This window comes from Enterococcus gallinarum (assembly GCF_021496385.1).
In the GTDB taxonomy this organism is placed as follows: domain Bacteria; phylum Bacillota; class Bacilli; order Lactobacillales; family Enterococcaceae; genus Enterococcus_D; species Enterococcus_D gallinarum.
This window is the reverse complement of the sequence record NZ_CP050816.1, coordinates 1,652,843-1,710,513: the sequence shown is the minus strand read 5'-3', so window position 1 is coordinate 1,710,513 and position 57,671 is coordinate 1,652,843. Positions and strand designations below refer to the sequence as shown.

56 protein-coding genes and 1 tRNA gene (2 of these 57 running past the window's edge) are annotated in these 57,671 nt (G+C 37.2%); 5 read left to right on the top strand and 52 right to left on the bottom strand.

Annotation, left to right across the window (positions count from 1 at the left end):
• From HED61_RS08460 to HED61_RS08430, 7 genes are all read right to left on the bottom strand, one after another.
• Nucleotides 1-573 carry the 5' portion of a YpmS family protein gene (locus tag HED61_RS08460; RefSeq protein ID WP_005472266.1) on the bottom strand. 66 nt of this gene lie to the left of the window's left edge, so only the first 573 of its 639 coding nucleotides appear in the window; it begins with the start codon at nucleotides 571-573; its stop codon lies beyond the left edge, outside the window.
• Nucleotides 573-1,502, bottom strand: a complete 930-nt coding sequence (locus HED61_RS08455) for an SGNH/GDSL hydrolase family protein (protein ID WP_285926961.1) — start codon at nucleotides 1,500-1,502, stop codon at nucleotides 573-575. Before HED61_RS08455 ends, HED61_RS08460 begins: the two co-directional genes overlap by 1 nt.
• 114 nt (nucleotides 1,503-1,616) lie before the next feature.
• Nucleotides 1,617-1,874: a hypothetical protein gene (locus tag HED61_RS08450; protein WP_227760699.1), complete on the bottom strand. Its 258-nt coding sequence runs from the start codon at nucleotides 1,872-1,874 to the stop codon at nucleotides 1,617-1,619.
• Complete coding sequence (locus tag HED61_RS08445) at nucleotides 1,871-2,032, bottom strand: hypothetical protein (RefSeq protein WP_156247302.1); 162 nt, start codon at nucleotides 2,030-2,032, stop codon at nucleotides 1,871-1,873. The genes HED61_RS08450 and HED61_RS08445 overlap by 4 nt, the downstream gene beginning before the upstream one ends.
• A 5-nt stretch (nucleotides 2,033-2,037) precedes the next feature.
• Nucleotides 2,038-2,196 (bottom strand): hypothetical protein, encoded by a 159-nt coding sequence (locus HED61_RS08440; protein WP_219645275.1) that lies wholly within the window; start codon nucleotides 2,194-2,196, stop codon nucleotides 2,038-2,040.
• The gene (locus tag HED61_RS08435; protein WP_156247301.1) at nucleotides 2,193-2,396 is read right to left on the bottom strand and encodes a hypothetical protein; all 204 of its coding nucleotides are present in this window, start codon (nucleotides 2,394-2,396) and stop codon (nucleotides 2,193-2,195) included. The genes HED61_RS08440 and HED61_RS08435 overlap by 4 nt, the downstream gene beginning before the upstream one ends.
• Before the next feature lie 5 nt (nucleotides 2,397-2,401).
• Complete coding sequence (locus tag HED61_RS08430; protein ID WP_034704768.1) at nucleotides 2,402-3,244, bottom strand: DegV family protein; 843 nt, start codon at nucleotides 3,242-3,244, stop codon at nucleotides 2,402-2,404.
• Nucleotides 3,245-3,370: 126 nt separating this feature from the next.
• On the opposite strand from HED61_RS08430, the gene trhA reads away from it, so the two are divergent.
• On the top strand, nucleotides 3,371-4,024 hold the full coding sequence (gene trhA / locus HED61_RS08425; protein WP_113849906.1) for a PAQR family membrane homeostasis protein TrhA: 654 nt from the start codon (nucleotides 3,371-3,373) through the stop codon (nucleotides 4,022-4,024).
• Nucleotides 4,025-4,087: 63 nt separating this feature from the next.
• Here trhA and HED61_RS08420 read toward each other — a convergent pair whose 3' ends face one another.
• From HED61_RS08420 to HED61_RS08355, 14 genes are all read right to left on the bottom strand, one after another.
• Nucleotides 4,088-4,582 carry a dihydrofolate reductase gene (locus HED61_RS08420; RefSeq protein WP_219645276.1) on the bottom strand — a complete coding sequence of 165 codons (495 nt, stop codon included), beginning with the start codon at nucleotides 4,580-4,582 and terminating at the stop codon, nucleotides 4,088-4,090.
• A gap of 3 nt (nucleotides 4,583-4,585) precedes the next feature.
• Nucleotides 4,586-5,338 (bottom strand): hypothetical protein, encoded by a 753-nt coding sequence (locus HED61_RS08415; protein WP_171918118.1) that lies wholly within the window; start codon nucleotides 5,336-5,338, stop codon nucleotides 4,586-4,588.
• Nucleotides 5,339-5,366: 28 nt separating this feature from the next.
• Entirely contained in the window at nucleotides 5,367-6,314 is a 948-nt protein-coding gene (locus tag HED61_RS08410) for a thymidylate synthase (RefSeq protein ID WP_003126957.1), read from the bottom strand.
• Nucleotides 6,315-6,328: 14 nt separating this feature from the next.
• Nucleotides 6,329-8,233, bottom strand: coding sequence for an ABC-F family ATP-binding cassette domain-containing protein (locus HED61_RS08405; RefSeq protein ID WP_171918117.1), 1,905 nt, complete (start codon nucleotides 8,231-8,233; stop codon nucleotides 6,329-6,331).
• A gap of 121 nt (nucleotides 8,234-8,354) precedes the next feature.
• A complete protein-coding gene (locus HED61_RS08400; RefSeq protein ID WP_029486972.1) occupies nucleotides 8,355-10,391 on the bottom strand; it encodes a cation:proton antiporter in 2,037 nt (678 codons plus the stop codon).
• 3 nt (nucleotides 10,392-10,394) lie between these two features.
• Entirely contained in the window at nucleotides 10,395-10,676 is a 282-nt protein-coding gene (locus tag HED61_RS08395) for a hypothetical protein (protein ID WP_003126954.1), read from the bottom strand.
• Nucleotides 10,677-10,981: 305 nt separating this feature from the next.
• Nucleotides 10,982-13,102: a peptidoglycan D,D-transpeptidase FtsI family protein gene (locus tag HED61_RS08390; RefSeq protein WP_029486973.1), complete on the bottom strand. Its 2,121-nt coding sequence runs from the start codon at nucleotides 13,100-13,102 to the stop codon at nucleotides 10,982-10,984.
• Nucleotides 13,103-13,400: 298 nt separating this feature from the next.
• Nucleotides 13,401-14,498: an LCP family glycopolymer transferase gene (locus HED61_RS08385; RefSeq protein ID WP_219645277.1), complete on the bottom strand. Its 1,098-nt coding sequence runs from the start codon at nucleotides 14,496-14,498 to the stop codon at nucleotides 13,401-13,403.
• Nucleotides 14,499-14,776: 278 nt separating this feature from the next.
• Complete coding sequence (locus HED61_RS08380) at nucleotides 14,777-15,586, bottom strand: ABC transporter permease (RefSeq protein ID WP_081131316.1); 810 nt, start codon at nucleotides 15,584-15,586, stop codon at nucleotides 14,777-14,779.
• 46 nt (nucleotides 15,587-15,632) lie between these two features.
• Nucleotides 15,633-16,688 carry an ABC transporter ATP-binding protein gene (locus HED61_RS08375; RefSeq protein WP_003126949.1) on the bottom strand — a complete coding sequence of 352 codons (1,056 nt, stop codon included), beginning with the start codon at nucleotides 16,686-16,688 and terminating at the stop codon, nucleotides 15,633-15,635.
• 168 nt (nucleotides 16,689-16,856) lie between these two features.
• Nucleotides 16,857-17,258 carry a glycerol-3-phosphate cytidylyltransferase gene (gene tagD, locus HED61_RS08370; protein WP_003126948.1) on the bottom strand — a complete coding sequence of 134 codons (402 nt, stop codon included), beginning with the start codon at nucleotides 17,256-17,258 and terminating at the stop codon, nucleotides 16,857-16,859.
• 105 nt (nucleotides 17,259-17,363) lie between these two features.
• Nucleotides 17,364-17,564 carry a cold-shock protein gene (locus HED61_RS08365; protein ID WP_003126947.1) on the bottom strand — a complete coding sequence of 67 codons (201 nt, stop codon included), beginning with the start codon at nucleotides 17,562-17,564 and terminating at the stop codon, nucleotides 17,364-17,366.
• 226 nt (nucleotides 17,565-17,790) lie between these two features.
• Nucleotides 17,791-18,399, bottom strand: a complete 609-nt coding sequence (locus HED61_RS08360) for a superoxide dismutase (protein ID WP_003126946.1) — start codon at nucleotides 18,397-18,399, stop codon at nucleotides 17,791-17,793.
• 75 nt (nucleotides 18,400-18,474) lie between these two features.
• Nucleotides 18,475-18,918 carry a GtrA family protein gene (locus tag HED61_RS08355; RefSeq protein ID WP_081131315.1) on the bottom strand — a complete coding sequence of 148 codons (444 nt, stop codon included), beginning with the start codon at nucleotides 18,916-18,918 and terminating at the stop codon, nucleotides 18,475-18,477.
• A gap of 134 nt (nucleotides 18,919-19,052) precedes the next feature.
• Here HED61_RS08355 and HED61_RS08350 point away from each other — a divergent pair, with 134 nt between their 5' ends.
• Together HED61_RS08350 and HED61_RS08345 are read left to right on the top strand one after the other, a co-directional pair.
• Complete coding sequence (locus HED61_RS08350) at nucleotides 19,053-19,862, top strand: DUF1189 domain-containing protein (protein WP_081131314.1); 810 nt, start codon at nucleotides 19,053-19,055, stop codon at nucleotides 19,860-19,862.
• A gap of 80 nt (nucleotides 19,863-19,942) precedes the next feature.
• Nucleotides 19,943-20,893, top strand: a complete 951-nt coding sequence (locus HED61_RS08345) for a phosphoglycerate dehydrogenase (RefSeq protein ID WP_081131313.1) — start codon at nucleotides 19,943-19,945, stop codon at nucleotides 20,891-20,893.
• Between the two features lie 34 nt (nucleotides 20,894-20,927).
• On the opposite strand, the gene HED61_RS08340 is transcribed toward HED61_RS08345, so the two are convergent.
• The 20 genes from HED61_RS08340 to HED61_RS08245 all read right to left on the bottom strand — a co-directional run bounded on the left by HED61_RS08340 (nucleotide 20,928) and on the right by HED61_RS08245 (nucleotide 48,527).
• On the bottom strand, nucleotides 20,928-21,860 hold the full coding sequence (locus tag HED61_RS08340; protein WP_003126941.1) for a glycosyltransferase family 2 protein: 933 nt from the start codon (nucleotides 21,858-21,860) through the stop codon (nucleotides 20,928-20,930).
• 103 nt (nucleotides 21,861-21,963) lie between these two features.
• Nucleotides 21,964-22,260 carry a HesB/YadR/YfhF family protein gene (locus HED61_RS08335; RefSeq protein WP_081131312.1) on the bottom strand — a complete coding sequence of 99 codons (297 nt, stop codon included), beginning with the start codon at nucleotides 22,258-22,260 and terminating at the stop codon, nucleotides 21,964-21,966.
• A gap of 12 nt (nucleotides 22,261-22,272) precedes the next feature.
• Complete coding sequence (locus HED61_RS08330) at nucleotides 22,273-22,938, bottom strand: potassium channel family protein (protein ID WP_003126939.1); 666 nt, start codon at nucleotides 22,936-22,938, stop codon at nucleotides 22,273-22,275.
• A 90-nt stretch (nucleotides 22,939-23,028) separates the two neighbouring features.
• Nucleotides 23,029-23,658, bottom strand: a complete 630-nt coding sequence (locus HED61_RS08325) for a response regulator transcription factor (RefSeq protein WP_003126938.1) — start codon at nucleotides 23,656-23,658, stop codon at nucleotides 23,029-23,031.
• A 2-nt stretch (nucleotides 23,659-23,660) separates the two neighbouring features.
• Nucleotides 23,661-24,728 (bottom strand): sensor histidine kinase, encoded by a 1,068-nt coding sequence (locus HED61_RS08320; RefSeq protein WP_003126937.1) that lies wholly within the window; start codon nucleotides 24,726-24,728, stop codon nucleotides 23,661-23,663.
• Nucleotides 24,725-25,456 carry a cell wall-active antibiotics response protein LiaF gene (gene liaF, locus HED61_RS08315; RefSeq protein WP_005472252.1) on the bottom strand — a complete coding sequence of 244 codons (732 nt, stop codon included), beginning with the start codon at nucleotides 25,454-25,456 and terminating at the stop codon, nucleotides 24,725-24,727. Before liaF ends, HED61_RS08320 begins: the two co-directional genes overlap by 4 nt.
• Nucleotides 25,457-25,606: 150 nt before the next feature.
• Nucleotides 25,607-26,086 (bottom strand): transcription elongation factor GreA, encoded by a 480-nt coding sequence (gene greA / locus HED61_RS08310; RefSeq protein WP_003126935.1) that lies wholly within the window; start codon nucleotides 26,084-26,086, stop codon nucleotides 25,607-25,609.
• A gap of 111 nt (nucleotides 26,087-26,197) precedes the next feature.
• Nucleotides 26,198-27,562 (bottom strand): endolytic transglycosylase MltG, encoded by a 1,365-nt coding sequence (gene mltG / locus HED61_RS08305; RefSeq protein WP_138371733.1) that lies wholly within the window; start codon nucleotides 27,560-27,562, stop codon nucleotides 26,198-26,200.
• A 152-nt stretch (nucleotides 27,563-27,714) separates the two neighbouring features.
• Nucleotides 27,715-29,436: a glycosyltransferase family protein gene (locus HED61_RS08300; protein ID WP_219645278.1), complete on the bottom strand. Its 1,722-nt coding sequence runs from the start codon at nucleotides 29,434-29,436 to the stop codon at nucleotides 27,715-27,717.
• 154 nt (nucleotides 29,437-29,590) lie between these two features.
• On the bottom strand, nucleotides 29,591-30,538 hold the full coding sequence (locus tag HED61_RS08295) for an NAD-dependent epimerase/dehydratase family protein (RefSeq protein WP_219645279.1): 948 nt from the start codon (nucleotides 30,536-30,538) through the stop codon (nucleotides 29,591-29,593).
• Between the two features lie 3 nt (nucleotides 30,539-30,541).
• Nucleotides 30,542-33,988, bottom strand: coding sequence for a CDP-glycerol glycerophosphotransferase family protein (locus HED61_RS08290; protein WP_219645280.1), 3,447 nt, complete (start codon nucleotides 33,986-33,988; stop codon nucleotides 30,542-30,544).
• A 56-nt stretch (nucleotides 33,989-34,044) separates the two neighbouring features.
• A complete protein-coding gene (locus tag HED61_RS08285; RefSeq protein WP_219645281.1) occupies nucleotides 34,045-36,030 on the bottom strand; it encodes a CDP-glycerol glycerophosphotransferase family protein in 1,986 nt (661 codons plus the stop codon).
• Nucleotides 36,031-36,048: 18 nt separating this feature from the next.
• Complete coding sequence (locus tag HED61_RS08280; protein WP_219645282.1) at nucleotides 36,049-39,357, bottom strand: CDP-glycerol glycerophosphotransferase family protein; 3,309 nt, start codon at nucleotides 39,355-39,357, stop codon at nucleotides 36,049-36,051.
• An 11-nt stretch (nucleotides 39,358-39,368) separates the two neighbouring features.
• Nucleotides 39,369-40,556, bottom strand: coding sequence for a CDP-glycerol glycerophosphotransferase family protein (locus HED61_RS08275; RefSeq protein WP_219645283.1), 1,188 nt, complete (start codon nucleotides 40,554-40,556; stop codon nucleotides 39,369-39,371).
• Nucleotides 40,537-41,283, bottom strand: coding sequence for a WecB/TagA/CpsF family glycosyltransferase (locus HED61_RS08270; protein ID WP_219645284.1), 747 nt, complete (start codon nucleotides 41,281-41,283; stop codon nucleotides 40,537-40,539). The genes HED61_RS08275 and HED61_RS08270 overlap by 20 nt, the downstream gene beginning before the upstream one ends.
• Complete coding sequence (locus HED61_RS08265) at nucleotides 41,273-42,430, bottom strand: CDP-glycerol glycerophosphotransferase family protein (RefSeq protein WP_219645285.1); 1,158 nt, start codon at nucleotides 42,428-42,430, stop codon at nucleotides 41,273-41,275. Before HED61_RS08265 ends, HED61_RS08270 begins: the two co-directional genes overlap by 11 nt.
• 223 nt (nucleotides 42,431-42,653) lie before the next feature.
• A complete protein-coding gene (gene asnS / locus HED61_RS08260; RefSeq protein WP_005472233.1) occupies nucleotides 42,654-43,952 on the bottom strand; it encodes an asparagine--tRNA ligase in 1,299 nt (432 codons plus the stop codon).
• Between the two features lie 42 nt (nucleotides 43,953-43,994).
• Nucleotides 43,995-45,188: a pyridoxal phosphate-dependent aminotransferase gene (locus tag HED61_RS08255; RefSeq protein ID WP_219645286.1), complete on the bottom strand. Its 1,194-nt coding sequence runs from the start codon at nucleotides 45,186-45,188 to the stop codon at nucleotides 43,995-43,997.
• Between the two features lie 21 nt (nucleotides 45,189-45,209).
• Nucleotides 45,210-45,710 carry a cell wall elongation regulator TseB-like domain-containing protein gene (locus tag HED61_RS08250; protein WP_003126923.1) on the bottom strand — a complete coding sequence of 167 codons (501 nt, stop codon included), beginning with the start codon at nucleotides 45,708-45,710 and terminating at the stop codon, nucleotides 45,210-45,212.
• A 54-nt stretch (nucleotides 45,711-45,764) separates the two neighbouring features.
• Nucleotides 45,765-48,527 carry a helicase C-terminal domain-containing protein gene (locus HED61_RS08245; protein WP_113849918.1) on the bottom strand — a complete coding sequence of 921 codons (2,763 nt, stop codon included), beginning with the start codon at nucleotides 48,525-48,527 and terminating at the stop codon, nucleotides 45,765-45,767.
• A gap of 228 nt (nucleotides 48,528-48,755) precedes the next feature.
• Here HED61_RS08245 and HED61_RS08240 point away from each other — a divergent pair, with 228 nt between their 5' ends.
• A complete protein-coding gene (locus tag HED61_RS08240) occupies nucleotides 48,756-49,526 on the top strand; it encodes an SDR family oxidoreductase (protein WP_003126921.1) in 771 nt (256 codons plus the stop codon).
• A 134-nt stretch (nucleotides 49,527-49,660) separates the two neighbouring features.
• Here the strand turns inward: HED61_RS08240 and HED61_RS08235 are convergent, their stop codons facing one another.
• From HED61_RS08235 to HED61_RS08225, 3 genes are all read right to left on the bottom strand, one after another.
• The gene (locus tag HED61_RS08235) at nucleotides 49,661-50,293 is read right to left on the bottom strand and encodes an HD domain-containing protein (protein ID WP_005472230.1); all 633 of its coding nucleotides are present in this window, start codon (nucleotides 50,291-50,293) and stop codon (nucleotides 49,661-49,663) included.
• A 119-nt stretch (nucleotides 50,294-50,412) separates the two neighbouring features.
• Nucleotides 50,413-50,613: a cold-shock protein gene (locus HED61_RS08230; protein ID WP_003126918.1), complete on the bottom strand. Its 201-nt coding sequence runs from the start codon at nucleotides 50,611-50,613 to the stop codon at nucleotides 50,413-50,415.
• 416 nt (nucleotides 50,614-51,029) lie between these two features.
• Nucleotides 51,030-52,154 (bottom strand): baeRF6 domain-containing protein, encoded by a 1,125-nt coding sequence (locus HED61_RS08225; protein WP_138371726.1) that lies wholly within the window; start codon nucleotides 52,152-52,154, stop codon nucleotides 51,030-51,032.
• Between the two features lie 180 nt (nucleotides 52,155-52,334).
• Between HED61_RS08225 and HED61_RS08220 the strand changes: the two genes are divergently transcribed.
• Nucleotides 52,335-52,406, top strand: a tRNA-Arg gene (locus HED61_RS08220).
• Nucleotides 52,407-52,632: 226 nt separating this feature from the next.
• Here HED61_RS08220 and HED61_RS08215 read toward each other — a convergent pair.
• From HED61_RS08215 to HED61_RS08180, 8 genes are all read right to left on the bottom strand, one after another.
• Nucleotides 52,633-53,814: a GNAT family N-acetyltransferase gene (locus tag HED61_RS08215; protein ID WP_195957784.1), complete on the bottom strand. Its 1,182-nt coding sequence runs from the start codon at nucleotides 53,812-53,814 to the stop codon at nucleotides 52,633-52,635.
• A gap of 56 nt (nucleotides 53,815-53,870) precedes the next feature.
• Nucleotides 53,871-54,284 (bottom strand): DUF3284 domain-containing protein, encoded by a 414-nt coding sequence (locus HED61_RS08210; RefSeq protein WP_003126911.1) that lies wholly within the window; start codon nucleotides 54,282-54,284, stop codon nucleotides 53,871-53,873.
• The gene (locus HED61_RS08205) at nucleotides 54,281-54,469 is read right to left on the bottom strand and encodes a DUF3188 domain-containing protein (RefSeq protein WP_003126909.1); all 189 of its coding nucleotides are present in this window, start codon (nucleotides 54,467-54,469) and stop codon (nucleotides 54,281-54,283) included. The genes HED61_RS08210 and HED61_RS08205 overlap by 4 nt, the downstream gene beginning before the upstream one ends.
• A 53-nt stretch (nucleotides 54,470-54,522) precedes the next feature.
• Complete coding sequence (locus tag HED61_RS08200; protein ID WP_003126906.1) at nucleotides 54,523-54,744, bottom strand: hypothetical protein; 222 nt, start codon at nucleotides 54,742-54,744, stop codon at nucleotides 54,523-54,525.
• 118 nt (nucleotides 54,745-54,862) lie between these two features.
• A complete protein-coding gene (locus HED61_RS08195; RefSeq protein WP_003126904.1) occupies nucleotides 54,863-56,299 on the bottom strand; it encodes a PTS sugar transporter subunit IIC in 1,437 nt (478 codons plus the stop codon).
• A gap of 88 nt (nucleotides 56,300-56,387) precedes the next feature.
• Nucleotides 56,388-56,705: a PTS lactose/cellobiose transporter subunit IIA gene (locus HED61_RS08190; RefSeq protein ID WP_003126901.1), complete on the bottom strand. Its 318-nt coding sequence runs from the start codon at nucleotides 56,703-56,705 to the stop codon at nucleotides 56,388-56,390.
• A gap of 24 nt (nucleotides 56,706-56,729) precedes the next feature.
• A complete protein-coding gene (locus tag HED61_RS08185) occupies nucleotides 56,730-57,047 on the bottom strand; it encodes a PTS sugar transporter subunit IIB (protein WP_003126900.1) in 318 nt (105 codons plus the stop codon).
• A 135-nt stretch (nucleotides 57,048-57,182) separates the two neighbouring features.
• Nucleotides 57,183-57,671 carry the 3' end of a sigma 54-interacting transcriptional regulator gene (locus HED61_RS08180; protein WP_195957785.1) on the bottom strand. Its footprint extends 2,223 nt past the window's final position, so 489 of the gene's 2,712 nt are visible here — the last part of the coding sequence; its start codon lies off the right edge, out of view; it ends in the stop codon at nucleotides 57,183-57,185.

Here is a 57,671-nt window from a genome sequence, read left to right as displayed (position 1 = left end):
TTTATTCGCTTTGATAAACAAGCCGTTTTGCATGCGGAATTGATCCAAGCGAATCAAAATAATTTGTTCATCCGCATTGACCTCGATCCACTCTGGAAACTTGAAGCTGCGCTTGATCATTTTTAACACTTCACTGGTCGGCAGATCTAAAGTACCAATTGATAAACTTTTGGCTTTTAACTGAACATTGCCTTCTTCGGTGACATAAGGATCAAAGTATAAGTAAAATGTGATTGGAAAGTTCAGCACTTTAAATTGACCTGTCAGTAGTGCCTCATTTCTCAACTCGAAATTGTATTTTACTTCTTGATCTTTCTGAAAATCAGTTAAATAGAAATCGATCAATTGATTGACTTGACTCTTATTACTGTTGATGGTCAAAACAGGATTACCGTCTCGTTTGACTAGTTCTGCACTTTCTGAGATCCCAGATTCACGTTGTTGAAACACCCGTGAAGCAAAAAAGACAGTTGTTCCCAACAGAATGCCTACTAAAACTAGAAAAGCAATTTTCCAGTAATTCATTTTTTTGATTGGACTTTTTTTATCCACATCATTAGTTTCTTGTTTCATTATTTTTCCTCCTTCATCAGCCAAACATTTTGGGTTTTGATTAATTCATCACGAACAGCATTCGCCATTAGCTGATACCCTAGATTGTTTGGATGGAAACGATCCCCATCATACAGTACATTGTTGGTCACTTTTGTTCCCCCAGTTTCTGAAGTACCGGTCATACCGTTGGTGGTGGAAGTTGTGGTATCCGAAGTTTCTGCTGATCCTGAAGCGCCTGCTTCAGAAGAATCCGTATCTGCGATCCCAACTTCGTCACTTAGTCCTTGGTATAGCAAGTCATTGATTGGGATAAAATAAGCATTTTGCTGTTGTTTGACAAATGTTTCTGTTGCTTTGTTCCAATTATCAATAATCGTTTGCATATCAGTAATTTCTGGAAAATTTAAATAAAAAGGATTATATATCCCTAACACATAAATGGGTGCTGTTTCATTCAGTTGACGAATCTGCTCAAACATCTCTACTAATCGTTCTTGATAGTCGGCCATGGGTTTGGTAAAAGAATCGACACTCAAACCAAAAAAATTAGTTTGAATCACTTTTAATACATCATTCCCGCCGACGGTCAATGTAATCAAGTCAGCCTTCTTTAGGTCACTGCGCAATTCTTTGTCTTTGTTCACTCGTTTCAGGATTTGATCGCTGCGCTCTCCAGCAATTCCATAGTTCGTCGTCACAACATTTGCTAAATGATACCGATCTTGCAAATCGGCTGCAACGATGGGCACAAATCCTCCTTGTTGCGTCTCATCACCGACTCCTTCAGTCAGCGAATCGCCTAAGGCCATGTAATTGATCACATTTTTGGTCTTTCCCTCTTCTGCCGTTCTCGCAACTGGTGTGAGCAATGGTTGCGCTTTTGGAATCAAAAAATGACCGAGCATTCCAGTACCTAAAGCTACGATCAATACAACTGAAAGATAAATTGCTACTTTTTTCCACTTCACGGATCTTCAATCTCCTAACCTATAATCTAAGCTATTTTATCAAAATTCTCATTAAATTCATAGTCGAAATGTTTTGATTGACGAGAAACTCAATCAACGAAGAGCAGCGAAGTATGAAGCAATTTCTACCCATCTGCTTGATTCGAGTCCCGCTTCATCAACTGCTCGGCTACTCATTGTACTCATTGTTTCGTCTGCAGTTGCTTCTAAACTTACATTAAAAAGAATGTAAAAGTCATTTTTCGAGTGACAACCATAATGATTCTTTTCAAGGTCGCGCTCGCTTGGCTCGCCATTGCTCATCATCAACTCTGTCTTGCTTCGCAAGCCAATCATTGTGATTCTTTTCAAGGTCGCGCTCGTTTGGCTCGCCGTTGCTCACCATCTGCTCTGTCACTCTTCGTGTGCCAGTCTTTGTGATTCTTTTCAAGGTCGCGCTCGCTTGGCTCGCCGTTGCTCATCATCAATTCTGTCTTGCTTCGCAAGCCAATCATTGTGATTCTTTTCAAGGTTACTACGCTCGCTCAGCTCGCCGTTGCTCACCATCAATTCTGTCTTGCTTCGCAAGCCAATCATTGTGATTCTTTTCAAGGTTACTACGCTCGCTCAGCTCGCCGTTGCTCACCATCAATTCTGTCTTGCTTCGCAAGCCAATCATTGTGATTCTTTTCAAGGTCGCGCTCGTTTGGCTCGCCGTTGCTCACCATCTGCTCTGTCACTCTCCGTGTGCCAGTCTTTGTGATTCTTTTCAAGGTTACTACGCTCGCTCAGCTCGCCGTTGCTCATCATCAATTCTGTCTTGCTTCGCAAGCCAATCATTGTGATTCGCAGCAAAAAGCGATTCGTGTTTACGAATCGCTTGGATACTGTCATTAAAATTATTCGGTGTAATACGTAATGGCGAATGCGCCTTTGCCGGTATGGGTAGCGATGATTGGGGTGGTATGAAGTAGTGGAATATTCATTTCTGGAAAGAGTTGTTGCAATTCTTTTTTGAATTGTTCTGTGATCTCTAACCCCTCTGCATGAGAGATCCCTATTTGTTTCACATTCGGCATGCGTTTCAATTCGTCTTTCAATTCTTCAAACCACTTATTAAATGTTTTTACACCGCGTCCTTTTACGATTGGAATCAATTCTGAATGGTCGAAATCCATAATCACTTTCATATTTAATAAACTGGATAATAACCCTTTGGCACGACTGATTCGACCGCCTTTTACCAGATTTTCTAATGTAGAGACACCAATAAATAATTTGGTATTTTCTCGAACTTTGTCAACTTCCGGCAAAACTTCAGCTAATGTCTTGCCTTCTTGTGCTAATTGAGCTGCCCGAATCACTTGGAACGACAATGCTTGATCTGTCGTATCACTATCGATCACTGTCACATTTGCTTTCGACAAATTACTTGCTTGTCTGGCAGCTTCGACAGTTCCACTCAGACCCTTCGTCATATGTATCGATAAAACGTCACTACCATCTTTTCCTAATTCATCGAACAGTTCCACAAAATGGCCAATCGGTGGTTGGCTCGTTTTTGGAAGTTCTTTTGCTTGTGCCATCATTTGCATGAATCGTTCTCCGGGCAATGAATCATCATCCGGATAAACCATCCCATCGATCATTACAGATAACGGAACTACATGGATATTCAATTGGTCTCGAACGGTTGGCTCCATCGTACAGGAGGAATCCGTTACAACTTTAAGCTTTGCCATCATACATTCACTCTCTCTTTAAATCAAGTCTCTTTTCGTGGTAAAATAACCATAGACCATTTATAATCAGTATAACAGAGAGAAAAAATTTTTTCATCTTATTTAAATTCGAAGGGAAGGTGCTTGATGGATCATATGAAATTTACACGACGCTACTTGATTCTGAATGAGGTACTCAATGCGGTGACCCATGGTATCGGATTTGGATTAAGTATAGCTGGACTCGTTATTCTTTTGATTAAAGGGGCTCGATTAGATTCCCCTATTCACATCATTTCCTATGCGATTTATGGCTCTATGATGATTTTGTTATTCTTATTCTCTACGCTCTTCCATAGTTTGATGTTCACGCGAGCAAAAAAAGTTTTCCAAGTCTTTGATCACGCCTCGATTTTTTTATTGATCGCAGGCAGTTATACGCCGTTTTGCTTGCTGAGTATTCAAGGTTGGTTGGGCTGGACACTTTTCATTTTGATTTGGTTGTTAGCCATCAGCGGGATCGTTTATAAGTCACTCACACTGCATAAAAAAGAGACGGTTTCAAAAATATCCACACTAATTTATATTATTATGGGCTGGCTCTGCGTGATTGCATTTAAACCATTGATTGCTTCACTGGGTTTTTGGGGTACCTTTCTGTTAGCAAGCGGTGGTGTCTCTTATACCGTCGGCGCATTATTCTACAGTATCAAATCCGTACGCTTCATGCATGTGGTTTGGCATTTGTTTGTTATGCTCGGAGCTGGACTAATGTATTTTTCCGTTCTTTGGTTTACATGATCCAACCCGCTTTTACTTAAATAAGGCAGCTGCTACAACCATATGTTGTAACAGCTGCCTTATTTATTTTTTCTGCTTACTATAAAACTCAAACCGGTGCGGATAGATGTTCTTTTCATCCACTACGCCTTCTATGACTTTATCCAAATGCCAGTTTGACCAATCGATCTCAGGAAAGTAGACATCTCCGGTAAATGTCTCGTCGATCACTGTTCGATACAACTGATCGCAATCTTCGATCATCGATTCGAAAACTCCAGAACCCCCAGTTAGAAACACAGGATGATCTTGCTGTGCAGTATAATCCAAGACTTCTTGTCGATCATGCATAACTAATACGCCTTCTGCTTCATATGCTGTGTCACTGGTCAAAACGATTGTTGTTCGATTTGGCAATACTTTTTTCTTCATGCCCTCAAACGTTTTTCGCCCCATAATGAGCGAATTTCCAGTAGTTTGTTCTTTGAAGAATTTCAGATCGTTTGGCAAATGCCATGGCAATGTGCCGTTTTCTCCAATCAAACCATTTTTGTCTTGTGCCCAAAGTGCAATCAACATGTTTCAAAACTCCCTTTCTAGATAAAGTGAATCTGCAATAGCCGCTGCAATCTGCAGCCTTCTCATTAATTGATAAGCAGGCTGTGCTTGCAGATGATCGGTATTTCTTTCTTTATAACACAAGCCTTCGCACGCTTGATAAAAAATATGCCCTCCATGCTGCTTCACTTTGGTTGGCCATTCGCCATCTGTCCATCTTGAAGAATCTGCGGATACTAGTAAAGGAATCAATTCCGCAGAAAACAAGACACTGCCGGCGGTAATATCAAGACCCTTGATATGAAAAACTTCCGCTGCAATTTCATTGACCAGCTTTTCTGTCCGCTGCCAAGCAGTTGGATGGCTTAGGAAGGCTTTCTTTGTACGTCCTAATATACAGAAAGTGTTCGTAGGAAATGGCTGACAGCTCAAAGCTGACAGTTCATCTGGGTATTCCTCACACCAAGTGATCAAACGATCAAAATCACATAATTGAAAGGAAGCGAGTTGCGGAAATGCCTTTCCAGCGCGTGCCACAGCTTGTCGACGTGCTGGACCAGCACCGACTGCTGGCAATTCAAAGAGATAGATCTGGGGCGGCAGCTGCCATAAATACCGCTTGATTTCAGGTTTCGTTACTTCAGAAACTGCTAAAATGACTTGCGAAAAATAAGAACGAAGGATCGTAATTGTTTTTTCTACGTCTGATAATGAAATGGTATCTTTTGACGTAATATGCAGCGTTGCGACGATTCCCCGCTGTAAATCGTTTATCATCTATCTTCTCACTCCCAACTGTAATAAGTTAGACAGCGATCGGTGCCTTGATCGTGGGATGCGGATCGTAGCCTTCAATCGTGATATCTCCCATCTCAAAGTCAAAAATCGATTGTTTCTCAGGATTTAAGTGCAACGTAGGTGCAGAACGAATTGTTCGGGAAAGCTGCTCTTTCATTTGTTCCATATGATTGCTATACAGATGGGCATCCCCTAAAGTATGGATAAATTCGCCGACTTGGAGTCCTGTCTCGTGAGCGATCAAGTGAGTCAATAACGCATAGCTAGCAATATTGAAAGGCACCCCCAAAAAAACATCAGCACTTCGTTGATAAAGCTGACAACTTAGACGACCTTCATGAACATAAAACTGAAACATGGTATGGCAAGGAGGCAGCGCCATCGTCGGCACATCTTCTGGATTCCATGCGGAAACAATCAAGCGCCGAGAATCTGGCGTTGTTTTGATCATTTCAATCACTTCTTTGATCTGATCAATAAATTCCCCTTTAGTAGTTTCCCAATGACGCCATTGATACCCGTAAACATGACCTAGATCACCAAATTTTTCTGCAAATGCTTCGTCATTTAAAATACGTTCGCAAAATTTTTGCAATTCCTCTTGATAGCTGGCATTGAATTCTTCATCAATTAATGAGCGACGGCCAAAATCAGTCATATCAGGACCTGTATAGTCCTCACTTTTAATATACCGCTCAAAAGCCCATTCATCCCAAATGTGATTCTTATGTTGCAGTAAGAATCGAATATTGGTATCTCCTTTAAGAAACCAGAGTAACTCGCTTTTGATCAGACCAAAAGGTACGCGCTTGGTTGTCAATAATGGAAATCCTTGAGAGAGGTCAAATCGCATTTGATGACCAAAAATACTTTTGGTTCCAGTCCCTGTGCGATCCCCTTTGACATTTCCCGTTTCTAAAATTTTTTTCCCTAAGTCAAGATATGCTTGTTCCATAATGGGCCTCCTTATTAGTCGTCTGAAAACTCGCTTAAATATTCCCAGCGTGTCATTTTTTCTTCTAACAATTGTTCTGTTTCTGTAAGTTCTGCTTGGAGCTGCTGTAATTTCGTAAAGTCATCCCCCTGCTGATTCATCGCTTCAGTTAGTGCGTCGACTCGTTCTTCTAACAGAGCAATCTCATCTTCGATCGTTGCCCATTCTTTTTGTTCCATGTAGCTTAGTTTCTTTTTGACTGGCTTTTCGGAAACAAATTTGCTGTGTAGCCCTTTGTCAGGTTGTGAGGCTGCAGTTTTCTTTGTGCCCTGTTTCGTTGCTGTCTTTTGTAAATATTCGTTTATCGAACCATAAAAGCGAAGAATTTGCGCATTGCCTTCAAAAATAAGTAATTTTTCAGCAACTTTATCTAAAAAGTAACGGTCATGAGAAACTGTAATTACGGCACCAGGAAATGATTCAAGATAGTTCTCCAAAACAGTTAATGTATCAATATCCAAATCATTCGTTGGCTCATCCAACAATAGAACATTTGGTTGACCAATCAATAATTTCAATAAGAATAGGCGGCGTTTTTCACCACCAGATAATTTACCGATCTTTGTTCCATGCATGAAACGGGGGAACAAAAATTGTTCCAGCATTTCCGCTACACTGACATGGGCACCATCTGTTTTTTCTACTTCTTCTGCTGCCTCTTGTAAATAAGCAATCATTCGCTGTTCCGGATCCATCGTCTCATTGGTTTGCGTATAATAAGCTAATTTGACGGTTGAGCCAATAATCCGTGTTCCTGAATCTAATGAGAGACGTCCCGCCAACACATTCAGCAAGGTTGATTTACCTGCACCATTCTCACCAGTAATGCCTAAACGTTCTCGCGACTGAATCAATAAATCAAATTGAGATAGAATTGGTTTGCCTTCAATTGCATAACTACCTTCTTTGATTTCCAACACTTGCTTACCTAAACGTGAGGTCGCAACATCAATCTGCACTTCTCCATTCCGTTTGACTTGGTTCATATTCTCTTTCAAATCGTCGAAACGATCGATTCGCGCTTGTTGCTTAGTCGTTCTCGCTTTGGCGCCTGTCCGAATCCATGCCAGCTCGTGCTTATATAACTGTTGCCGTTTTTCTTCTTGGGTTTCTTCAATACGTTCTCTTTCCGCTCTGGCTAATAAATAGTCCTCATAATTTCCTTGATATTCATAAAGTTTACCAAAAGAGAGTTCAAACACGCGATTGGCTACCCGGTCAAGAAAATAGCGATCATGAGTGACCATCATCAGTGCGCCGCGATAGTTTTTCAAATAGCCTTCTAGCCATTGGATAGCTTCATAGTCAAGATGGTTCGTCGGCTCATCCAACAATAGTAAATCCGGTTCATCGATCAACACTTGCGCTAACCCCACTCGTTTTTTTTGCCCACCTGAAAGTTCATTGACTGGTTGTTTTAAATCTGAAATCCCTAATTTCTGCAAAATGATTTTTGCCGTTGTATCCGTATTCCAAGCATCTGTTTTATTCATAGCTTCTTCTGCTCTGCTGTAGGCAGCTTGCACTGTAGGATCTGAGCCATTTTGTTCCAGCTGAATCAAAGCTTTCTCATAGTCACGAACGGTTTTGATTAATGGACTTGTTCCTTGGAAGACCGCATCAACAACCGATAATTCTTCTTTTAATTGACTTTCTTGCGCCAAAAAGCCGATTCGATAATCTTGTGGTTTAAAAACAGAGGGACGGTCGCCATCTCCGGCTTCAATTCCAGCCAAGATCGTCAGTAAACTTGATTTGCCTGTCCCATTGACACCAATCAAGCCAATCCGGTCTTTCTCATGTATCAGAAAAGAAAGCTGATCAAATAATGTTTTATCGCCGTAAGTTTTTGTAAGCTCACTTACTTTTAATTCTTTCACAGAATCCCTCCTGAGATCTATTTTTCTTCGCCCATTGTACCACATAAGCATGACAGGGTCTTTAAGAAAAAAGAAAAAAACAACCGCTCCATCTCAACCCTGAGACGAAGAAGTTGTTGTTTTATCTACGAAACATTCGCTGTTTCGGCTGTTCATCTGCGCGAGCCATCGCATAAGATTCCAAGAGATTTACGTTGCGTCGATATTCGTTTGCAGAGATCGTTGGAATTTTTTCGGCTACCTCATATTCATCGATCGTTTTTCGTTCTAAATAATAGCCTCGTAAAACTTTTTTGACAAAAATCGGTTCTTGTTCAATCATGATAGTCTCAATGAAGTTATTATGCTCAAAACGCTTTAAGCTCATTTCCCTTTGACGTATAAAGAAGTTGATCAAAGATGAATCGTAGACATCTTCTAAGTTGCTTAGACTATGAAAAATATAATCACTGTTTTTGATATAGATTTTTTGTACTTCTGATATATCTCTTTGTTTCAATGCATCCTTCAGCTGCTGCTGGCGCTGCCAAAACAGCTTGGGATGAAAAATGATCCGTACAAAACGTTGAATGATCAAAAGCCAAAAACTGAAAAAAGACAAGAACTGTTTTGCTAACGAATGCTGCTGCTGCGAAATGAACCGGGAATAAAAGCGATACCCATTGGAGCTAACCTCACCTTTTCGGTAGGCTTCATCCAAACCATCCTGTTCAATGGATAGAATCAATCCTTGAATTTCCTGTATCTCTTGCTTTTCAGAATCAGTTAAACTATTGCGATACAATTCCCAGCGTCGATTTTCATAAGTATTGATTACTGCATCTGTCGCTAAGCGCTCTTTGGCATCCGTAGTTTCTTTCTCTTCTTCTTCCAAGATCTGGATGACTTCTTCTAAAATCAGCAACTGATTGAAATCAACAGATTCGGCAGCTTCACCATCTGCCAAATAAGGCAAGACAAGTACACTGATCACTAAAGTCGCTAAGATGACACAAGCCGTCAAAAATAAGAGCAAACTGCGGGCTTCAAATTGGTCACCGTTGATCGTTACAGGCAAGATAAAAATTGCCGCTAAGCTGACCGTTCCTTTGACCCCTCCAAAGGTCAACAAAGCTACTTGCTTCAAGTCCACGATTTTTTTTGATTGTAAAAACTGATAATAAAAAAGAAGGAATAAGAAACGAATGAAGAAGATAACGAGTGTTACTACTACGATGGTCAAGACTAAATGACCATTTGCATAAGAATTGCTTTCCCAAATGGGTGAAAATACTTGCGAAAGTTCAATCCCTAAAAATAAAAAAACAAGGGCGTTCAACGTAAATACAATTGTTGACCACGTACTTTCAGAGATATTGGCTAGTTCCGCATCGAACAAAGAGACTCGTCGTCTTCTTTGTGCTTGCGCTACACCGGCAACAACTGCCGCAATGATACCAGATACTCCAACCATTTCTGCAATCAAGTAGGCTGCAAAAGGCAATAGTAGTTCGATCAACAGATAAACAGTGACATCTTGGGCAGATATTTTTTCAATAAAGCGAATGATCCGCCGTTTTAGCCAAACGATCAAGTAACCAATCAAGCCGCCGCCAATACTCGAAAAAAGCAATTGAAAGCCAGCCCCCATAACAGAAAAGCTACCAGTGACTAAAGCAACGATAGCAAATTGGAGCGCTGTTACCCCGGAAGCATCATTCAAAAGACCTTCGCCTTCTAAAATATGCATGATGTTCTTGGAAATTTTTAAGCGTTTCGCTAAAGATGAGACGGCTACCGCATCTGTTGGTCCTAAGGCAGCGCCAAAAGCATAACAAGCAGCCAAAGGAATCGATGGCATCAGCCAATGCAGTGTCGTTCCCACTGCAAATAAGGTCAGCAAAACACCGCCAAAGGCCAGAAACAAAACGATCTTACTGTTCTTCAAGATTTCCGGAACATCGGCTCGTTCTCCTTCTCGAAACAATAGCGGTCCAATGATCATCACTAGAAACATCTCTGGTTCAAATGCGATTTCTTGTCCCATTTCAGTCAATCCTAGCAGAATGCCTAAGATAATCTGAATGAAGAAAATCGGTACTGATGGCAGTATTTTGCTGACAATATTTGAAAAGGTCACGAGGATCGCGATGATGATGATAAGTTCAATAAATTCCATCCATTATCCTCTTTTCTTTCGAATTGCGATTAATAACTCAAGAAAATGTTCTTTTTTCATGAGAATCTTATGATCGAGCTGATTCAACTCCTTTTCATTTTTTTCGATTTCACATTGAATCCGTCTTGATTCTAGACGAAATAATTCATGTTTCATGCGTTCAAATTTGCGAAACAGCAATGGATTCTTCCGTTGCAAATATTCGCGGATTTCTTTTTTTTCTGCTGGTGAGAACTCCCCTAGGCGTTCCATCAATTCTTGTTTCGTTAAACATTGCTTCGTCATGATAGCCCCCTGCAATTCTAGTCAATTATAATAGAAGTCAGTTAAAATGAAAAATGATTGAAACCAATCCTGCTTTTTCATTTCTTGTTGACCGAGAGTATTCTATGCCATTCAACCAAAAATAGCAAGACCCACTTACTAAAAAAGAGGTTTCTCTCCGAATTATTGATAATCTCTTAATAATTCCGATAGAAAGTATTTTGCTATAAAAAAAGTTGATGAACCGTCCTTCACTGATTTGGAAAATCATCAGCGAACGAACCGTTCATCAACTTCCTCTTACTCATTCAACGATTATGCCTTGCTTATTTCATATATAAATCATAGTAAGCATCCATGATTTCTTTCACGATTTTTACGTTTGGATGCGAAGTAGTTGAAGATTTAACCTGTGGTAAAACCACTGCAACTGCTACATCTGCATCATCACTTGGTCCATAAGCAACAATATTTAGGTTGACCAGATTGATGGTTTTGCCATTTTCATCGACAATCGGTGTCTCCGCAGTACCCGTTTTCGCAGAAAGTTCCATTTTAGCAGAAGCTAGTCCTGTTGCTGTAGCCCAAGCATCTGTTCCGTGAACGGCATCATAAAATCCATTTTGAATGATTTTCATCTGATCAGTAGTTAAACCAACTTCGTTCAAAACGGTAGGTTCTACCGCTGATTTCAAGCTTCCTAAACCACCGGTTTCATCATTCCCATAGATACCCGAAACGATATGTGGCTGCAATCGTTGGCCGCCATTGGCCACAGTTGCTGCATATTGAGCCAATTGTAATGTCGTATAGGTATCAAACTGTCCGAAGGCTAAGTCCAGGATCTTACCGCCATCACTGACCGTATCTAATTTGTCGACAGGTGTGCTGATCCCTGTTGCTTCGCCAGGAAGATCGATCCCTGTTTTCGTCCCCATCCCAAAAGAGGCAAAGGCTGTACGCAGCTTACTGTAGGCTTCTGTTTGACGATCAACTGTTGGAATTGAAATTCCAGGCTGATACTCAATGCCCATCAAGCGTAAAGCAACCTGCATCATGTAGGAGTTGGAAGAAACTTCTAAGGCTTGTTCAGCTGACAAATTGCGGTTGTTTGCTCCTGTCGGGTTAAAGATCGAAGCTTTGACATCAGAGCCGATGCGGATTGGTTGGTCATATAAGACTTCATTCCCATTCAAGACACCATTTTCCCAACCAGCTGCTAACGTACCACCTTTGACTACAGACCCTGGAACAAAAGCATTGATGAAGGTTCCGATTGCATTCTCTTGCAATTTGCTTGATTCTGCCTCATGTTGATAACCTGACATTGCCAAAATCCCGCCAGTTTTAGGATTGATCGCAACAGCATAGACTCCAGGCGAGTATTCTGCAGCTCCTGAATCCATCAAAGACTTAAAGTTATCTTGTAAGATTTCATCAACTTCTTTTTGGAACTTGGCATCTAGCGTCAGTACAAGATTATCTCCCTTAGAGCCCGCATAGATTTCTTTTTGGCTTTCAATATTATTGCTATTGTCTAATGTGATTTGAGACTTTGATTTTGATCCTTGAAGGACTTCTTCATATTGCTTCTCTAAATAGCTTCGTCCTACACGATCATTACGAGCATACCCTTTCGCTAGATATTCATCCAAGTTTTCTTCAGGGATCCCTTGTTCTTCTGTTGTCACAGTTCCGATCAAACTTGCCAATGAACTGCCTTCAACAATTTTTCTAGTCCAGTCTGTGCCGGTCGAAACTCCGGGAAGTTCGGTCATATTCTCAGCCACAATTGCTAGTTCTTCATCAGATACATCAGAATTTTTTAAATAAACAGTGCTTAAAGATTGTGCACTATTCATTCGTTTAAAAATGGAAGCTACTTTTAACTGATCATCATTAAAGGCAATATCCTCATCCGTTACTTTATCGACAGTTGCCGCATACTGTTCAGAAGCCCCGAGCGCTTTTTGCTTGGAACTTAATTGATCTTGCGCTTTCTTCAAATTTTCAGGATCTGCCAACCAAAAATCTTTCAGGTCCCGCTCTGTCAGATTCTTATCGATTGGAATATCGATCAATGTAGCTAGTTTTTGTGCAGTCTTCAATAAATCTTCAGCTGTCATCTTATTTCCTCTTGTAAAGGTAATGGCTGCATTGGCTTGATTTTTGACAAGCGGTTTGCCAGATGCATCATAAATCATTCCTCGTGGAGAGCTGCCATTGACTTCTACCACGGATGAAGCTTTCAATTGCTTCTCAATATTATCACCATTCACGATTTGTAAATAACCTAATTGCACGATCAACGCAACAAAAAGACCAAAAATCACAAAAAAGAGAAAATTCAATCGAAAGGGAACATGGGATTTGCGATAAGATTTTGTCTTAGGCTCCTCAGGCCCTTTTCGTATATTCTTAATGACTTTATCTTTTAGATTCTTCATCTCTTCTATCCTCTCATTACAAACTGCTTACCGTCTTATTTTACCAAAAATTTTCAATATAAACAGAAGAAATCAAAATTATCCAAGTATCCTTAGAGAAAATTATAAGAATTCGTTCTCATCCACTGTAATGTTTCACAGTTACGCAAAAAGATTTTTTTGTTGAGAAAAAATCTGCTACACTTTAAGCTTTCTTAATCTTTTCCAATTTTAATCCCGTGAAACACATTTTTCTAACTTCCATCTGTGGAAAAGTAAAAAGCAAACGATCAATGACCGTTTGCTTTGGTTTTCATTATTAATATCCAGAGTAATCGCCAGTATCTTCCTGATACCCGGCTTCATCATCATAAATGTCTGACGGTTCACCTAGATTCTCATTTGAGTTTTCTTCACTATTGTAATTCGTATCGTCGTACAATTGATAGTTTGTATAACCATCAGTATGTTCATCTCCTTGAGACAAAGTCTCGCTGGTAGGAAGATTCAGTTGTTCTTTCAATTTATTTTGCATTTCCAGCAATTGATTGATACCTAATAATTGGTAATAGACCCCATTCATCATTTGGCCTTCACCTTGCAATTGTTCTTGATCGATTGTCGTGAACGCAGGCAAATAATTGGTAGCGATATCCATCATGTCATCCCAAGTCAAATCTGTTTTTGAATTCTTTTCAACAGCTTTTAATATTTTTTGATAATTGCTGACGCCATCCAAGCTCATTACTTTTTTAACGATCTTAGTGACAACTTCTCTTTGCCGTTTTTGACGTCCAATGTCTCCTTCCGGATCTTGTTTTCGCATGCGTGCATAGGCAAGACCGGTTTTCCCATCTAAAGTAATGGTTCCTTTAGGCACATGCACCCCTTCCAGAGTAAAATCGATTTTATTAGTGACTTCGATGCCTCCAACTGCATCGATCAAATCCCGCATACCTTGCATGTTAATCGTAACATAATGGTCAATAGGAATGTCTAACAGATTTTCAACGGAATCCATCGACATTGCTTCGCCACCAAAGGCATATGCATGGTTCAGCTTATCCAACGTGCCATACCCAACAATTTGAGTGTAGATATCACGGTCAAGACTAACGATCGTTGATTGTTTCTTGGCAGGATTAACCGTAACGACCATCATACTATCTGAACGCCCTTGTTCGGTTCTCCCCAACGCTCCAGTATCAATCCCAAGCAAAAGAATCGAAAAGGGTTCTCTATCTTCAATACTTACTGCCGTTTCACGTTTTTTCGTCTTACGATCCGCACTTTGCGTAATATTATTGAACGTTTTATTCGTATCATCGTATACTTTCATTCCATAGACAGTGACACCGACAATACTTACTGCCACCAAGCCCAACAATCCTAAAATTACTTTTTGATATAAACGCATCCTACACCTCTATCACAACATTATTAGGTAATCGTTTAAATTTTGCCACAATTTTACAAATTCAGCAATCTTGCTTCTGTTTTATTACAGAATCTTAACACGATTGCAACAAAAATGAAACGATAAAGAATTTGTTATTTTAACTTTTAACGGCGTACATCCCTATTCATTAACACATCTAAAAAAACTATCCTAAGGAAAGTAAGAGACTCGCTTTAACAGACCCTTCATTCCTTCGGATAGTTTTTTGTATTAATTGAAAAATAGTTTTTTTATACTTAAATATAATCCACAAATCGCGCTCTAAACTTCATGTGTAGATGACTACCTAATATCAATAAAGTCAGAGTTACACCCCAAAATATCAAAGTGTAGGTCGTTTTTTCCCAAACCCAACCACGTGATAAAAAGGCATCTCTAAAGCCTTCAATCAAATAATAAAAGGGATTCAAACGTAATAGCTTAATTAACCATTCCGGCATATTTCGATTATTGATATCCCAAATTGGTCCTGAAACATAAAACAACAAACGCAACACTGATTGTAAGAAAATATGATAGTCACGTATCAATACTGTAATGGTCGCATTTAATAATCCGAAAGCAAATAAGAAAATAACCATCGCAATAAAGTAATAAATAAATTGCAACCAATAAACGGACGGTGTTACTCCCGCCCATAAGAGCGAGCCAATCACAATAGCTACCATAGGGATATAAGATGACAAGTTACTGATAATATTGATTGACGGCAAGATACTTACTGGAAATTTCATTTTGGCTACCATACCAACTTGTCGGTGAATACTATTGGACGCTCCAAGTACCGAAGAATTGATATAAAACCAAGCTGTGATCCCAATCAACATCCAAATAATAAATGGTACGCCATCTACTTTCCGATTACCATTGACTCCTAGCCCAAAGACTAAATAATAGATGCCAATTTGAATCGCAGGGTTCAAGATTTGCCATGCAAGACCAAGATAGTGGCTTTGATAGGTTGCTTTGTCCTCGTATCGAGACATACGGAAAATAATTCCCGCATGATTAAATTGTTCTTTTATTACTGCAGCAATTTCTTTCACTAAACTCTTCCTTTTCTATCTAAACTAAATAAAGAAATAGTTATCTTTACTTGAAAACTTGTACAATTGCATCAACTGGATGCTTTAGCGCATAGCTAATGGATCTGCCACTGAAAGAAACAAGAGAGCAAAACAGTGTTCCTACTATCGCAAGAGTCAAAAGTCCTTTAGTTGGAATCGTCATCTTCTCACCTAAAGGAGTTCGTTTAAGGTTCTTCTGAATCATTTGTTCAGATAGATGCTGCTCTTTCAGCAAGCTATCATCTTGGCTTTTTTCAGCTAATTTTTCTAGATTAAATGCCTTTTGATTTTCTTTGTATTTATCTTGGTAAGCTTTTTGTTCTTTTTTCGGTTGCTTCTTGAACCAGTCGATAAACTTGCGATATTCCGCCATTACTTCCTCAGTCGGACCAAACATGCGCAAATCGCCGTAATGCATCCAGATTGTACGGTCACATAATTTTTCAACTTGTCCTAAAGCATGGCTGACAAAGAAAATAGTCTTGCCGGACTCTTTGAATTCCATGATTTTATCCACACATTTTTGATAAAAAGTTTCGTCTCCAACAGATAAAGCTTCATCAATGATCAAAATATCTGGATCATTATGAACAGCAATGGCAAACCCTAAACGTGACTTCATCCCACTGGAATAGCTTTTTACAGGTTGATTAATAAAATCACCTAAATCGGCAAATGCTACGATTTCATCCATTTTTTTATCGATTTCTTTATTGGTCATTCCAGACATCAATGCTTTTAGACGAATATTTTCTAAACCTGTCAATTGATATTTTAATCCGGCTCCAATTGCGATAATCGACGTATCGCCATTGACTTCCATTGTGCCTGATGTTGGAGGAATAATGCCACTGATCACATTTGAAAGCGTTGATTTTCCAGAACCATTTATCCCAATGATCCCTACAGACTCTCCTGCACGCACTTCAAAACTAACGCCTTTTAATGCCCAAAAACGCGGAACATTTCGATGATAAAATTTGAATAATGCTTTCACTTTGTCTGATTTCTTTTTGTATAGGTCATATTCCTTTGTAACCAAAGTACTACGAACTTTTATTTCTTTTTCCACTTTCTTCATCCATTCTCAAAGAAATTCTATTCATTTGCTACAACTCAAGCTACATCATATCATATTTTCCTCTAAGACAAAATAAACAACGAAAAACATCTAATAAATTTTAAGAAAAAAACGGAAATAGTGTACAAAAAAAGGCACCATTTAAAGATACCTTTTATGCTTTAAGTATTAATTATTTATTTTTAAGTCTTTTTTGATCTGTGTCGTTGATATTTCAGGCGTTCTAGCTAAATAAACAACTTCGGCATCTGTTTCTTCTTGAATGAAATCAAATTTACCAGCCCAATCATCACCCATGACAAAAGTATCCACGTGGTACTCTTTGACGTCAGAAACTTTTTGTTCCCAGTTTTTTTCAGGAATAACTAAATCAACATAGCGAATAGCCTCTAATAACTGTTTACGTTTTTCATAAGAAAAGTAGCATTTCTTCTGTTTTTCATCCCAATTGAACTCGTCCGTAGACAATGCCACGATCAAATAGTCTCCTTGTTCTTTTGCTCGGCGCAATAAATTGATATGACCATAATGGAGCAAATCAAATGTCCCATACGTAATTACTCGTTTCATCAAATATCCCTCATTTTTAATCTATTTACAATACACTGAAGATAACAAATTTGGCCGAAAATAGCAAATTAAAAAAAGCTGAGGTCCCCCTCAGCTTGTTCTAGTTTAGATTTTCGTGACTTCTGCCGCTTGCGGTCCTCGGGCGCCTTCGACAATCGAAAACTCGACTTCTTGACCTTCTTCTAAAGACTTAAAGCCATCTCCTTGGATCGCAGAAAAATGAACAAAGACATCATCTCCGCCATCAACTGTAATAAACCCAAAACCTTTTTCATTATTGAACCATTTTACTTTTCCATGTTCCATGCGTGTAAATCCTCCAGTAATTAAAATAAGACGCTTCCGTCTTCAATATTATAGCTGAAAATGAAAGCGTTAGCAATATGTTTCAAAAAATAAAACTACCCCCAACGAATCAAAGGTAGCAGTGAGAACTTATGGTTAACACGAAGCTGATGCTAAGATGCAACGTGCTTTCTTTTATCGTTGGGATAGTTTTATTCTGATTAAAAATAATTCCCTTACTTAATGATTATTTTGCTTTCGCATAAAAATCATTTACTTTATCCCAATTAACAACACTCCAGAAAGCATTGATATAATCAGGGCGTACATTTTTGTATTTCAAGTAGTAGGCATGTTCCCAAACATCTAAGCCTAAAACTGGCGTTTGACCGTCCATTAATGGTGAATCTTGGTTCGCAGTTGAAGTGATCGCTAATTTACCATCTTTGATGACTAACCAAGCCCAGCCAGAACCAAAGCGGCCAGTTGCTGCTGTTTTGAATTCTTCTTTGAAATCAGCAAAGCTGCCAAATGTTTCTTCGATGGCTTCTTTGATGGCTCCTGTTGGTTCACCACCAGCATTTGGTGCCAAGATTTCCCAGAAAAAGCTGTGATTTGCATGACCACCACCGTTATTACGGACAGCTGTTTTGATGTCTTCAGGCACCGAATCAAAATCAGCAAGTAATTCTTCAACTGATTTTTCACCTAATTCAGGATGTTTTTCAATTGCTGCATTCAAATTTGTGACGTAAGTATTGTGATGCTTGTCATGATGCAAATGCATCGTTTCTTCATCAATGTAAGGTTCTAATGCATCATAAGCATAAGGTAAATCTGGTAATGTGTAAGACATAAAAAATTCCTCCTCAGTGATAGTGATTACATAAGTAACATTATCAGATAAAAAGTGGTTCATCAAAACATATGCTTACTTTTTATCAACTTTTTTTGGTGCAAAAATCAGAAACTTGCTGAAAACATAGTTTGCTAGGACGACAACGATTTGTGTAACAAGCTTAGCGATAAAATCACCGGTTCCTAGTACGCTAATCAATAGATACATACAAGCCATATCCAATCCCAGCGAAAGGACTCTGAAGAAAAGAAACTTCCAAAAGGCAAGCCACGATTCTTTTTTTGTTTCACTTTTTGCTTCAAAGACCCAAATCTTATTCGTGAAGAATGCGAACAACACAGAAGCTGCCCAAGAAATCACATTAGCAATCATATAATGAAAATCAAAGATTTCTCTAAAGAGAAAATAAACAACTAAATTGACCAAAGTAGTTAATCCACCAAAAATTAAATACGTTAACGGCTCCCATAATTTTTTTTCTTGTAGTTTATTTTTCACATTTTTTAAACTTTCCATACTCGATCTCCAATTCTACTCATTAATCAGCAAAGAACACTTTAGAGATAATCGGACTTTTCTGTCATAAGTCCTTGTGTTCTGTTGCTGCCTTCGTTACAATTATTTTTAGTTACATAAAAGGAGTTAAACAAATGACAATCATACAAATGCTAAAAAGTGCATTTATTCGAATCCCAAATCTCAAATATGTAAAAGACGCTGCTTTTTCAAAAGTGATTCTTTTTCTACTTGGAGCTACCGTTATTTTAGCCGTACCAATCACTTTGCAAGTCAATGATATCTTTCAGGATTTCCAGCGAGATAGTCAAAAAATTGCGCAAAAAATCCCCAATTTTTCGATTGAAAATGGTCAATTAACAACGAATGGACAAGGAGAAGGGTTTATCTATCAAACCGACTCTATCATTTTTACTTTCGACCCTGAAGGAAAACGCAACGCTACCGATATTGCTTCAGATGCCACTGCAAATGTGTTGAGTGTGGGACTATTAAAAAAAGAAATTGTTGTCAGTTTCCCTGGAACAGGACTTTCCACATCATTCTTAGATACAAATCAATTAAAATTTTCTTATAATGAACCAGCATTTAAAAATTTAGATGGCAAAAAGATTCGGGAAACTCTGAGCAGCAATCAAATTCCTTGGTGGCTACAACTTATTGTTTTCTTAGTAGCGCTCTACCCTACATTTTTAAATTTATTAATCACATTGATCATGGGTACATTTATTGCAACTATCTATACAAAACTAAAACTTTTTTCTTACAGCTTTTTTGAAAACCTTAAGATACTAATCGTTAGTGCTGCTTTACCAACAATTTTGAGTGTGCTGATCCAACTATTCGTACCAAATTTTGATGGGACAACATTTATCTTATTCGCAGCACTGTTTCTATTCACTCAAGGCGTCAAAGGTTCGCCTAAAATCCAATTAAAAAGCTAGTAACTATCCAACCATGCATAGATCTTTGCGCATGGTTTTTTCTTCGTTCTTTGATACACTAAAATAAAGGAGGAACAAATATGACTAAATATATTTTATCTAGCAGAGAATTTCGTGATGAATTTATCACACAAATTCATGAAATCAGTGATGAATATCAGTTTATCCACTATGATGAAGCAACTTCCATCGACTGGTCAAATGTTGCAATCACGATTGGTTGGAAAGAAGAATGGGCCGGAAAGTTACTGGCTAATGCTTCTCTTGAATGGGTCCAAGCCATTTCAGCCGGTGTGGATACCCTACCTCTAGCACAGTTTGCCCAAAAGAACATCTTACTTTCTAATGGTAGCGGCATTCATGCACAATCGATCACTGATCATTTAATTGCTTTATTATTCATGGAATCCAGAGGAATTTTTACCGCCATCAAAAAACAGGCTGAAAGACAATGGCAGCCCAATGGTATTCCTTATTCATTATTATCTGATAAAGAAATACTGATCGCAGGTACAGGTAAAATTGGGCAGGCTTTAGCAAAGGCCTTAAATTTTTTTGGCACCCAACCTGTCGGCATAAATACAACGGGGCATGCCGTTGATGGTTTCAAGGAAACTTATCCACTTGAAGAGTTGATTGAACAAAGTCAGAAAGCTGATTGTGTGATCAATATCTTACCATTGACACCTGAAACTACAAGAATCTATAATAACCATTTTTTTAATAGTATGAAATCATCCGCTTCTTTTTATAATGTTGGGCGTGGACCTAGTGTAGATACTGTAGCGTTGACAGAAGCCCTCCGCCAAAAAGAAATCGCATTTGCGGCTCTTGATGTTTTTGAAGAAGAACCTTTACCCGCAAATGACCCGCTATGGACACTGGAAAATGTGTTGATCACCCCGCATATTTCCGGGTTGACCCCACATTTTCAAAAAGCATTCATGGCCATCTTTATGGATAACTTCCGCAATTTTATCCACGAGAAAAAATTGGTTCGAAATCAAGTCGATGTAACAAAAGGGTATTGATCATCAACCAGCGCTGCTTTTTTAATCCCAAAAATTATTTTTGATCTTTTTCTGTCTCCTTTAAAATGTAAAGGGGACGTTTTTTCGTTTCCAGAAAAATTTTTCCAATATATTTTCCAATAATACCTAGACAAAGCAATTGCAAACCACCAACAAACAATACGATACAAACTAAAGAAGGCCAGCCTGAGGTAGGATCACCAAAAATAAAAGTACGAATAATTATGAATAGCAGTGCAATTCCAGAAGCTAGACAAGACAACGCGCCAACAAAAGAAGCAATATTTAATGGCGTATCAGAAAAATTGACGATGCCATCAATCGAGTACTTGAATAAACTCCAGAATGACCAAGAAGTTTCTCCAGCTACTCTTTCACGATTTTCGTAGGCAATGTATTCTGTATCAAAACCTACCCAACTAAAGATTCCTTTGGAGAACCGATTGTATTCAGAAAGTTCTAAAACTGCATCCACCATATTCCGACGCATTAAACGGAAATCTCGTGCGCCATTGACCATATGTGCCTCACCAATTTTGTTGATCAATGCATAAAAGGCTTCTGAAAAGAAACTACGAACTTTAGGCTCTCCTTTGCGATCGGCTCTGCGCGTTCCAACACAGTCTAATTGTTTTGTGTTGAGCAAGTCAAACATCTGAGGCAAAAGGCTTGGAGGATCTTGTAAATCTGCATCCATTACGGTAACAAAATCCCCTTTTGCTGCTTTTAAGCCAGCATACAAGGCTGCTTCTTTTCCAAAATTACGTGAAAACGAAAGGTACCGCACACTTTCTGGATGCTCTTGATGCAGCTTGCGCATCACTGCGAGTGTTTGATCGGATGACCCATCATTGATAAACAAATATTCAAAAGGCATGCCTACCTGATCTTTTACTTTTTCAGTCTCTTCAAAAAAAAGTGGTAAGCTACTCTCTTCATTAAAGCAAGGTACGATAATTGATAACATGGTTTCATCTCCTAACGAACAGGTCTATGATCAAAGCTAGCGATATGGAATCCACTAAACTTCAGTCATAGACTCATACTGTTGCATTGTATCTTTATTTTAGTTAATTGTTTTCAGTAAAACTATATTTAGGTTCATCTAGCTTTTCATCGTAGTCGACTTGCAGATCATACCCTTTGAAGAACCACTCGTCAGCCTCCTCAATAAAAAAAAGCATGTCTGAAACTGTCTTTTGAACGATAGGATTTTCAGGTTTATCTACTGACATTCCTACTGAAAAACCATCATGGATCTGAGTTTTCCCATAGATTTTACCAAAAAAGCGAACGCCGCTTCCTTGGTCGACTGTCAGTTCTTTTTTGAACCAATCAATTGCGGCATCTGTAATAGTTATATTCATCATTTTTCACTCCTAATCATTCATATGTTCATCAAGAATATCCACATCATCCGTGTTCCCAATCACGAGTAGATTATCATTCTCACGCACGATCGAATCAGCTGCGGGAGACACGATCACTTGTCCAGGTCCTCGACGAATAGCAACAACGGTCAATCCATATTTTTGACGAAAATTCAAATCAAGTAAGGACCTATTAAAGAAACGCGGATTTGAGACACGAATCTCCGCCAGCGAAAATTCATCTGAAAGCTCAATATAATCCAAGATATTTTTTGATACTAGATTGTGAGCGATACGAATCCCCATATCCCGTTCTGGGTGGACAACTCGATCAGCACCAAGCTTCTCAAGAACCCGAGCATGATATTCATTTTGCGCCTTTGCTAAAACGTTCGGTACCCCCATCTCTTTGACCATCAAAGTCACAAGAATACTTGCTTGGATATCTTCACCGATTGCTACGATCACATGGTCGAAATTACGAATTCCTAATGAGCGCAACGTCATTTCATCCTGTGCATTGCCCACTACCGCATGGGTAGCAATATTCATATACTCATTGACCCGATCCTCATTGCTGTCAATGGCTAATACTTCTTGTCCGGATTCTATCAATGTTCGACAAATACTGCCGCCGAACCTTCCAAGACCAATAATCGCGTAATTCTGCTTCACATTAAACGCTCCTTTACCTTACAAATCCTACTCTAGTATATCAAAAACCTCCTCAACTGACTATGAGGAGGTACCCTTATGATGAGATTCTTATTTTGTCAAGCCATGCTTAAAGGCATAAATGGTTGCTTGTGTTCGATCTTCCACTTCTAGTTTCGACAATATATTTGATACATGAGTTTTAACCGTTTTGAGTGTAATAAACAACTCATCTGCGATCTCCTGATTACTTTTCCCTTCAGCAATCAAAAGCAGCACTTCTTTTTCTCGATTTGTCAGATCATCATGTAAAATCGGCGTACGATTTGTTAAACGATCCATCATTTTCGTTGTTACTTCCGGTTCCAACACCCGCTCGCCTCTTTGAGTCGCACGAATGGCATCCGCAATTTCATGTGCAGTGGATGTTTTTAACAAATAACCGGCAGCACCAGCTTCAATTGCAGGATATACTTTCTCGTCATCAATAAAACTAGTAACTATGATGATTTTTGCTTCCGGCCAATCTGCTAGAATGGCTTTGGTTGCCTCAATGCCATCCATTTCATCCATCACTAAATCCATCAAGATGACATCGGGACGTAAAGACAATGCCTTTTCGTAGCCGATTTTGCCGTTTTCAGCTTCTCCAATCACCTCTATATCTTCTTGAATGGATAAGTAGGAAGAAACCCCCAAACGTACCATTTCGTGGTCATCTACTAACAAAACGTTGATCATTTTTATGCCTCCTTAAGCAGCGGGATTTTTATTTCAATACTTGTTCCTTGATTTTTAAAACTGATAATCTTTAATGTGCCGCCAACGGCACTGATTCGCTCACGGATATTCATCAGTCCATAACTGCCAGCTTTTTGATTGTCGACATCGAATCCTACACCATCGTCGATCACGCGCAACAGCACGTTGTGTTCAATATGATTCAAGTAGACTTCAAGTTCATCCGCTTTGGCATGACGCAGTGTATTCGATAGTAATTCTTGAATCACTCGAAATAATTGGTCTTCTATAGAGCTTGGCATAGTAAACTCTTCAATATCCCATTTCAAGGATATCTTAATTTTTGTTTCCAATTCTTTTAATAATTGCTCGATTCCTTGTTTGAGGCTTTTCCCTTCCAATGTGACCGGACGCAGATGTAACAATAACGCTCGCATCTCAGACTGCGAAGCATTGATGATGTCCGTTACCATAGCCAACTGCTTCTTTTGCATTTCTGGGGCATCGTCCCGGATAGCTTGTTCGTTCAATGCGGACATCATCATCATTGCGGCAAATAATTGTTGTGAAACTGAATCATGCAATTCTCGGGCCAAACGATGTCGTTCGGCTTCAAGGATTTCTTCTTTTGTACTGCCATCCACTAGCTGCGGCCGAGCATTTAATTGTTGAAGCTCACTTGACATATCTTTCATTTTGACCTGTAATTTCCTGATGTCTCGATCGACATCTTCAATCAACCGATTTTCTTGCGCATGAGGGATAGGTGTGTCAAGTAGTGGACTATCAATATCTCCATTTGAAAGCAATCGCAGCTTCTCTTCGATTGGCCCGTATTGGCGGTTTCTGAAAAGAGAAATCAATAGAAAGACAGCCAGGCCCACCATCAGCGAAACAACTAATAAATGAAAAATGATCGGTATAAAGAATAGTTTGATCTGAAAGACTTCTAGCAGCCAATTCTTCTTTCCACTAGCATAAAGATACGAAAAAAGAATCAAGATCATCATCAAAAAACTAGTGACCGCACTATAAAAAGCGATCATTCCTCGAGAAAATTTAGCAATCATACCCGAATCACCTCGATATCCCCAATCAAAGTGTTCGTTAAAATTTTTAGTCGGCGGGTGTTTTCTTCATAATCCGGACTGTAGATCGTAACTTTCTCATTCTTCAGACCTGTTGACTCGCCTTCGAAAATCACTGTACCGATAAAGGTGCTGTGTTCCATTTTGATAGCAACCCCAGCAGGGACTAAAATTCTCGTGCGACCGAATCCCTTACGGACGATTACGATATTTTCTTTTTTCGGCAACAATGTGTTTCCCAAGTCAATGATCGTATCTCCAGAAAAGATGTCGATATTGATATCATCCCATTCATAAACTTGATTACCGATCCGCTCATTGCCGATCCATTGTTGTTTCGTTTTATGAGGATGAAACTGCTTTGGTTCTTCTGTTTCTAAAATGATCATTTGTTTTTTGCGCCAAAATGTGTTTTTTGTAAAATCTACACCAGTGATTTCCACACCTTTCAATCCAATAAAAAGGATCGCAAAAATCAACATCAGCCACAAAGCCGGACTATTTAAAAGACTGATAAAGATGGCGATACCACCGGTAACCATCAAAAAATTATTAAAATTTGTTTTACGTTCTCTGCGAGAAACAAAGTAGATCGTCACAACACCTAAAATCAATAAAATCAATAACGGTGGATTCGATAAAATTTGCCAGACCGCAAATAGAAATAATAATGCTTCTACGACAAAGAAAAAACGCCAAGGGCTTTTCATGTAAGCTCCTCCTCCCAATGATTCTATTTTATCATAACGGATTCTTCGATGGCATACATCCGTCGCGAGTCCGAAAAAAGATCCTGATTGGTCCTTTTCTCTTTGAGAAAGTGATCATCAGGATCTTCTGCTTATACTTTTACGAAAAAATCAGCTTTTTTTCACTTCTGTGATTTTCACCAGCATATCTCCGCCTGGTGTTGAAATTGTTACTTCATCATTGATTTTTTTACCAATCAATGCACGAGCGATCGGTGAATCGTTTGAGATTTTACCAGAAAATGGATCCGCTTCTGCACTCCCAACAATTGTATATTCTTCTTCATCTCCATCAGGTAATTCAATGAACGTGACGGTTTTTCCGATCGATACTTCATCATTGTCTACGCCTTCATTATCAATGATCTCAGCAAAACGGATCATATTTTCTAATGTTGTGATACGACCTTCTACAAAGGCTTGTTCATCTTTTGCGGATTCGTATTCAGAGTTCTCAGAAAGATCTCCAAAGCTGCGGGCAACTTTGATTCTTTCAATGATTTCTCCACGTTTGACTGTCTTTAATTCTTCTAATTCCTGCTCTAATTTTTCTTTTCCTTCTAATGTCATTGGGTATACTTTTTCTACCATTTTAATTTCTCCTTTTAACTTCGTATCAACTGCAAAAGGTAATCTTTTGCGAATAGTCCACAAAAGATTACCATGGTTTTTTTTAAATGTAAACTAATATCCTAATAAAAATTAATTCGAAGTATTGTTTACATATTTTTCAACTAAACGCATATGTTCATCATAGGTTTCAGCAAAATAGACTTCTTGCGTATTGATGTCTGCCACAAAATAATAGTAATTATTTGGTGTTGGTTCCAACACTGCTTTGATAGATTGCTCACTTGGATTATTGAATGGTCCTGGACCATATCCTGTGTTGACATACAAATTGTATGGTGAGTCTACTTGAGTATCTTCGTAAGTTACCAACTCTTTATGCTCGCCTAACGCATAGAGAATAGAAATATCTGACTGCAATGGCATATCCACTGCCAGACGGTTAAAGAAGACTTGGGCAATGTTCTTACGGTCATCTTCTTTACTACCTTCTTTTTCGACAAGAGAAGCCAAGGTCAACACTTCTTGCACTGTCATTTCTTTTTCTGCGATCTGATCGTAATATTTAGACATAACAGTATTTGTTTTATCAATCATTTGGGTCACAACTTCTTCTAAAGTGTTTCCTTTATAATAGTCATAAGTTGCCGGGAAGAGATATCCTTCTAACTTGTATCGAACGCCTTCTGCTTTTGCTGCGCTATCCAACAACTCTGGATATGCTTCATGCATTTTATTAAAGAAGGTGTCATCTTTCATTAAAGCTAAGAAATCATCTTTCGAGATACTTGTTGCTTTGGCAAGCGCATCTCCGATTTGGTCTATATCATACCCTTCAGGAATCGTCACTTTCGCATCTGATGTCACTGACCCTTCTCCTTGCTGTAACTGGGCACTAATTTCATCCAGAGTCATACTTGGAGAAAACTGATAATTACCAGCTTGGAAACCAGTCAGATTATTAAATTTCGTATAATAATTAAAGATCATACCACTTTTGATGATCTTATCTTTTTCTAAAATCTCGCCAATCATTTTATTTGATGATCCGCTTGGAATCTCAACAGCAACTTTTTCTGTTTTTTCTGGATCTAACGGCTGCAATCCTGAAGTAACATATCGATAGACTGAAAAACCAAGGACGCCGCCAATAACGATTAATGCGATTACAACAATTGTGACGATGCGATTGACGATACGGTCTTCTCTTTTCCGCTGTAACTTACGAACGGTATCTGACTTTTCATCTAAACCAGCTTCTTCCCTTTTAGGAGCTGAGCGCTTCGCTTTTTGAGCGTTTTTTTGAACAGTTTTATTTTTGGCTTGGCCCTTTTGGGTACTGCTCTGCTTTTTTGTACTGCGGGTCGCAGAGCGACTTTCTATAGGTTCCTCAACAGATGATCGTTTTTGTTCAGACGATTCGTTGGTTTGAGGTTTTTTCAAAGCACCTAAAACTTCGTCTTTGAAGGACTTCTCTTCTGGATGTTGTTTACTCAAAACAACTCCTCCTAACTTTCGTAATACTGACTTGTACCATTATACACGAAAGTTAGGAGGAGTGGAATAGAATTTACTTTTTCTATATTTCAAACAAAATTAATTTTGAGTTGCCCGATTTACATTGATAAAAAGCAAGTTACCATTTAAATTTACTTCTTACTTAATTTTTGCAGTAAAATACAAATTGAAGAAAGGATAAAAACGACACCAGAGATTACCATTGATAAAATAATATATCGTGGTGTATCATACGAGATTTTGAGTATATTTTCTCCTTTTTTTGAATCAACAATAATTGTTCCAATATCAGTTAATTTAGGGTTGATTTTTTTCTCGCTTATTCCATCTCTGACTATCGTATCTCTATATTTTACTATTGGGACATTAATGCTTTCTACAGAATTCCCAGTCCATGAAACAACTATTTGTCCGTTCACAACGCTTTTCTTGAAATTATGGTTTGGATAAATAATATAAGACCAATATTTTGAATACGGGTCGAATTGTTCAAAATTACTATTCGATACTTTCTTTTTTACAGGTAGGTAATCAGAAGTTCCCTTCCGTACTAGATCAAGTACTTCACCTGTGTTTTTACTTTTTATAGCGTTTCGTAAAGTTTCACTGGATACATTCCCTGCTTTTTTATTAGGAGACGCTAATACATTCTCTGATTTCCAACTTTCCATTCTTTCATAAACTCTATTTTGAGCTATAGAAACAGAAAATAAAGTAAGTACCCCCAATACAATAATAAAGTTTTTGCCCTTACTTTTTTCTATATTCATTCCCAATGCAAGTATTAAAAATATAGTAGGAATAACAATGAGCCTCGAAGGAAATTGTAGAAACGTTTCTAGAGGAGAAAATTTTTGAGAGAGCAAACTCCAAGGAAAAAATTGACTTGATAAGAGTAAAAATAAGCTGCCTATTATTGTTAAAAATTTATTTATTTTACCAATGCTATTCCAATACAAGGCTGAAAAACAAATTTGTGTAAAAAATAATAGAGAAAAAACAATACCAATATTAGCTTGTCCCGTCCCAACATTTGGAAGAAAATAGACTGCATTTTCCATCAAATCAATTGGAACAGTTTGTAATAAATAATTACTATTAAATAAATATAACATGCCAATCCAAACATTTAAACTTAACAGTATCGCAAGAATGATAGCAGCAAATAATTTTATAGCAAATATTTTCTTTTTATCCGTTTTAAAAAAACCATAACAGACAAAAGGTAATAATATAACTGTCGCCAGTAAAGAAGAAAAAAGATGGACCTGAAGGAGTATTCCCATGCTAAATCCTAAACCAAAAAAAGAAAATTGATTCTGTTTATTAACTAGCATCTCTATACCATAGTAAACAACAAAAGGAACAAGCATATTCCCTACTCCTGTGAAAGAGCCAGCAATATTCCAAGAAGCAATAAAATAGGTTGACATGTATAAAATACCCGATAAAACTGCAATTAAATCTCCTAGGGAAAGCTTTTTAGCAATTCTATAAATACCCAAAGCACCTATAATATTAATAAAAAAGGAGGTTATTAATTGAAATTTCACCCAACTTTCTGTAATCAACAAGATACCACCAAGTAAATAAGCCATCGCTGGACCATATAATGCGTTTACTATTCTTGCAGATTGTTGAAAGGAAAATAAAGAAATAAAATAATTATATTCTCCTGTTTTCATTTGCATCATTGTTTCATAAATTCGATTCATATGGAAAATGGAGTCTACTCCCAGTACATATCCTTTTACATATATTTGTGCACTTTGAATCAATAGAGATACTATTGCAAAAATGAAAATTACTCCTAAATATTTCAAAAACTTATCTTGTTTTAAAAACTTTTTCATAATAAATAAACTCCCTGCATTAACTGACTACAATCCTATTGATACTTATTAAGATATAATCACAAACAAATAAAGAAATCTCATTAAAATATTTCAACAAATGTTTTAATGAGAAATCAATTACACATGAGCAAAAATAGAAAATAAACAGAAACTATTTCAGTTCGGTTGATAAGTATTTTGCTATTCCTTCATCTAAACTATAATTAGGTGAAAACCCAATTTTCTTAAGTTTTGATATATCTGCAACCGAATCCTTAATATCACCTTTTCTAGACTCTTCAAACTGAATTATAGGCTTGATATTCATTTCGGATTCATATATACCAAGTACATCGTTAATCGAACTAGGAGCGCCAGTCCCTACATTAAACACTTCTCCTAGTGCTTCTTCTTTTTCTGATACCAATTTTAGAGCTTGCAAAACATCCTCAACATAGACAAAGTCTCTAGTTTGACTCCCATCTCCAAAAATTGTAAACACATCTTTTTCATTATTTCTTATTTTTTTGAAATGATTCGTTATAATAGACAACACTCCTGAGTATGGAGAAGAAGGATTTTGATTTGGACCATAAACATTAAAAAATCGTACAGCACTTGTCGGTAACCCATACAGAGTATTATAAAGTAATACATATTGTTCCGACGAGTATTTGTCAATTGCATACGGAGACAACGGCTTTATTCTCGAAATCTCTGATTTAGGTAAGACTTGATCGTCTCCATAAACAGCCGCAGAAGAAGCAAAAACAAACCTTTTTAGATTTTTCTGGGTCTCTTTTGCTAATTCCAGTAAGTCAAGTGTAGCCTCCATATTAACTTGGTGTGTTTCAAATGGTCTCTCTATCGAATCGGCAACACTTGCAACTGCAGCTAGATGGAAAATATAATCAAACTGATATTCAGCAAATAATTTATTTACAAAATCTCGGTTTCTTACATCTTTTTCAAAGAACGTGATTTTAGGACTGCTATTAAGATTTTCTCTTTTTCCCATCGATAAGTTATCAATGACCACTATTTCATTGTTATTTTTTTCTAAATTATTTACTAATGTTGAGCCTATAAAGCCGGCACCGCCTGTAACAAGATATCTCATTGCTTATACCTCCTCAATTTGTTTATAAAACATCTTGATCGCATTTTTATTATATTCTTGTGCATTGAAAGTAGCTGGTTGGACTTTTTCATTATATGCCTTTATAAGCATATTTTCTATGCCTTCAACGTTATTACTTTGGGCCAAAATTCCTAATCTACCATTTTGTAATACAAATTGTGTAGCCGGTATATTTGTAGCTCCTACTGGAACTCCCAAGGCCATTGCTTCTAGCAAAACCATAGGTTGTCCTTCATATTCCGAAGTTAGAATAAAAAATTGAGCTTCAGATAGTAACTGAAAAGGATTTTTCTCATGCCCCATTAAAAAAACTTTGTCAGCTATATTTAAAGATTTTATTTGATCAATTAGCTCTTGTCTTAAAGGTCCATCACCTAAAATATAAAGTCGAGCATTGTCAACGGAAGTGACAAATCGATTAAAGGCTTCAATTAACTCAGCTTGTCTTTTTTCTGGAGATAGCCGCCCCATGGTAACGATATTAAAATTTTCTTGTTGAGGATACAGCACAAAATTTCCTAATAAATCAACTTTTCCGAAGCTTTTAATCACTTTAATCTTAGACTCTTCCACAAAAATATCTGTATTCGTTTTGAAATATATGCCTAGTGTTGTAATGCACTTCTCTGTTAATAAAACTTCTTTTGTCGTTACTTCAATAGTTTTTTGTTCCTCTAATGAAGAAAACGCATAGTCTGATATTATTTGTGCTTTCAATAATATATTTTCAGTTGAAACAATGTGAAATCCATCAATTATTAATAAATTTTTCTCATTTACCCAACCGATAAACTTATTTCGATCCCAAAGACGATAGTACCAACCGTTCTGATTTTGAATTTTCATAGTATACTTCAAAATTTTTCCGTTGATTATATTGATGTCTTCTTTTTCATAATCCTTTGTTAAGGCGCTTTTCCATGGATCATTACTTGGAAGTGCAATGATTCTAGCAAACCCTTCTTCATAGACAGTTTCAAGAGTTCTGTTATTTAAAGTTCTTAGACGGTTTCTATTCGATAAATGATTCTTCATTTTTCTAAGCATTAAGTTACTGTTGATAGGATTTAGAACAGATTTCTCAATCCAGCCCAAATCCTTAGAATCTATTTGTATGTGAACATATACTTGATCTGTACTCAAATAAGCTTCTTTAGTAACTTTAACAATCAAGTAGCGATAATCCCATATTTTCCCGACTACTCTTGCTTCCTCAATCGTGGGAAGGTCTTTCCATAGGATTCTACGTTTATTTCGTTTTACGTAGCAAAAATAATCGACGTTCTCTATACTCACTATTTCTGGCAACCGTATAATGACATCTTTTGAAGAAGTCCATCCAACAAAAATATTATTAATCAAAATCTTATATCTGATTTCATCTGCGAACTTAACCTGAGCTACTGATCTTAACAAATCAGTCGACTTAATTATCTGACTTTTACTTTCTAAATCAAAAGGAGATTTAAATATTTCTATTGATTCTCTTATATTAACTAAATCTGTATTACTTTCAAGAATATTAATTTCTTCATTCAGCTCTTTGCTTGTTGAAAAAAGTTTTTCCGTATCTAGAGTATTTAATGCGTAAGTAAACTTATCTTTGTCTACAAATTTTGATAATTTAGCCTGATTTACTTCTTGCATAATAGGTGACACAGTGATTAACTTATCAAAATTTTTGTATTGATAAAACAACCTTAATAGGTTCATCTCATGAATGCGTACTCCATTAACTGTACGATTTTTATCTTCTAGCATATCACTATGGAGATAACAAAGTTTTTTATCTGAATCAGCCGCCAAAATGTACTTTGACCAAAAGAAACTATACCCGCTGAAATCGATTGCTACATCAAATTTTTGATTAGAGAAAATTCGAGAAGCCTCTCTCTTGAGCCCATCCCACGGAAGTAAGCTTGAGTTTTTTTCAGATGGCTTTTCATTATACCTTGCTACTAATTTCTGTTCTTTGTTACTTAGCATAGCATATCCTGGCTTGAACAAAAATCTTGCCTCATCAGGAATAGCGTGGATATTAGAAATACTTTCTGAAGAATGAGGATAGCCTGAGAAACAAGTAACATCATATTCTGAATAATCGATATTTTTTAGTAAATTGATTAAACTTGATGTTATTCCATTATTTTTCATTCCTCCCACATAAAACAACAATTTCTTTTTATTATTTCTTGAAACTATGCTTTCACCCAAATTTAGCTCATGTTTATCAAAAATATATGAAATAATTCTGTGTGTTACATTTCCATCCTCGTATTTTAGAAATTCGCTTTTGAGAGCTTCATAATTTTGTCTATATTCTTTCTGCACTCTATCAATACTTTTTATATAATTAATAATTTCGAAAATTGTCGTAGCAACCGGACCAGGTAATTTATCTTCACTAATATATAGCCCTCTATCATTTTCATAAAGATCCTTATCCCAACAATAAAATAGAATTGGTTTATCAGTCAGCATAAAGTCAAAAAATATACTAGAATAGTCTGTCACCAATAGATCAATAGCCACCATTAATTCATTTGGATCATAAGAATCTGGTACTAAAAACCCACGAAACTCATCAATTTCTTTCGCTGCATCATAAATAAACGGATGTACCTTAACAAGTAAGTTATATTCACTTCCAATGTGACTTTGTAAAAACTTAGATTCACTAATTATTTGATTCAACTCAGAAGTAGGGTTATTTACGTCTTTTCCCTTCCAAGTAGGACAATATAGAACTGTTTTTTTGTCAAGGTTAACATTCAATGATAGCTCTTTTAATTTCTTTACTTCTGATTCGAGTGTAGTTTTATGCATTAAGTCAATTCTTGGATAGCCTGCTTCTAAAATCTCACCTTGATACAATCCGTCCAATTTAAAGCTGTTCAAATACATATTAGTTGTATGTCTATTTGGACTAATTAAGTAATTTGAAAAAAGAAAATTTCTGATAACATTTTGCGGACCGGCTGGATTAGAATCTTTGATATCAAATCCCATTTTTTTTAGTGGAGTACCATGCCAAGTATTAATTACTACCTGATCTTTCCTAGGTATAAAAAAAGATTGAAAAGTAGCGTTTGTAATTAAAAATTTACTCTCATAAAGATATTTTACGTATTCTTGTGTGTTTCTCTCCACAAAAAGCACATTTGTTTGTTCTTGATAGAAATCGATTATATTCTCCCAATTATCTACTGCTGGATCAAAGCTCCAAACATGAGTATATTCTTTATATCTTTCATGATTCATCATATATTCAAAGATTGCTTTTGGGGAGTCAACCATATTTTTTCCATCTCTGGATTCATAAAAAATCATTTTTGAGTCTTGTTCACAAAATTCATAATACTCCGCTGCCCAGGTGGCTAGCTGAAAAGATAAATTATTTTTTTTTCTAACCTTAGCTAATATATTCAATCCAAACACCTTTCTCTTTAAAAACAATTTCTCTCTACAAGTGCAATATTCGGCTACTAAAAGGATTTTTTTTCTTCATGTAAATGTTGCAAATTTTGAAAAACTCTTTGACAAGCTCTTCTATCACGAAATTGGTAAATATCATTTTTAACAATTTTTTTGAATTCTTTTTCCATTTTATAATGTTCAATCTTTTTGAATAATTCATTCAATAGCTCTTCTTCTTTATTGACTATCTTTCCAGGTAAAAAATCTGGCTCTAATGGATCAAAATTTCTCTGTTCAACAAGTTGATTATCAAACTGATAATACAATACTGGTTTATATAAAATTGAGAAATCAAGCCCTACACTTGAATAATCAGTTATTAATATTCCATGATTTTTTAACATGTTTTGGACGGTATGTTCTCCAGCTTCAACAACTTGAACAAATCTAGATTCAAACAAATGATTATACTTCTGAAAATTATTATGCAAGTATAAATTAACAGTCAAATCCCGTTTATTAACTTCATTTTCAAAAAACCAATTATTTATTAACGAATTAAAGGCTTTGAAGAAAGATGTCTTTTTAAATTCTTCATCCGATAAATTCTCCTGCCCCTTTCTCCAAGAAGGCATGATTAAGATCTTTTTTTTATTAATAATAGTTTTGACCTGATTAAAAGGTTCAAGTAAATAATCAAACCTTGGAAGACCAGTTAAGATAATATCTCCCTCAGGATAATACAATTCATCCCTAACTATATTAAATTCTCTTTTTGATGAAACAACAAATTTATTAATTAGTTCGGGATTTGTTTTTTTCCCATACATATATTCTAAATTTCGCACACCTATAATACCATGTTGTAGAAATATATTATAAAAACTCTTTATCTTTCTCTCAATAGTACTTGTCAATACTGGGGCTGCATAATTTGGGGTATGCGTATGAGCGAGATAACTGGCTTGAAAGAGTTTTTCGATATGTTCCTTACTTTTATAAAACAAGACATTGGACATATATTTATTTAATTCCAGTAAATCTTTCGAGTCTTTAGTAATGATATAGTACGGAATAAACTCTTTCTGTTTATCCATCAGATATTTAAAAAACGCCAAACCATTTTCCTGTGCTTTATGTGGATACTCCATAATTAAAATAATATTGTTTTTATCGGATGATTTAGATAACATATGATCGTTTTCAAGGCTCTTCAAGAAAGTGAATTCTTCATTATTTAATATACCAAATCTAGCAGAAACTTTATTTTTTGCATTTTCAAAAAATCTTATCATTATCTTTTTGCTCTCTGAAAAGTTTAGCCATATCTCATTATTCTTTATTGAAGGAATACTTATTTGTGCCATATATGACGTTAAAGGAATAATTTTTGATTGAATAGTAAATCCAAAATCAATAACATCATAATTGTACTGGTCATAATGAATAGTTCCAGTAACTTTTTTTATTGCTTCTACAATATCATAAGTCACAGAGAAACTATTAATAAAGGTACTGTTTTCTCCTTTTCTACTATTTATATACTTGGTTTCTATCGTATGAGTAGCTTGCTTCTGTCTATTGATAGTTACAATATTTAATTTATCGATTGGTATACACTTTGTAACAACTTGAAAATTTAATATCAAGTTCTGTTTTTTTTGCATCCTGATATCAGTTATTTGAGCATTCTGGATGTAACTCTTAGCTGAAGGAAATTGATTCCATATAAATCTTATTTTGTTGTCTAAAGTGAGGTATATATAAATTTCAGTATTATAAATTTTCATTTTTGGAGAATTTATAAATGAAATATCAAAATCATCTACTGAAATTTGCTCCTTTTTTATTCCGTAATAAATAAAAACCCTATCCTCTTGTTTTTCTTTCATCAAACTAGCAATATCTTTACCTGTGATTTTCCAAGTAAAATCGTCTACTTTTATGAATCTAATCTCATTTTTTCCTTTTGCAATAACTAGTTTAACAAAATTAAACGTTCTAGAGATAAAATAGCATTCGTCTTTTTCTGTTCTTATTTCAATTTTATGCATAATAGTACTCACCTAACTTTATCCATCAATTTCCATATAAAAATTTGTAATTGCCTTCGTATTGTAATCATTAGGATCAAATTTTATTATCTGTTCTATCATTGGTATTTCTCTTTGTATAGCTTGTGCAATATCCTCTGCAGAAAATCCTTCAATGTAGGTCGTAGAATACTCTCCCAAAACTGAAACATTTGCAGGGATATTTGTAGCTAGAACAGGAAGTTTTAACGTTAAAGCCTCTAATAAGACCATAGGTTGCCCTTCATAGATTGAAGGAAAAACAAACAAATCACATTGTTTCATAATTGAAAAAGGATCTTCTTGATGTCCTAACAGAAAGACATGTTCTTCAAGCTCAAGTTTTTTGATTAGTTGCTTCATCTCAAGTTTCAAAGGACCTTCTCCTAAAATATACAAACGTACATTTTTTTGATCTTTAATAATTTGCTTGATAGCCTTGATTAAATTGATTTGATTTTTTTCTGGTGATAATCTGCCCATATTAACTAAATTGATAGAGTCAGATGAGATGGTAGGACCGCTTATCCTCTTCTGATTCTTGGCTCTTTCATCAATTAAGTTACTTTGAATTTCCATTGAGTTGACTCTTGCTTCCTCAATGTTTTTTGCTTCAATCCATATTCTATTTCCTTCTGCTGAATTAGTGCAATAGTAATCCTTCTGATTAATTGTTGCTTTTTTTGTAAATAAAGCTACATCGTCTTTTTCAAACATAATGGCTACTTGTTCGCTTCCAGCAATTGGCTCTGGTTCAGTCCATCCAATTGTTGTTTTATATTTGAATTGACCTTGAATAAATATAGACTGAAACTTATCTAACACAATTGTTTTTTCTTTGACATTTTTATTCAAAAAATAATTTTTTAAAGCCTTTAGATGAAACGTTTGATGAAAATTTGAAAGACAATTTTTGTTAATCCAGCCGATTTCTCCATTGCTATTTTCAATGTAGCAGTAGCTGGTGTCATTAATTTTCTGCTCTTTACTAATATAAGCATACGTATTATTTAAATATTTAAGTGGTGAGCGAATACTATTCAAATCACTCATTGAATAATAAATCATTTCATCATTGCTGCAGTTAATTGTAGCAATCATTGAGCGGTTTTCTATTATTGTTTCTTCCTTTTGGATACCTTTGTTAGAAGCCTGAATAAATCTTTTTTCAATCCAACCTGTATAAATGCCATTCACTGTAATTTTTGCATACTCTTTCATATTATAAAAAGTTGATGCAAGTACATAAATTTCGTCATCTTCTGTAATTGTTTTGGAAAAATATACTCCTTTTTCCAGCAGTGATAGGCTTGTATATACTTGATAGGTTTTAGCGGCAATGATGTTTCCTGTAAATCTAAAATTAGATATTTCTTGATTATTGGCGTTTGGATTACTACTATCTACAGATCCACTTGTCATGATCTTAGATATATCAATCGTATTTGTCGTGTAACCAATTTGTCCATCCGTGATAAATTCTTTTAAATTCTTTCTGTTAATTTCCATGGTCTCTTTTGAAACACTAAGAATACGATCGAACAAGTAATAAATGGAAAAGACTGCAGGTAGATTTTTTTTATGCGGAGCCTTTCCATTAATGATTTTTTTTGAATCACTTAATAAATCATTATGTTGAAAAATAATTCTCTTATTACTGTTCATGAATGCAATCAATTTTGCCCAGAAAAAGCTATACCCACTAAAATCAATTGCAACATCAAACGCAATATTTCCTACAATCCTCGCAGCCTCTCTTTTATAAGCTTTCTCTGGTAGCAAGAAGCGCCACCCTTTCTTCAATGAAAAGAGCTGAATAAAATAATCTCTGATTAATTCATTTCTAGTAAAAAGTGAATTTCCTGGACGAAATAGCATTCGAACATTTTTATTGATCTTATTTAAGTTTTTTATTTCTTCACTGGAAACAGGTTTATTCAGAATAATAGAAATATCATACTTGCTATAATCTATATTGTTACTTAGATTAATAAAACTTGTTGTGATTCCATTATTTTTCATGCCACCAGGATAAATAATAAGTTTTTTCAGATCATTTCTAAGAAGTATCTCCTTAATTTTTTTTGATTTCCTTTTTTTGAAAATCCTTTCAACATAACGCTTAGTTACATTACCATCTTGGTAATTGCAAATTTTCTCTTTCATTAAACGATAATTTTGTCTATATTGATCCACAAAAATATCTTTTTTTTCTATCAGGTCAATAAGCTCATCGACTGTCTCAGCAACAGGTCCGGGTAATACACTTTCTGGGAGATACATTCCTCTATCCGCTTCATACAAATCTCTGTCCCAAACATAAAAAATAATAGGTTTGTCTGTAACCAAAAAATCAAAAAAGATGCTAGAGTAGTCAGTGATCAATAAATCAACAATTGATAATACCTCATTTGGATCCAAACTATCTGGAATCAAAATATGTTTGATTCGCTCATTTCTGCTTAATGTCTTGTAAATATAAGGATGTACCTTGACCAATACATTATATTTTCCCTTAAAATAGTCTTTTAAAAGATAGGTTTCTCTTATAATTTGTTCTTCATCATTTGAGGGATTTAATATAGAAGATCCTTTCCATGTTGGCGTATATAAAATAGTTGGCAAATTATCATCAAAAACGAGGTTTAACTCATCTAATTCTTCTTTGATGACTTCTCGTTGAATAGAATTAGTGCAATCTATTCGAGGGTAGCCTCCTTCTAAAATCACTCCAGGAAAAATTCCGTCTAATCGATAGCTTTTTGAAAAAATTTCAGTTGTGTGAGCATTCGGCGATAGAATATAATCAGCCATTAAAAAATTTCTTACAACATTTTGCGAATGAGCAGGATTTCCTGGGATATCAAATCCCATATATTTTAAAGGTGTCCCATGCCAAGTATTTATGTAAATTTGCTCTTTTTTCTTAACAAAGAAAGATTGAAAAGTAGCATTGTTCACTAAATATTCTGCAGACGCAAGCCATTTCAAATATTCTTTTGAGTTTCTCACTACAAAATCAACATTCTTATAAGAAGCTTTTATTTTATTAACAGTAGGATAATCTAAATCATTGATTACCCACACATGGTGATAATGAGCGAAGTCGGGATCATTCACTAAATACTTAAAAATTGCAAAAGGAGAGTCTACAATTGATTGACCATCCCTGACTTCATATAGTATCGTATTTTTCTTTATATCGATTGTACTTAATTTTGCATAAAACGACGCTATACTACCATTTTTTGAAACAAAACTGTTTAATACTTTGTTAATCAGCAACTTAATATTCCCTACTGCACTCATATAGTATCCCCTTAATTACTTGCCTTGATCAATTCTGCCACTTTTAGAGAAGCTTCTCCATTTTCCCAAGAGCAAAATTTATTATAAAATTCTAGATATTTTTTATCATTGAGATTTTTTTTACTGGTTTCTGTATAAAAGTTTTTTATCGCATTATAGAATGATGTTTCATCTTTACAAATTGGTCCAGGTAAACTATCATAATCAAAATAAAATCCACGAACCTCATTCTCATAATGAACCAAATCATAGGCATAAAATATCATTGGTTTCTTTAATATCGCAAAGTCAAACATAACTGATGAATAATCTGTTATTAAGCAATCAGCAATCAGAAACAAATCATTTATATCCTCATCAACACAGACCCTAACTTGATTTTCATACCCATCTATATCTATTGAATCTTTTACTAAATAATGCGGTCTGATAATTAGCAAATCTTCTTTATCAAGAAGTTGTATCATTTTTTCTAATTTGAAAGGCATGTTAAACTTGTAATTCCCCTGGGAAATAAAATAATCATCTCGCCAAGTTGGTGCATATAGAAAAACGTTGCCTCGTTTTTCTCCTAGGAGTTCTTTTTTCAGTTGGTTGACTATAAACTCATTATTTGCTTGCACTAAACGATCGTTCCTAGGATATCCGATATCTAAAAAATTATTTTCGAAAGCAAATGCATGTTTAAATATCTCTTTTGAGTATTCATTAGGTGCGACTAAATAATCCCAACGCTTACTTTCTTTGATAAAGCTATCTTGATAGGATTTAGTATTTGTACCAGGCATGACAACATTTTTGATATCTAATCCTAATTTTTTCAAAGGGGTCCCATGCCATGTTTGAAAATAGACTGTTTGCTTATTTTTTTTAAACCAGTTTGACATTCGTGCATTAAAAATCCAAAAACCCGCCCTTGAAGCTACCCATAACCATTTCATTGAATAGCGAGAAAGAAAATTCATTTCTGGATACATAGCTTTTGCTTCTAATAGATTTGCTTTTTTTATTCCCCAATAAAGATTCCAGTTTGCAAACTCTTCGTCTTGAACCATAGCATTATAAATCGCTAAAGGATTATCTGAAGGGATATTCCCGTTAAAACTTTCAAATAAAACTATTTTTTTATTTACTGGAAAGATTGCTGTGACTATATTGAATAACGTTCGATAAATAAAACTAATAATTTGTTTTATCATTTCTATGCACCATCTTCCAATAAATACTTTTCGCCATAAATACTGGCAACTGTAGAATTCTTCCAATCCTCTTTGGATTGCTCAAAGAACGGTACAACCATTCTAAATGACAATTAATAAAAAAAGCAGGAGCTCTTTTTACGTGACCGCTTAAAACATCAAAACTCCCCCCAACATCTTGAAAAACTGATGCTTCAAGCGCATTTGTATTTTTAGCCAACCATTTCTCTTGCCGAGGAAACCCCAACGCTACAAAAAGAAAATCAGGTTGAGCAGCATTTATTTGATCAACTAAGATTCCATCGTCCATCTTAGTATATCCGTCCACTGCGCCTGCAACAATCAAATCTGGGTATTGCTGATTGATGTTCTTAACTGCATCAGAAAGGACTTCTGGCTTTGCTCCATAAAAAAAAGCACTTTTCTTATGAGTATTTGCGTAATCCAATAATTTCAACATTAAATCGTAACCAGTGACTCTTTCCTTGATTTTTCCACCAGTTAATTTCGAAACTAAGACTACGCCAATCCCGTCAGGTATGCGATGTGTACTATGATTGATAAATCGCACGATTTCAGGAAATTTATTGCTTTCAGTGATGATTTGCGGGTTTACACTTACAATAGTCATTTTACGATTACTATTGATATAATTTGGTAAATCATTGATTACATCCTCATAGGTAATTTGATCCACAAAAATTCCCATTATCTCTTCAGTTTTCATATTGTTCATCAATCCATTCAAATAAATAGTTCATTGCATTTCCAGAAACAAACGTATTCCACTTCGCATTAAAATCCACTAAGTCCTGTTTTTCGGAGGACATTATTTCTTCAAATAATCCAGCTGGCGTTTTCACGATTGAAGAATCCAGAGTATCTTTGAAGGCCTCTTGTATCCCCACAAGATCATCATATAATTCATAGTCATAACAAAAATAAATTATTTTTCCATTTGGATTCGCTAATGAAAATTCAAATGGAACTGAGGAATAATCCGTGATCAGACAATCTGCAACAATAAGTAAATTTTTTAGATCATGTTGCATTTCATCAATAAAATAAGATGGATATTTCTTAGCCAAGCTTTTTAATTTTTTATCATGGGGATGGGCATGGATATAGAATACCCATTCATCACCAATTTGTTCTTCAATTTGCTCGAGGTCCAACGGAAGCTCATAGTCGTTTTCTCTATAGGTTGGAACATAGAGAGCAATTTTTTTATTAGTCCCTTTTGATAAAATATTCTTTTCTTTAAGAATGTTTTTTTCGTTCCGATTGAAATAATAATCCGTCATGGGATAACCGAATTTTAAAAAGATAGGATCGATATTGTAACTTTCAGCAAAAATTTCAGCCATTGTCGGAGAACTTACTACAAAATGCGTAAACGTATCATATACTTTTTGATAACGTTGTTGATCCTTAGCAGTTGCTTTCTTAGCATATTGGGCTTGCAAACCAAATTTTTTGATTGCCCCATTTGCATGCCATATTTGAACAACTTTTGTTTGTTCATCAAAAGACATCCCCCCCAGAAAGGCGAAATAATTATCACATATAATCATTTGCGACGCTTTAATAATCGGGATGATTCTAGTACACAAGATATAAAATGACTGCAGAGGATAGCAGTCGATTCTTTCTTGATTAAATCGTTTAATCGTTTCTTGCGCATTGCTGGTATAACAAATAACCAAACGATTACCGTATCTTTCAACTAAAGCATCCAAAACATAGGTACTTGTGGATGGAAAACTTAACAAAAAGACGATTTTATTGTTTTTAGGACGTCTCCTTAGTGAAAAAAGTTTAACTAAGGACAAGTAAACGATTTTTGAAAACGAAATTGCAATTTGTTTAATCATAAATAACCTCTATTTATTTACATTAGTTCTTATTTTACCTGATAATAAGCAAAAAGAAAATAAATGTAACAAAACCGTTATATTTCAATAAAAGTTACACCTTCCGGCATATGGTGATCTTTTAATAAATCCAAAAACTCGCACCTTCATTCCCCTAAGATTCCTTGCTTCCTTTTACCAAAAAAAGCCAGCTTCCTACCCAGAAGCTGGCTTTTAATATCCCCTATGGATAAATACGATTCAATAAGCGTGGGAATGGAATGGCTTCACGCACGTGTTCGATACCTGATAGCCATGTAACGGTCCGTTCAAGACCTAGACCAAAACCGGTATGTGGAACTGAGCCATACTTGCGAAGATCTAAATACCAAGAGTATTCATTTTCATCTAATCCGTGGTTACGGATTTGTTCTAGCAAGAATTCATAATCTGTAGCCCGTTCTGAGCCACCGATGATCTCCCCATAGCCTTCTGGTGCAATCATATCTGCACAGATCACGACATCATCTCTTGTTGGATGTGGTTTCATATAGAAAGGTTTGATGGCTTTTGGATAGTTAAGAATAAAGACTGGTTGATCAAATGAGTTTGCAATAAATGTTTCGTGTGGCGAACCAAAATCGTCACCCCATTGAATGTCCTCAAAGCCATTTTTTTGCAATAGTTCTACGGCATCATCATAAGAAATACGAGGGAATGGTAATTTCGTATACTTTTCAAGAATGGCACGATCTCTGCCTAAAACATCTAATGCATAATCACAGTTGTCCAAAACGCTTTGTACAAGGAAAGCAACGTATTGTTCTTGTACTTCCAAGCTTTCTTCTTGATGCATGAAAGCCATTTCCGGTTCGATCATCCAGAATTCGATTAGATGACGACGCGTTTTAGACTTTTCTGCACGGAAAGTCGGTCCGAATGAAAAGACTTTACCAAATGCCATCGCTGCAGCTTCCATATATAATTGACCAGATTGAGATAGATATGCTTTTTGATCAAAATAGTTGGTTTCAAAAAGATCCGTTGTTCCTTCCGGTGCAGACCCTGTCAAAATTGGTGGATCAATTTTGATAAAGCCATTATTATTGAAAAATTCATAGGTAGCACGAATCACTTCGTTACGGATCTGCATGATGGCATGTTGTTTTGAAGAACGTAGCCATAAATGGCGATGATCCATCAAGAAGTCGGTGCCGTGCTCTTTCGGTGTGATTGGGTATTCATGGCTTTCGCCCACTACTTCAATGCCGCTGATGCCGATTTCGTAGCCAAATTTCGAACGGCTATCTTCACGAATCTCACCAGTTACTAGAACTGCCGTTTCTTGATTTAAATTTTTGGCAAGCTGAAAGACTTCTTCGCCCACTTCAGTTTTTACCACGATACCTTGAAAATATGCGGTACCGTCACGTAATTGCAGAAAGGCAATTTTTCCACTTGATCGTTTGTTTGCGACCCAAGCACCAATCTGTACTGTTTCGCCAACATGTTTTTTTGCATCTAAAATTTGAATAGATTCCACACGTTTCTCTCCAATCTGATAATAAGGGTTCCATAAAGCATTTTAAGCTTTTCGGCTTTTCTTTTCAACAAAATCCTGCAAACGTTTTGCGGCTTCTTCCAAGGTTGCCCAATCGGTTGCATAGCTGATCCGTAAATTGTCTGGTGCACCAAACCCAGCACCAGTAACGACTGCTACTCCGGTCTCTTCCAGAATTGCTTCCACAAAATTATTGATGTCTTCATATCCGCACATATTCATTGCTTCCCTGACGTTTGGGAAAAGGTAAAAAGCGCCTTGCGGTTTTACTAATTGAAAACCTGGAATGGCTGCAACAATCGGATAGATTTTATTTAATCGGTCTTCGAATTGCTGACGCATGATTTCAATGGAGTCTTGATTCCCTGACAGTGCTTCAACAGCAGCATATTGACTGACAGCTGTAGGATTGCTAGTTGCTTGAGAAGCAATATCCGTCATCGCTTGAATGATTGTTGGATCGCCAACGGCAAATCCAATCCGCCAACCAGTCATGGCATATGTTTTTGAGACACCATTAATGATGATCGTTTGCTTACGAATAGCCTCAGACAAGCTAGCAATCGGCGTAAAGGAGTGGCCATTGTAAATCAAACGACCATAGATATCATCAGAAACAATCAAAATATGATGTTCAACTGCCCAATCTCCAATAGCCTGTAGTTCTTCTTTCGAATAAATTGCTCCTGTTGGATTGGAAGGCGAATTCAAAATAATGGCTTTAGTCTTAGCTGTTCTAACAGCTTCTAGTTGAGAAACCGTTACTTTAAATTGCTCAGTTTCCGCAGCATAGACGAAGACTGGTTGCCCTCCTGCTAGTTTCACTTGCTCTGCATAGCTGACCCAATATGGCACAGGAATAATCACCTCATCTGCTGGATCGATCACTGCTTGAAACAACGCATAAAGCGCAAATTTAGCGCCATCTGTTACGATCACTTGGTTGGTGTCATACGTTACGCCATAAAACTCCTGCAGATAGCGTAGGATGGCTTCTTTTAGCTCAGGGATCCCAGCTGTCGGGGTATAAAAACTTGCCTTCCCATTTTCAATGGCTTGGATAGCGGCTTGACGAATATTCTCAGGAGTAATAAAGTCGGGTTCTCCTACCGTCAAACTCAATACGTCAACGCCTTGCGCTTTTAACGCCTTAGCCTTGGCAGCTGCAGCTAATGTAACTGAGGGCTCTACTTGATACGCTCGTTTGGAGAGTGTCATGTCAACCATCCTTTCTCTAAATCAAATATTATTGATGGCATTGATTTCCTTGCCGTCTTTAAAACCTAGCAAATAATAATGAAGTTCGCCAGAAGCATCTTTCGTCATGATTTCCCAAGCAGCTTGCTCTTTAAACAATCCTAAAGTAGCTTTCTGGATCGTTTCTTCTGGATGCTTTTCGGCAACCAATTGACGAGCGGCTTCTTCCGTTAGACCATCTGATTGTTTAAAAACTGACACTTTTTCACCGCTTTTAGGAATAATGACGACGATTTTATTTTCTTTATCATCTGTACCAACTAAACTAAAAGAAGAGGCTTGACGATTAAACCAATAAAATTGATCGACCTCTTTCAAATCCGTATACTTTTGAGCAATTTCGATTGCTTCATTGCGTGCCTGTCGCATCGGACGAGTCGAACGGATGTAGAAAATCGATGAGAATATGATAACGATCAATAAAAAAACGATCGCACCCAGTAAAATCATCACACGGCGTTGTTCTTTGTCTTTCGTTTTCACTCGTTATCCTCCATAAAAATAATATGCTCTATTATAGCAGATTTCAGCTATCTTTTAAGAAAAATGTTTTTTTGGTGTTTCTTCTGCTCCAGAATCAAAAAACGCCCGTATGTCCTCGGTCATTTCTTGTGGTGTAGCTTCTTTGACCGGCAGATTTTTTGGCAAACCTTTAAGTATTCGCTTGCCATACTTCGTAGAAAGAATCCGACGATCAAGAACCACCATTACTCCTTGATCATTTTCCGACCGAATCAGACGTCCCAACGCCTGACGCATTCGGATAATTGCTTTTGGCAATGCATCTTCCTTGAAAGGATCAATGCCTTCCGATGCTAAAAAAGCATGACGTGCTTGAACAAGCGGCCGTTTGGGATTCTCAAATGGTAAGCGCGTCACAACCGCGATTTTGAGCGCTTGACCGGGTAAATCGATGCCTTCCCAAAAACTATCTGTTCCAAAAAGAATCCCATTTTCCGCCAGTAAAAAGCGCTTGATGATTTTCTCGCGACTACCGCCAGTCCCTTGTGCTACAAGTTCTCGTCCTTGTTCCAAGGCTTTTTTATGCAGTTTTTCATAGACCCGTTTCAATGTTTCATGAGCAGTGAATAATACAAGTGTTGGCTGCAAATTTTCAAATAGCAACGGTGTTAATGCATCGGCCAAATATTGCGCGTATTCTTCATTCGTTGCTTGCTGAATCGAGATTCCTTGTTTGACAATAAACAGGCGTGCTTGCTTTTCATAATCATAAAATGCCGGAATCGTTTTGACCGTCACTTCAGGAATGCCTAATCGGTGAGCAAAGTAAGATTTGTTACCAGGAATTTTCAATGTACCGCCTAAATAAAGAATATGTTTGTACCTTGAATACCATTTGCTTTCGATAATTTGATTTCCCTGCAGGTCTGCCACTTCAATAATCGCTGCAGCAGTCCCTGCTTTTTTCTTGATCCAATGGACATACCGAGGTTGCCAATTCATCAGCCACGATTGAACCGTCGCTGCCTGTACCTCCATATCATGGAAATAATCGAACAAGCGGGCAATCAGGATGCGCTCCCGAGCCAATCGCCGTTCTTCTGTCGCCATGAAGGTTGTCTGCAATCGCTGTTGGATTTCTAAAATTTCTTTATAATACAAATGAATTTTTTGATGGAGACGATCTTGCTGCAAGCTGCCATCGTAAAGATCCTTGCGTTGGACAAGTGTCAGTTCTTCCCCATCGATCACGAGTGTTTCAAAATAGGCTTCTAGCGTATCGATAATCAATTTGATGGCATCGATATACAATGAAAATAAATGGGAAAGATCGAATTCTTCAGCGACGAGTTGCTTGATCTCTTCAAACAAACCTTCTTCATTCAATTGCAAAAATTGTCGTTTGAACTGTTGGGAATCAAAGGAATTTTGCGAATATCTTTCGGCAATCTCCGGCAAATGCTGGACTTCATCGATCAGCAGAAAGTCACTCGTTGGTAGTAGTGGATACTGTCGCCGATTTTCCTGCATCAAAAATGCATGGTTGACAATCAGTACATTGCTTTGTGTCATCTTATTATAGAGATGGCGCACAAAATCCTGCTCATAAAAAGCTTGATTCTTTGCCAAAAAATCCACCCCTCGATGACGGATTTCCAAAAACAGCGGATGATCAAGACGCACAAGATTCAATTCATCAAAATCTCCGGTCTCAGTTTTGGTCAGCCAAACTAAAAGTCCCATCTGGTACTGGGCATACTGTTTTTGTTCAAGCGGTTGTTCTAATGTTGCTTTGAACCGCTGGAGATCAATGTAGTGTTGATGGCTTTTCACAACAGTTGCCTGCAACGGTTGTTCCAGTACTTGATTGACTAATGGGATGTCTTTAGCCAATATCTGATTCTGTAGCAAAATCGACGTGGTACTGACGATTAATGGATTTTTTGGAGTAGCTAAGTAGCTTGCAGGAAATAAGTACCCGATGGTTTTTCCCATGCCGGTTTCTGCCTCAATGATCAGATTTTTTTCTTCATGAGAAAAGTGATCATAAACAGCATTCATCAACCGCGCTTGTTGTTTTCGATAACTGAGGCGACCATCAAAACATTTGATCTTATCCGCTTTAACTTTAGGATACTCTCCTTGAAAATAGCTTGATTCAAACAATGGCACACTCTTTTTTCGCAGAACCAATCCATCGATTTCTTCCAAATGTTCAGGAAGCGGCTCTTCGGTACGTTCACTGACGATCCGCTGAATATATTGACTGGTCTGCATCCCCATTTGACCGCTCAACTGGGCGATTTGCTTTAAAGTCACCCATGGCAGTTCACGCATGATCGATTCGATGTACAGCAATAATGCCGCGGTCACTTCCGCATCGCTATCCGCCTGATGTGGATTCTCATGAACAAATCCGATACTTTCAGCCAGATCTCCCAAACGAAAGCTGCTTTCTGTCGGCAAAAAAACTTGCGCCAATTCCACGGTATCGATTCCTGGAATCTCAAGGGGCGGCATCCCGCATCGGATTAATTCTTGACTTAAGAAATGATAGTCAAAATAAATATTATGAGCCACAAAGACTGTTTGTGTTAACAAATTATAAATCGTATGAGCAACATCTTCGAAATACGGTGCTCGTTTCACTTGTTGATTGGTGATATGAGTCAAATTCTGGATCTGCTTTGATATTCTTCGATCCGGATTGATATCTGTCGCAAATCGATTAATGACCTGACCATCTTGGATCAAAACACAGCCAAATTGGATGATTCGATCAATGGCAGGATCAGTCCCCGTTGTTTCAAGGTCGACCACAGCGTATATGGGTTTCATTTCGCTTCCTCCTTACGCACTTCTTGCATTATACTACAAAATCTTTGCCTCTTACATCTGTTTTAGCCAATAACGAGGAAATCAAATTTTGAGATCAATCAGACGAGAAGCTTGATTTTAGGACTAAAGTCCTCATACGTTCATCCTATCAAAAATCAATGGACCATCCGTATCTTTCGACAAAGGTCAGGAACTTTTTTATAATTTAATTAAGAAGGAGGCGTTTAAATGAAACGGTTTGAAAATAAAAGGGTTATCGTGACGGGTGCAGCATCCGGCATTGGCAAAGCAGTTGCCCAGCAATTTCTGGATCAAGGAGCAGTCGTTGGTCTATTAGACATTGATGAAACAGAATTGAAGGCATTTGTAGAAGCCACTGAAGGTCAATCGATTTATCGTGTGGTTGATGTATCAAAAGGAGAAGAGCTCTTACAGGCAGTCACAGCGTTGGCACAAGAGTTGGGTGGTGTCGATATTCTCCACGTTAATGCAGGGATCAATGGAACCTGGACCCCTATCGAAGAGCTTTCACTAGATGATTGGGATACGACCATTACAACGAATCTTCGCAGTACTTTTGTCACAGTTAAAGCAGCAATTCCTTTTTTAAAAATCAACGGCGGCAGTATCGTGATCACAAGTTCGGTTAACGGCAACCGAATTTTCAAAAATTTCGGCGCTAGTGCCTACAGCACATCTAAGGCTGGTCAAGTTGCTTTCATGAAAATGGCGGCACTCGAGCTTTCCGGCTACAACATCCGAGTCAATGCGATTTGTCCAGGAGCGATTTCAACAAATATTGATGAGAATACGGCTATCGAAGAGGCTGTTGAAAAAATCAAAATCCCAATCGTCTTTCCGGAACGGGAACGTCCTTTGCGTCAGGAGACTGGTATTCCAGAACAAGTAGCTAACCTCGTGCTGTTTCTTTCCTCTGAAGATGCAGGAAACATTTCGGGTACAGAAGTCTATGTTGATGGAGCAGAATCATTGTTATAATAAAAATAGCCTGTGAAACAAGTCTTCAAAAACATACAAGATACTAAGAGCAGAGGAGGAACTTATCGACGGATGAGTTTCTCCTCTGCTCTTAGTATGTTTTTTTCATAGGTAAACTTGTTTCACAGACCATTTCAATTTTTGATTAGGTTTGCGATTTCTTCTAGAAAATTTTCTTTTCCATAGAAATCTGCATTCAATAGTTCTGGAAAGACCGCTTCAAAGAAGTAAGACACACTAGGACGGTGATTAAAATTTTTGACCGTCATTACTGCTTCGCGAAACATTTCTTTGTAGACTTTATCTGGATTGCTTTTTGAAATTTCTTCAAAAGATTCATAAAGCAAATCAATTTTATCTGCGATCGCCAACAATTGGCCTTCCAGGGAATCATCTTTACCATCCGCTAATCTACGACGATAAATCGGCTGAAATGATTCTGGAATCTCTTCTTCGATGAATGTATCTGTCATCTTTTCTTCTACTGTCGAAAGCATTTGCCGCAATTCTTTATTTGCATATTTGACAGGCGTTTTGATGTCTCCAATGAATCGTTCAGTATAATCATGATTTAATGCTTTTTCATAGAGAATCTGCCAATCGATCGTATTTCCCGCCTGCTCTTCAATATCAGCCAATGTCTGGGCAATCATTGCGACTCGAAAAGAATGCGCCGCGACGCTATGTTCTGTAAACTTAAAGAACCCCGGCGCCCGTTGAATCTTTTCCAAATTCGCCAGTCCCAAAATAAATTCATTCAGTCCCATCCTGAGTCCCCCTTTTTTCAAGTATAACAAATACAGAAAATGCAAACAAATTTAGACTCTACCTTCTTTTGAATGAAAGCACAAAAAAAGAGCAGCTAGGCTGCTCTGATAGGCAATAATTAAGCTTTGTTTACGTTAGTAGCTTGTGGTCCACGTTGTCCGTCTTCGATATCGAAAGTAACAGCTTGACCTTCTTCTAAAGTTTTGAAGCCTTCACCTTGGATAGCTGAAAAGTGAACGAATACGTCGTTTCCGTTTTCTGCAGTGATGAAACCAAAACCTTTGTCTGAGTTAAACCATTTTACTGTACCTGTTTCCATAATAAAAATCCTCCTTGTGTTAAAACACATATTTTGCAATTACTTGTATATGGTGAAAATGTGGGAGATGTTTTAAAATGAAACAAGCTACCATAAATTACCGTAACAAAAACTACACTTCGTATTATAGCACAGTTTTTGCTTCTTGACTATCGCAAACTTAAAAAAAATGAAAACGCAATTATTTCTTAACTTTCTCCACAAAGAAGGCTCTTTTTTAGAGAAAAAGCCTGTGACATATGTTCTACAACAAAGGGACTAATCCGAAAAATTCTACGATTGCTCCTACAGTTTGTAAGTTCTAGTAGCAACTATACAAGGGATACGCAATCCTGGTAAATCGTTCAGATTATTCTTCTTGTTGTTTATGTCACAGGCTAATTTATTCAACTGGTGCTTTACGGATATTTAGGAAACTAGTACCGCAAGATCGCAGTCAAACTTTTCTCATCCGGCGCATCTTTTTGCTCCAATATAGAGACTTCTCCACTGTTTTCCAACACATTTTTGGCCAATGTATTCAGCACTTGCCGACGATCATACTCAGTATCCGGGTCTTCTCCGAAGCCATCCACTAAATTTGAAGTGGCGATAAAGAGCTGCGCGATCCGTCCTTCTTTCGCTGCTGGTACGATGTCCACTAATTGATCCATAAATTTGCGGTCAAGCAGTTTGTTGTAAGAAGCTACTTCATTCTGCATCAGATCGTCCATCAATTTTTGCGCACACTCGGCAATTTGTTGTGGGGATAATGAAGCAGGCGATGACGCAATACAAGCATCTTTTTTGAAGTAACTTGTTTTTGCAATCTTCTTAAATAATGTTTGATTTTCAGGGAGTGCAAAAAGATAAAGCGGTAAATTTTCCTCATTTGGAAATTCATTTTTAAAATAATTGTCTACAGCTTGGTAGTAATTGACATGATCGATCTCAACCTCTTCGTCTTTAGCACTGAAGCCGTGGTAGGCAACGCCTTCACCAGAACTGTTTGGTGCACCTTGTGCACTGTAATTGAAATCTCCACCACCGCTGATTTCTTCACCAAGAGCAGTCTCAATGTCAACAGGAGCGTCTTCAGGCAATGCCACTTCAGTGACTTGCTTGTTTTCAACATGGTATACTTTCATGGAATCCCGATTCAATGCAAGTAAATAAAAGGCATAATTGAATTGGGCATTTTTGATGATCGCCAACAGGTAAGGTGTATCTCCGACATAGTATTGATCATCCACGGGAATACTCAAGCGATGGATCAATGTTTCTTCTGCTGTTAAGATCACTGCCACACTTTTGGTGCTGCTGCGCCAAAATGCCTGATCAGCAAGCAGAGTCTCAATTTTTTCCTGGAATTTGTTCCATGAGTGGTCGGGATATCTCTTCTCAAATCGGCGTTTTGCTTCTTTAGCAAAATTTTTGAATTTGATTTGATCTTTCTCAACATTTTGGTGACCTACGTGAGTATTTAGCATGATCGTGACAAATGGTCCATTGATTCCGTCAGTTGTTAATTGCGACAAAAAAGCTTTCCCAAATTTTACCATTCAACATTACCTCCTACTTGATCGGTTACACCTAAAGTGTACCATGCCTATTTTTATCCATAAAGCAAAACGATTGCATAAATCGGGTTTCTATTCCTCATCTTCCCTTATCCCGCAACAAAAATAACTATGACTTAGGGTTGCAGGAAGATGAATTTACAGGTAAAATGGGATTGTTGTGTTCCCTTAGTTAAATGGATATAACAAGTCCCTCCTAAGGATTAGTTGCTGGTTCGATTCCGGCAGGGAACGTTGAAAGAACCTGTTAAACTCTTGCTGGACAAGAGTTTTTTTGCTTATCAGATAAAAAAATCTTAGCTGCAACAGAACACTTGTCTAAGAAGCAAGTTAAAACCAAAGATGATAAAACAGATCTGGTCCATCAGCTGTCCGTATCACTGCTCTCATTTCTTAAAGGATTCCTACCTAAAACGCGAGGGGACCATCAGGTATTTTGCTGGTTGGACGACTCGATAAATCAGAAATAGTCTTCTAATATTGGTTTTCCTATTGGAAGATTAGACTTGATGCAGTTTATTGCTGCATTATCTGCCACTAATTGTTCCAAGAAAACCATTGTATCAACTGTTTGGTATCCCATAAATAACTGGACAAAACGCTGCACGGTTGTTTTTACTATTGGTTGTTGCGTCTGCGTTACTTTTTCGATTGAATGCTGACCGTCCTTGATAGAGATTTCATAAATCCCATTGTTCCAAGGCGCATATTTATCTTCTTGGATCTCAATAGCAAAAGCTCCATTTAGCTGATAAGTAAAGGGATATTGCGTCAAAAAGCGATGAACATCGACTACTCGCGCCATCATATCCGGTCTCACCTGATAGTGTGCTATTGGTTTGGCAGCAATTGCCTGGCGAATATCATTGTCATAACCTGGTTGATAAATGATTCGGGCAACAGAATCGGCATGAGAGACAATCAATCGATTCAATCCGTGATAAGCCTCAATATTTAAGTAACCCCACTCTTCAATGATGAATTTGCCTTCTTGAATCGTATAAACTAGATAACCGGTATTATTCCCAGCTTCATCGCGGTAAATGGCAAATGTATACGGCTTACGATACGTAAATTTGATCGTTTCCCACCAATCTGCTCGCAGCAATCCGCCTTTTTTATGTCTTGGCATAGCATGATAAATATCGTGGATCACACTTTTAGCCTCTGACCATGGCAGACGCTGAATCGAACCTGTTACTTTGGGACTATCGGCCCATTCATGAGCAGTAACGTCATAGACCATACGTTCAAAGACGTATTCATACCCATAGCGACGATAAAAGGGAAAAGAAAAAGGTGCTAAATAGGAAAGGACAATTCCCTGCTCATAACAATCTTCCAAGATGCGGCGCATGATGCGGTCGATTCTTCCCTGACTTCGATATTCTGGATATGACGCAACAAAACCGATTCCTGCCATCGGATAGCTTGTTCCATGAAAATCAATGGCAAAAGGTGTGGCCATGATTTGACTAGCCAACTTTCCTTGATAATCATACGAACCATAGTTCCATGAATTCTCTGCTAGTAAGCGATAACGCTCCTTATTTTTCTCACTTAATTCCCATTGGAAAGCATAAGCCACTAAATCCAAAACTTCTTGTGGGCCTGCTTCATCCATTCTACGTACATCACTCATCCGATTTCCTCCTATTACCTACCTGGAAAACACAAAAAAGGCGTCACAGGACCCCTTTAATATGATTCTTCCATCATAACCAGCATTTTTTTGAATTGTTTTCTTTTAAAATAACCTAGAATCGTTCCAAGCAGCATATCATTCATTTGTTGCAAAATACCGAATGACTTCATCGTTTCCGTATAAATTACCTTTGTCTGCTTTTCATTTATCGTTTCCAGCTCATAGCGAACGACAAACTCATTTTTGGTTGTCTCTGTCCGAAACTGATAGACTTGATTCTCAATGACTTCTTCAATTTTGATTTTTGCACGGCTGGAAGCTGAAAATTCCTTGACGTACTCATATCCGGCTAACTGTTTGCGGGAAACCGTTTTGCCTGTTGCCTTGCGGATATCAAATATCACTGAGTCGATTATTTTATCGAAAAAGACTGGACTTGGAACGTTCAATGTTTTTTCAATTTTCATTTAGACTGTCCTCCATTTGATTGATCAGCTTTTTTCTTGCCTTTCATAAACAACAAACCGCCGCCTATCAGCAAAGCAATTCCAGTAGTAAAACTGAAAATGTCTAAACGCATATTGCTTGGGTTCATGCTATACAAAATCACAAGCAACCCGATACTGCACAAAAATAAGCCGTTTTTTATCATTTTGATTCATCCCTATCTATTTAATCGTCCCTGACATCAGTTGTATTACGACATCAAACAGCGGTTGCTTGAAAGTATAGCACAGATCCCCATGGTTGGGCCTTAATCAATTCTTTCGCTTTTTTAGCTGCTGCTTCTGCATCGTCAGCTGTGGTAGTAAAAATCAATTTGATCCCTTGTTTTTCTTTAAATGTGTAAGACACACCGTCTTCATTGTATCCTTCTAATAATTCTTTGATTGCATCTTGCTGCATAGCACTTGCGATTGAGATCATTTTTTATTCCTCCTCGAGCAGTTTTCTTGCTGCTGTTTTCTATCTGTATTCTAAATGAATGAAAAGAAGAACTGCTACCTCAACTATGAAGCGATAGCAGTTCCTCTCGATTAAAGGGCTATTCGCCTAATTTTGGATCAATTTTATTTGCTGAGATAACAAATGGCGCCCAGATGAAGAAGGTGACCACCATACATACTAAAGTGACGATTGGCGCACGCCAGTCTGCACCGGTTGCTAAGAATGATAATAACATTGGCGGCACAACCCAAGTTACTTGTTGAGAAACTGGTGAGACTAATCCCCAGTAAGTAGCTAACCAACCAATTGTTGTAGCAACAAGTGGTGCAATAATGAATGGAATGAACATGATCGCATTCAATACGATTGGCAAACCAAACATGACTGGTTCGTTGATATTGAAGATACCAGGTCCAATTGATAATTTGGCAACTGTCAGATAGTCTGCACGTTTAGAGAAAACTAAGATGGCGATCAAAAGAACGATCGTTCCACCTGAACCACCAAACCATGCAAATGCATCGAATGATCCACGAACCCACATATACGCTTTTCCATCTTCAATGGCTGCTAATACCGCGCTTGTTCCAGTTTTTCCATCATATCCTTTTTGGAAAATATCAATATTGATCAACTGTGCTTGTCCCCAGATACCTTCCAAAACTGGTGCTAATACGTTTGGACCATGGATACCAAAGAACCAGAAGATTTGCACAAAAACAGTAACGATCAGGACTGCACCTATTCCTTGAGAAAGACCCAAGAATGGTTCAGCAATATATTTCTGAACAAGGTCGATAATCAATTGTCCATCCGTCAATTGTCCAACAATAAAGTTAATAATAGCAATAACATACAAAGCGATTGTTGCCGGTAAGATTGCGGCAAAAGCTTTCGAAACTGCTGGTGGAACGGAATCCGGCATTTTGATTGTAATATTGGCTAACATTAATTTACAGAAAATGATGACTGAGATTGCTCCCATGATCATTACAGTAAAGTATGCATTCCCATTTAGATGGTTTAAATTCAACCAGCCCCAGCCGCCAGCTGTAATTCCTTCAGCTGTTGCTGACCAACCAGTTGTTGCTGTACCAGCATTGATTTCATCCATCAAATTTGCAGGAACTGTCGTCGCAACAGATGTGCTATATGAAAAAGCGATTCCTTGGATCAGTGTCGCCATTCCGACGATCCCACCGGCAAGGTCATTGACGCGGTATGCTCGGGCTAAGTTATACCCCCAAGAAAAAGCAAAAACCAATCCAGCTACAGCTAGTGTACCATTCCAAACAAACCCATTAATACTAATAATTTCACGTATAACTGGAATTGTACTTGCATCATAACTAGGCCAAAACTGTGGCGGCAGATCGCGAATGATCGCATTGATCATTACAGCGATCGAACCAGCCATTGTCGCGGGCATTGTTCCAATAAACGCATCACGCAACGCTACTAAGTGCTTTTGAGCACCGATCTTCGCTGCTACGGGGAGAATGTATTTCTCCATCCAACTCGTTAATCCATCCATTTTTATGTCCTCCTATAAGTTCTATTCGCCAAAGAAGATTTTTCTAAGAGATAAAATCAACAAATAACTACTTCTATCCGTTCAAAGATTATTCGTTACTCATACGTCGATAAATATCAATGATTTCTTTCGCTAGATCTGTAAATGCGATTGATGTCATTAGATGGTCTTGCGAATGAACCGTCAACAAGGTCACTGTCATATGGTTTCCTTGCGCTTCTTGTGTCAACAAACCAGTTTGTGAGTGGTGTGCTTCTACTAAAGATGCTTCAGCATCCGCAATCTTTTGGTCTGCCAATTCAAAATTTCCTTCTTTGGCTGCCGCAATTGCCTCCATTGCATCACTTTTCGCATTTCCGCCATACATGATCAAACCCATAATGGCTTCCAAATTTTGCTCGTCCATCAAAAAAATCCTCCTCTTACTTCACTACTTCATTAAGCTTTCTGCTTGTGCTAAAACTTTTTCGCCATTCATCATGCCATAATCAGCCATGTTGATGACTTCTAAAGGAATCCCTTTAGGTGCTAATTTTTGTTCAAACTGTGATTTCATAAAACGTACTTGTGGGCCTAACAATAGAACATCCACCGGTTTTGATTCTAAATGTTGGTCTGCTTCTGAAGCGGAAACTGCAAAAATATCTGCGTCCATTCCTTTTGCTTCAGCTGCTTTTTGCATTTTTGTTACCAACAAACTAGTACTCATGCCAGCAGAACATACGAGCATAATCGTTTTTTTCGCCATCATTGTCACTCCTTTCTAAATTATTATTTACACTTAACTATAAAGCAAAAAGCGTGCCAAAATAAAAAAAGTGCAAACCTTGATTTAACAATGGTCTGCACCAATTTAACGCTTACACACTTTTACTTTTTCTCATTACACACTAATATTGTGTGCGGATTCATGATGATTTTTTATTTCATTTTCTAAGAACATCTGTGTGAGATACGCAATCTCATCTTCAGAGATCTTGATTTGATAATTTTTTTCGATTTGCAGCAAGTTCGTTCGCAACACATCGGTCTCGATTCGATACCGCTTTTGGAAGTTTGCTAAATCCTTAAATGCTCGGGAAGGTTCCTTTTTCAAATTGCTCTCCACAAGAAAAGCAAGGTGGATCACTAACCCGGCATCTACAGTCGGTTCTAGTGTCACATGCAGCTGATTCTGAACCTGATGGACGATTCGTTGCAAGCTCTCGATCAAATGGTAGACAGACCCGACATGCGTAAGGGTATTTTCAAGAGAGCGTACAATTTTCTCGATGGGAACTTCATCAGAAACAATTCGCTTCAGCACATTCAACCGTTCGTCATCAAAGACATCATAAGCCGAAAAGAAAGGAATGTTTTGATAATCGATATC

What these genes read in the sequence shown, in the direction of transcription:
- HED61_RS08240 (WP_003126921.1), top strand. Translation starts at nt 48,756, where the DNA reads ATGAAACGGTTTGAAAATAAAAGGGTTATCGTGACGGGTGCAGCATCC.
- tagD (WP_003126948.1), bottom strand. Translation starts at nt 17,258, where the DNA reads ATGAAACGAGTAATTACGTATGGGACATTTGATTTGCTCCATTATGGT.
- HED61_RS08235 (WP_005472230.1), bottom strand. Translation starts at nt 50,293, where the DNA reads ATGGGACTGAATGAATTTATTTTGGGACTGGCGAATTTGGAAAAGATT.
- HED61_RS08360 (WP_003126946.1), bottom strand. Translation starts at nt 18,399, where the DNA reads ATGTCTTACACATTACCAGATTTACCTTATGCTTATGATGCATTAGAA.
- HED61_RS08190 (WP_003126901.1), bottom strand. Translation starts at nt 56,705, where the DNA reads ATGGACGAGCAAAATTTGGAAGCCATTATGGGTTTGATCATGTATGGC.
- HED61_RS08225 (WP_138371726.1), bottom strand. Translation starts at nt 52,154, where the DNA reads ATGGTAAAATTTGGGAAAGCTTTTTTGTCGCAATTAACAACTGACGGA.
- HED61_RS08400 (WP_029486972.1), bottom strand. Translation starts at nt 10,391, where the DNA reads ATGGAATTTATTGAACTTATCATCATCATCGCGATCCTCGTGACCTTT.
- HED61_RS08345 (WP_081131313.1), top strand. Translation starts at nt 19,943, where the DNA reads ATGACTAAATATATTTTATCTAGCAGAGAATTTCGTGATGAATTTATC.
- HED61_RS08215 (WP_195957784.1), bottom strand. Translation starts at nt 53,814, where the DNA reads ATGAGTGATGTACGTAGAATGGATGAAGCAGGCCCACAAGAAGTTTTG.
- HED61_RS08285 (WP_219645281.1), bottom strand. Translation starts at nt 36,030, where the DNA reads ATGCATAAAATTGAAATAAGAACAGAAAAAGACGAATGCTATTTTATC.
- HED61_RS08390 (WP_029486973.1), bottom strand. Translation starts at nt 13,102, where the DNA reads ATGAAGAATCTAAAAGATAAAGTCATTAAGAATATACGAAAAGGGCCT.
- HED61_RS08365 (WP_003126947.1), bottom strand. Translation starts at nt 17,564, where the DNA reads ATGGAACATGGAAAAGTAAAATGGTTCAATAATGAAAAAGGTTTTGGG.
- HED61_RS08335 (WP_081131312.1), bottom strand. Translation starts at nt 22,260, where the DNA reads ATGAATATAACTATTACAGATGCCGCAATTGATTGGTTCAAAAAAGAA.
- HED61_RS08185 (WP_003126900.1), bottom strand. Translation starts at nt 57,047, where the DNA reads ATGGCGAAAAAAACGATTATGCTCGTATGTTCTGCTGGCATGAGTACT.
- HED61_RS08375 (WP_003126949.1), bottom strand. Translation starts at nt 16,688, where the DNA reads ATGAAGAAAGTGGAAAAAGAAATAAAAGTTCGTAGTACTTTGGTTACA.
- trhA (WP_113849906.1), top strand. Translation starts at nt 3,371, where the DNA reads ATGGATCATATGAAATTTACACGACGCTACTTGATTCTGAATGAGGTA.
- HED61_RS08430 (WP_034704768.1), bottom strand. Translation starts at nt 3,244, where the DNA reads ATGGCAAAGCTTAAAGTTGTAACGGATTCCTCCTGTACGATGGAGCCA.
- HED61_RS08195 (WP_003126904.1), bottom strand. Translation starts at nt 56,299, where the DNA reads ATGGATGGATTAACGAGTTGGATGGAGAAATACATTCTCCCCGTAGCA.
- HED61_RS08275 (WP_219645283.1), bottom strand. Translation starts at nt 40,556, where the DNA reads ATGATAAAACAAATTATTAGTTTTATTTATCGAACGTTATTCAATATA.
- HED61_RS08415 (WP_171918118.1), bottom strand. Translation starts at nt 5,338, where the DNA reads ATGATAAACGATTTACAGCGGGGAATCGTCGCAACGCTGCATATTACG.
- HED61_RS08295 (WP_219645279.1), bottom strand. Translation starts at nt 30,538, where the DNA reads ATGAGATATCTTGTTACAGGCGGTGCCGGCTTTATAGGCTCAACATTA.
- HED61_RS08245 (WP_113849918.1), bottom strand. Translation starts at nt 48,527, where the DNA reads ATGAAACCCATATACGCTGTGGTCGACCTTGAAACAACGGGGACTGAT.
- HED61_RS08200 (WP_003126906.1), bottom strand. Translation starts at nt 54,744, where the DNA reads ATGATCTCAATCGCAAGTGCTATGCAGCAAGATGCAATCAAAGAATTA.
- HED61_RS08395 (WP_003126954.1), bottom strand. Translation starts at nt 10,676, where the DNA reads ATGACGAAGCAATGTTTAACGAAACAAGAATTGATGGAACGCCTAGGG.
- HED61_RS08300 (WP_219645278.1), bottom strand. Translation starts at nt 29,436, where the DNA reads ATGAAAAAGTTTTTAAAACAAGATAAGTTTTTGAAATATTTAGGAGTA.
- HED61_RS08340 (WP_003126941.1), bottom strand. Translation starts at nt 21,860, where the DNA reads ATGTTATCAATTATCGTACCTTGCTTTAATGAAGAGAGTAGCTTACCA.
- HED61_RS08435 (WP_156247301.1), bottom strand. Translation starts at nt 2,396, where the DNA reads ATGACAGTATCCAAGCGATTCGTAAACACGAATCGCTTTTTGCTGCGA.
- HED61_RS08210 (WP_003126911.1), bottom strand. Translation starts at nt 54,284, where the DNA reads ATGAAAATTGAAAAAACATTGAACGTTCCAAGTCCAGTCTTTTTCGAT.
- HED61_RS08255 (WP_219645286.1), bottom strand. Translation starts at nt 45,188, where the DNA reads ATGACACTCTCCAAACGAGCGTATCAAGTAGAGCCCTCAGTTACATTA.
- HED61_RS08385 (WP_219645277.1), bottom strand. Translation starts at nt 14,498, where the DNA reads ATGCGTTTATATCAAAAAGTAATTTTAGGATTGTTGGGCTTGGTGGCA.
- greA (WP_003126935.1), bottom strand. Translation starts at nt 26,086, where the DNA reads ATGGTAGAAAAAGTATACCCAATGACATTAGAAGGAAAAGAAAAATTA.
- HED61_RS08350 (WP_081131314.1), top strand. Translation starts at nt 19,053, where the DNA reads ATGACAATCATACAAATGCTAAAAAGTGCATTTATTCGAATCCCAAAT.
- HED61_RS08205 (WP_003126909.1), bottom strand. Translation starts at nt 54,469, where the DNA reads ATGATAAAAAACGGCTTATTTTTGTGCAGTATCGGGTTGCTTGTGATT.
- HED61_RS08325 (WP_003126938.1), bottom strand. Translation starts at nt 23,658, where the DNA reads ATGATCAACGTTTTGTTAGTAGATGACCACGAAATGGTACGTTTGGGG.
- HED61_RS08230 (WP_003126918.1), bottom strand. Translation starts at nt 50,613, where the DNA reads ATGGAAACAGGTACAGTAAAATGGTTTAACTCAGACAAAGGTTTTGGT.
- liaF (WP_005472252.1), bottom strand. Translation starts at nt 25,456, where the DNA reads ATGAAAAGCCCTTGGCGTTTTTTCTTTGTCGTAGAAGCATTATTATTT.
- HED61_RS08320 (WP_003126937.1), bottom strand. Translation starts at nt 24,728, where the DNA reads ATGATTGCTAAATTTTCTCGAGGAATGATCGCTTTTTATAGTGCGGTC.
- HED61_RS08270 (WP_219645284.1), bottom strand. Translation starts at nt 41,283, where the DNA reads ATGAAAACTGAAGAGATAATGGGAATTTTTGTGGATCAAATTACCTAT.
- HED61_RS08355 (WP_081131315.1), bottom strand. Translation starts at nt 18,918, where the DNA reads ATGGAAAGTTTAAAAAATGTGAAAAATAAACTACAAGAAAAAAAATTA.
- HED61_RS08410 (WP_003126957.1), bottom strand. Translation starts at nt 6,314, where the DNA reads ATGGAACAAGCATATCTTGACTTAGGGAAAAAAATTTTAGAAACGGGA.
- HED61_RS08420 (WP_219645276.1), bottom strand. Translation starts at nt 4,582, where the DNA reads ATGTTGATTGCACTTTGGGCACAAGACAAAAATGGTTTGATTGGAGAA.
- HED61_RS08265 (WP_219645285.1), bottom strand. Translation starts at nt 42,430, where the DNA reads ATGATTAAACAAATTGCAATTTCGTTTTCAAAAATCGTTTACTTGTCC.
- HED61_RS08280 (WP_219645282.1), bottom strand. Translation starts at nt 39,357, where the DNA reads ATGAGTGCAGTAGGGAATATTAAGTTGCTGATTAACAAAGTATTAAAC.